The 54,131-nt window shown below is 50.5% G+C and carries 50 protein-coding genes (1 of these 50 running past the window's edge); 16 read left to right on the top strand and 34 right to left on the bottom strand.

From position 1 onward, the window contains the following. The coding region (locus ACYVJG_RS03835) for a DUF4214 domain-containing protein (protein ID WP_460429869.1) at positions 1-1,349 on the top strand (1,349 nt) is incomplete at its 5' end. A gap of 120 nt (positions 1,350-1,469) precedes the next feature. Here the strand turns inward: ACYVJG_RS03835 and ACYVJG_RS03830 are convergent. Further along, positions 1,470-3,167, bottom strand: a complete 1,698-nt coding sequence (locus tag ACYVJG_RS03830; RefSeq protein WP_460429868.1) for a glutamine--tRNA ligase/YqeY domain fusion protein — start codon at positions 3,165-3,167, stop codon at positions 1,470-1,472. Positions 3,168-3,626: 459 nt separating this feature from the next. Here ACYVJG_RS03830 and ppk2 point away from each other — a divergent pair, with 459 nt between their 5' ends. Both ppk2 and ACYVJG_RS03820 read left to right on the top strand, forming a co-directional pair. Continuing rightward, the gene (gene ppk2, locus ACYVJG_RS03825) at positions 3,627-4,466 is read left to right on the top strand and encodes a polyphosphate kinase 2 (RefSeq protein ID WP_460429876.1); all 840 of its coding nucleotides are present in this window, start codon (positions 3,627-3,629) and stop codon (positions 4,464-4,466) included. A 91-nt stretch (positions 4,467-4,557) separates the two neighbouring features. Continuing rightward, complete coding sequence (locus tag ACYVJG_RS03820; protein ID WP_460429867.1) at positions 4,558-5,634, top strand: DUF533 domain-containing protein; 1,077 nt, start codon at positions 4,558-4,560, stop codon at positions 5,632-5,634. Positions 5,635-5,639: 5 nt separating this feature from the next. Here the strand turns inward: ACYVJG_RS03820 and ACYVJG_RS03815 are convergent, their stop codons facing one another. The 16 genes from ACYVJG_RS03815 to hybD all read right to left on the bottom strand — a co-directional run bounded on the left by ACYVJG_RS03815 (position 5,640) and on the right by hybD (position 19,909). Continuing rightward, positions 5,640-7,382 (bottom strand): sensor domain-containing diguanylate cyclase, encoded by a 1,743-nt coding sequence (locus ACYVJG_RS03815; RefSeq protein WP_460429866.1) that lies wholly within the window; start codon positions 7,380-7,382, stop codon positions 5,640-5,642. A 283-nt stretch (positions 7,383-7,665) separates the two neighbouring features. Continuing rightward, positions 7,666-8,655 (bottom strand): NADH-quinone oxidoreductase subunit B family protein, encoded by a 990-nt coding sequence (locus tag ACYVJG_RS03810; protein WP_460429865.1) that lies wholly within the window; start codon positions 8,653-8,655, stop codon positions 7,666-7,668. A gap of 1 nt (position 8,656) precedes the next feature. Next, positions 8,657-10,096, bottom strand: a complete 1,440-nt coding sequence (locus ACYVJG_RS03805; RefSeq protein WP_460429875.1) for a sigma-54-dependent transcriptional regulator — start codon at positions 10,094-10,096, stop codon at positions 8,657-8,659. Positions 10,097-10,102: 6 nt separating this feature from the next. Continuing rightward, on the bottom strand, positions 10,103-11,140 hold the full coding sequence (gene hypE, locus ACYVJG_RS03800; RefSeq protein ID WP_460429864.1) for a hydrogenase expression/formation protein HypE: 1,038 nt from the start codon (positions 11,138-11,140) through the stop codon (positions 10,103-10,105). After that, positions 11,137-12,270 carry a hydrogenase formation protein HypD gene (gene hypD / locus ACYVJG_RS03795; RefSeq protein WP_460429863.1) on the bottom strand — a complete coding sequence of 378 codons (1,134 nt, stop codon included), beginning with the start codon at positions 12,268-12,270 and terminating at the stop codon, positions 11,137-11,139. The genes hypE and hypD overlap by 4 nt, the downstream gene beginning before the upstream one ends. Continuing rightward, positions 12,267-12,497 (bottom strand): HypC/HybG/HupF family hydrogenase formation chaperone, encoded by a 231-nt coding sequence (locus tag ACYVJG_RS03790; RefSeq protein WP_460429862.1) that lies wholly within the window; start codon positions 12,495-12,497, stop codon positions 12,267-12,269. Before ACYVJG_RS03790 ends, hypD begins: the two co-directional genes overlap by 4 nt. Continuing rightward, positions 12,488-14,803, bottom strand: a complete 2,316-nt coding sequence (gene hypF, locus ACYVJG_RS03785; RefSeq protein ID WP_460429874.1) for a carbamoyltransferase HypF — start codon at positions 14,801-14,803, stop codon at positions 12,488-12,490. Before hypF ends, ACYVJG_RS03790 begins: the two co-directional genes overlap by 10 nt. Then, on the bottom strand, positions 14,803-15,651 hold the full coding sequence (gene hypB, locus ACYVJG_RS03780; RefSeq protein WP_460429861.1) for a hydrogenase nickel incorporation protein HypB: 849 nt from the start codon (positions 15,649-15,651) through the stop codon (positions 14,803-14,805). Before hypB ends, hypF begins: the two co-directional genes overlap by 1 nt. A 51-nt stretch (positions 15,652-15,702) precedes the next feature. Then, complete coding sequence (gene hypA, locus ACYVJG_RS03775) at positions 15,703-16,044, bottom strand: hydrogenase maturation nickel metallochaperone HypA (RefSeq protein ID WP_460429860.1); 342 nt, start codon at positions 16,042-16,044, stop codon at positions 15,703-15,705. Then, the gene (locus ACYVJG_RS03770) at positions 16,037-17,017 is read right to left on the bottom strand and encodes a hypothetical protein (RefSeq protein ID WP_460429859.1); all 981 of its coding nucleotides are present in this window, start codon (positions 17,015-17,017) and stop codon (positions 16,037-16,039) included. The genes hypA and ACYVJG_RS03770 overlap by 8 nt, the downstream gene beginning before the upstream one ends. 5 nt (positions 17,018-17,022) lie before the next feature. Continuing rightward, a complete protein-coding gene (gene hybE / locus ACYVJG_RS03765) occupies positions 17,023-17,472 on the bottom strand; it encodes a [NiFe]-hydrogenase assembly chaperone HybE (RefSeq protein WP_460429858.1) in 450 nt (149 codons plus the stop codon). Beyond that, positions 17,469-17,684: a rubredoxin gene (locus ACYVJG_RS03760; protein ID WP_460429857.1), complete on the bottom strand. Its 216-nt coding sequence runs from the start codon at positions 17,682-17,684 to the stop codon at positions 17,469-17,471. Before ACYVJG_RS03760 ends, hybE begins: the two co-directional genes overlap by 4 nt. Continuing rightward, a complete protein-coding gene (locus tag ACYVJG_RS03755) occupies positions 17,677-18,540 on the bottom strand; it encodes a hydrogenase expression/formation protein (RefSeq protein WP_460429856.1) in 864 nt (287 codons plus the stop codon). Before ACYVJG_RS03755 ends, ACYVJG_RS03760 begins: the two co-directional genes overlap by 8 nt. After that, positions 18,537-18,977: a thioredoxin domain-containing protein gene (locus tag ACYVJG_RS03750; protein ID WP_460429855.1), complete on the bottom strand. Its 441-nt coding sequence runs from the start codon at positions 18,975-18,977 to the stop codon at positions 18,537-18,539. The genes ACYVJG_RS03755 and ACYVJG_RS03750 overlap by 4 nt, the downstream gene beginning before the upstream one ends. 14 nt (positions 18,978-18,991) lie before the next feature. Next, positions 18,992-19,288, bottom strand: coding sequence for a HypC/HybG/HupF family hydrogenase formation chaperone (locus tag ACYVJG_RS03745; protein WP_460429854.1), 297 nt, complete (start codon positions 19,286-19,288; stop codon positions 18,992-18,994). A 12-nt stretch (positions 19,289-19,300) separates the two neighbouring features. Next, positions 19,301-19,909 carry a HyaD/HybD family hydrogenase maturation endopeptidase gene (gene hybD, locus ACYVJG_RS03740; RefSeq protein WP_460429853.1) on the bottom strand — a complete coding sequence of 203 codons (609 nt, stop codon included), beginning with the start codon at positions 19,907-19,909 and terminating at the stop codon, positions 19,301-19,303. A 277-nt stretch (positions 19,910-20,186) separates the two neighbouring features. On the opposite strand from hybD, the gene ACYVJG_RS03735 reads away from it, so the two are divergent. Both ACYVJG_RS03735 and ACYVJG_RS03730 read left to right on the top strand, forming a co-directional pair. Then, positions 20,187-20,546: a hypothetical protein gene (locus ACYVJG_RS03735; protein WP_460429852.1), complete on the top strand. Its 360-nt coding sequence runs from the start codon at positions 20,187-20,189 to the stop codon at positions 20,544-20,546. Between the two features lie 230 nt (positions 20,547-20,776). Continuing rightward, a complete protein-coding gene (locus tag ACYVJG_RS03730) occupies positions 20,777-22,717 on the top strand; it encodes a methyl-accepting chemotaxis protein (RefSeq protein WP_460429851.1) in 1,941 nt (646 codons plus the stop codon). Here ACYVJG_RS03730 and ACYVJG_RS03725 read toward each other — a convergent pair. From ACYVJG_RS03725 to ACYVJG_RS03715, 3 genes are all read right to left on the bottom strand, one after another. Further along, the gene (locus ACYVJG_RS03725; protein WP_460429850.1) at positions 22,706-24,379 is read right to left on the bottom strand and encodes an MASE1 domain-containing protein; all 1,674 of its coding nucleotides are present in this window, start codon (positions 24,377-24,379) and stop codon (positions 22,706-22,708) included. The genes ACYVJG_RS03730 and ACYVJG_RS03725 overlap by 12 nt on opposite strands. A 125-nt stretch (positions 24,380-24,504) precedes the next feature. After that, positions 24,505-26,208 (bottom strand): methyl-accepting chemotaxis protein, encoded by a 1,704-nt coding sequence (locus tag ACYVJG_RS03720; RefSeq protein ID WP_460429849.1) that lies wholly within the window; start codon positions 26,206-26,208, stop codon positions 24,505-24,507. A gap of 204 nt (positions 26,209-26,412) precedes the next feature. Continuing rightward, positions 26,413-28,074: a methyl-accepting chemotaxis protein gene (locus ACYVJG_RS03715; protein WP_460429848.1), complete on the bottom strand. Its 1,662-nt coding sequence runs from the start codon at positions 28,072-28,074 to the stop codon at positions 26,413-26,415. 239 nt (positions 28,075-28,313) lie between these two features. Between ACYVJG_RS03715 and ccoG the strand changes: the two genes are divergently transcribed. After that, entirely contained in the window at positions 28,314-29,636 is a 1,323-nt protein-coding gene (gene ccoG, locus ACYVJG_RS03710; RefSeq protein WP_460429847.1) for a cytochrome c oxidase accessory protein CcoG, read from the top strand. Here the strand turns inward: ccoG and ACYVJG_RS03705 are convergent. Both ACYVJG_RS03705 and ACYVJG_RS03700 read right to left on the bottom strand, forming a co-directional pair. Further along, positions 29,626-30,951: an aminotransferase-like domain-containing protein gene (locus ACYVJG_RS03705; protein WP_460429873.1), complete on the bottom strand. Its 1,326-nt coding sequence runs from the start codon at positions 30,949-30,951 to the stop codon at positions 29,626-29,628. The genes ccoG and ACYVJG_RS03705 overlap by 11 nt on opposite strands. A gap of 45 nt (positions 30,952-30,996) precedes the next feature. Beyond that, on the bottom strand, positions 30,997-31,599 hold the full coding sequence (locus ACYVJG_RS03700) for a class I SAM-dependent methyltransferase (protein ID WP_460429846.1): 603 nt from the start codon (positions 31,597-31,599) through the stop codon (positions 30,997-30,999). A gap of 167 nt (positions 31,600-31,766) precedes the next feature. On the opposite strand from ACYVJG_RS03700, the gene ACYVJG_RS03695 reads away from it, so the two are divergent. From ACYVJG_RS03695 to ACYVJG_RS03685, 3 genes are all read left to right on the top strand, one after another. Continuing rightward, positions 31,767-32,375 (top strand): DUF5610 domain-containing protein, encoded by a 609-nt coding sequence (locus tag ACYVJG_RS03695; protein WP_460429845.1) that lies wholly within the window; start codon positions 31,767-31,769, stop codon positions 32,373-32,375. 374 nt (positions 32,376-32,749) lie between these two features. Then, the gene (locus tag ACYVJG_RS03690; RefSeq protein ID WP_460429844.1) at positions 32,750-33,520 is read left to right on the top strand and encodes a metallophosphoesterase; all 771 of its coding nucleotides are present in this window, start codon (positions 32,750-32,752) and stop codon (positions 33,518-33,520) included. A gap of 109 nt (positions 33,521-33,629) precedes the next feature. Further along, positions 33,630-34,526, top strand: coding sequence for a LysR family transcriptional regulator ArgP (locus ACYVJG_RS03685; protein ID WP_460429843.1), 897 nt, complete (start codon positions 33,630-33,632; stop codon positions 34,524-34,526). Between the two features lie 20 nt (positions 34,527-34,546). Here ACYVJG_RS03685 and ACYVJG_RS03680 read toward each other — a convergent pair whose 3' ends face one another. The 3 genes from ACYVJG_RS03680 to ACYVJG_RS03670 form a co-directional block, all read right to left on the bottom strand. Beyond that, on the bottom strand, positions 34,547-34,741 hold the full coding sequence (locus ACYVJG_RS03680) for a type II toxin-antitoxin system VapB family antitoxin (protein WP_022653200.1): 195 nt from the start codon (positions 34,739-34,741) through the stop codon (positions 34,547-34,549). Between the two features lie 85 nt (positions 34,742-34,826). Beyond that, positions 34,827-36,212, bottom strand: coding sequence for a heavy metal sensor histidine kinase (locus ACYVJG_RS03675; protein ID WP_460429842.1), 1,386 nt, complete (start codon positions 36,210-36,212; stop codon positions 34,827-34,829). Beyond that, positions 36,206-36,895 (bottom strand): heavy metal response regulator transcription factor, encoded by a 690-nt coding sequence (locus ACYVJG_RS03670; protein WP_460429841.1) that lies wholly within the window; start codon positions 36,893-36,895, stop codon positions 36,206-36,208. The genes ACYVJG_RS03675 and ACYVJG_RS03670 overlap by 7 nt, the downstream gene beginning before the upstream one ends. Positions 36,896-37,042: 147 nt before the next feature. Here ACYVJG_RS03670 and ACYVJG_RS03665 point away from each other — a divergent pair, with 147 nt between their 5' ends. The 4 genes from ACYVJG_RS03665 to ACYVJG_RS03650 are packed head-to-tail and all read left to right on the top strand — an operon-like array spanning position 37,043 to position 40,369. Then, positions 37,043-38,146 (top strand): hypothetical protein, encoded by a 1,104-nt coding sequence (locus ACYVJG_RS03665; protein ID WP_460429840.1) that lies wholly within the window; start codon positions 37,043-37,045, stop codon positions 38,144-38,146. Positions 38,147-38,165: 19 nt separating this feature from the next. Continuing rightward, positions 38,166-39,551: a multicopper oxidase family protein gene (locus tag ACYVJG_RS03660; protein WP_460429839.1), complete on the top strand. Its 1,386-nt coding sequence runs from the start codon at positions 38,166-38,168 to the stop codon at positions 39,549-39,551. Between the two features lie 19 nt (positions 39,552-39,570). Beyond that, positions 39,571-40,035 carry a cupredoxin domain-containing protein gene (locus ACYVJG_RS03655; protein ID WP_460429838.1) on the top strand — a complete coding sequence of 155 codons (465 nt, stop codon included), beginning with the start codon at positions 39,571-39,573 and terminating at the stop codon, positions 40,033-40,035. After that, positions 40,022-40,369 carry a copper-binding protein gene (locus ACYVJG_RS03650; protein ID WP_460429837.1) on the top strand — a complete coding sequence of 116 codons (348 nt, stop codon included), beginning with the start codon at positions 40,022-40,024 and terminating at the stop codon, positions 40,367-40,369. The genes ACYVJG_RS03655 and ACYVJG_RS03650 overlap by 14 nt, the downstream gene beginning before the upstream one ends. A gap of 58 nt (positions 40,370-40,427) precedes the next feature. Here ACYVJG_RS03650 and ACYVJG_RS03645 read toward each other — a convergent pair whose 3' ends face one another. The 3 genes from ACYVJG_RS03645 to ACYVJG_RS03635 form a co-directional block, all read right to left on the bottom strand. Further along, positions 40,428-41,285 carry a delta-class carbonic anhydrase gene (locus ACYVJG_RS03645; protein ID WP_460429836.1) on the bottom strand — a complete coding sequence of 286 codons (858 nt, stop codon included), beginning with the start codon at positions 41,283-41,285 and terminating at the stop codon, positions 40,428-40,430. A 250-nt stretch (positions 41,286-41,535) separates the two neighbouring features. Next, positions 41,536-42,177: a hypothetical protein gene (locus ACYVJG_RS03640; protein ID WP_460429835.1), complete on the bottom strand. Its 642-nt coding sequence runs from the start codon at positions 42,175-42,177 to the stop codon at positions 41,536-41,538. A 37-nt stretch (positions 42,178-42,214) separates the two neighbouring features. Beyond that, on the bottom strand, positions 42,215-42,562 hold the full coding sequence (locus ACYVJG_RS03635) for a hypothetical protein (RefSeq protein ID WP_022653189.1): 348 nt from the start codon (positions 42,560-42,562) through the stop codon (positions 42,215-42,217). A 348-nt stretch (positions 42,563-42,910) separates the two neighbouring features. On the opposite strand from ACYVJG_RS03635, the gene katG reads away from it, so the two are divergent. After that, entirely contained in the window at positions 42,911-45,124 is a 2,214-nt protein-coding gene (gene katG / locus ACYVJG_RS03630; RefSeq protein WP_460429834.1) for a catalase/peroxidase HPI, read from the top strand. 74 nt (positions 45,125-45,198) lie between these two features. Here the strand turns inward: katG and ACYVJG_RS03625 are convergent, their stop codons facing one another. After that, the gene (locus ACYVJG_RS03625; protein ID WP_460429833.1) at positions 45,199-46,848 is read right to left on the bottom strand and encodes a methyl-accepting chemotaxis protein; all 1,650 of its coding nucleotides are present in this window, start codon (positions 46,846-46,848) and stop codon (positions 45,199-45,201) included. 284 nt (positions 46,849-47,132) lie between these two features. Between ACYVJG_RS03625 and ACYVJG_RS03620 the strand changes: the two genes are divergently transcribed. Beyond that, positions 47,133-48,032 carry a recombination-associated protein RdgC gene (locus ACYVJG_RS03620; RefSeq protein WP_460429832.1) on the top strand — a complete coding sequence of 300 codons (900 nt, stop codon included), beginning with the start codon at positions 47,133-47,135 and terminating at the stop codon, positions 48,030-48,032. On the opposite strand, the gene ACYVJG_RS03615 is transcribed toward ACYVJG_RS03620, so the two are convergent. The 5 genes from ACYVJG_RS03615 to ACYVJG_RS03595 all read right to left on the bottom strand — a co-directional run bounded on the left by ACYVJG_RS03615 (position 48,029) and on the right by ACYVJG_RS03595 (position 52,841). After that, complete coding sequence (locus ACYVJG_RS03615) at positions 48,029-48,631, bottom strand: FMN-dependent NADH-azoreductase (protein WP_460429831.1); 603 nt, start codon at positions 48,629-48,631, stop codon at positions 48,029-48,031. The genes ACYVJG_RS03620 and ACYVJG_RS03615 overlap by 4 nt on opposite strands. 107 nt (positions 48,632-48,738) lie before the next feature. Continuing rightward, the gene (locus ACYVJG_RS03610) at positions 48,739-49,518 is read right to left on the bottom strand and encodes a 3'-5' exonuclease (RefSeq protein WP_460429830.1); all 780 of its coding nucleotides are present in this window, start codon (positions 49,516-49,518) and stop codon (positions 48,739-48,741) included. A 66-nt stretch (positions 49,519-49,584) separates the two neighbouring features. Further along, on the bottom strand, positions 49,585-50,406 hold the full coding sequence (locus ACYVJG_RS03605) for a crotonase/enoyl-CoA hydratase family protein (RefSeq protein WP_460429829.1): 822 nt from the start codon (positions 50,404-50,406) through the stop codon (positions 49,585-49,587). Between the two features lie 72 nt (positions 50,407-50,478). Further along, positions 50,479-51,441, bottom strand: coding sequence for an alpha/beta hydrolase (locus ACYVJG_RS03600; protein ID WP_460429828.1), 963 nt, complete (start codon positions 51,439-51,441; stop codon positions 50,479-50,481). Further along, positions 51,441-52,841: a PhoH family protein gene (locus tag ACYVJG_RS03595; protein ID WP_460429827.1), complete on the bottom strand. Its 1,401-nt coding sequence runs from the start codon at positions 52,839-52,841 to the stop codon at positions 51,441-51,443. Before ACYVJG_RS03595 ends, ACYVJG_RS03600 begins: the two co-directional genes overlap by 1 nt. Before the next feature lie 246 nt (positions 52,842-53,087). On the opposite strand from ACYVJG_RS03595, the gene ACYVJG_RS03590 reads away from it, so the two are divergent. Then, positions 53,088-54,131 carry the 5' portion of a transglycosylase SLT domain-containing protein gene (locus tag ACYVJG_RS03590; protein WP_460429826.1) on the top strand. Its footprint extends 363 nt past the window's final position, so 1,044 of the gene's 1,407 nt are visible here — the first part of the coding sequence; its start codon is at positions 53,088-53,090; the stop codon falls past the right edge of the window.

Here is a 54,131-nt window from a genome sequence, read left to right as displayed (position 1 = left end):
GTCGCATTGAACAAAAAACCCCAACAGGTTCAAGCATTCAAGAAGAGATGAAAGGCAATGGCTTTACCTTCCTCAATGCCCTGCCTGCCAATGAAAAACTGATTGTGCAAACGGTGGTGCCGACAGTGACAGCCAACACCACCACTGCACCGAGTCAACCACTGATTGTGAGTGGTTCGAGTCGTGCCAGCGATGGCAAACAAGCGGTGGTGATTGATGTTAGCCAACTGCCGAAAGGCACGGTGATTCAAGTCGAGAATATCGACTTTATCGCCATTGTCGGTGAAGTGCGCGCCATTGGTGGCAGTGGGCAAAACGTTGCTGTCGGGGATAACCTCAACCAATTTATCGTATTAGGCGCCGACAACGACAGCATCTACGGCGGCGGTGGACAAGACACGGTGGGGTCACTCGGCGGTGACGACCAAACCTTTGGTGAAGCGGGTGACGATACCGTGTATGGTGGTGCGGGTAATGACACCCTCACCGGTGGCATAGGCAATGACCGTCTTAACGGTGGCTTTGGCAACGACACTGCTATCCAAAGTGGTGCCCGTAGTGACTACACCATCAGCGTGGATGGTCACACCGTCGTGCTGACCCACAAGACCACTGGAGAAATCGACCGCCTGCTGGATGTTGAGCTGGTCAAATTCGACAGCGGCGACAACCTCACCATCCGCTATGGCGAAGTGTTTACCGCTGAATACGACCCTAACGTCCTCAATGTCACCGCCAATCGCTACTTTATCGGTCACGCCAACGCCGAAGAAGGCTATCTGCCGATGGGCTTGGCGCTGTTCATCGACGGTAAACAAGGCCATGATGTGCTGCACCTACTCGGCAAACGCAGCGACTATGCTCTCGAACGCAACGGCAACCACCTCGAGATCACCCGCTACAGCGATGGGGCCATGTTTGACCTCAACAACGCCGAAACCCTCGCCTTCGACAGTCAAGAAGTCGTGATTCTGGCCAGAGATCGGGTAGAAGGCATCTTAGCGCGCATGGTGCAGGTCTATCTCAACCGTGATGCCACTGCGGCAGAATGGAAACTTGGCACCAAAGCCGTTGCCGACTATTACGCCGGCTTCCTCCAACCCCAAGAAGTGTTCGACTGGTTCAACGCCCGCAACACCGCTTTGGCCAAGATGGACAACGCCACCTATGTGCAAACCCTGTACCAAAACGCCTATGGTCGCCAAGCCACCACCGCCGAACTGACCCCGCTGGTCAACAAACTCGAAAAACAACTCATCACCCGCGACTGGCTCGCCGTTGACATCGCCGCCAGCAGCGAAGCCATTACCGCCATCGGGACGGTGATGCAGTTTGATGGCTGGGTGTAAGCGTTTCTAAAAGATTGGGTTGCCGGTGGTTGGCAACCCAATTTTTTTGTCAGAAATGCTAACAACTCATGGTGTGTCGCCCCTTCGGGGTGACAGCACCCTACCGATTTTTAGCAACGGTTAGGCCGATTGTGCTGCCCAAGTGTCTTTTAGACCGACGGTGCGGTTAAAGACAATTTTCTGTCCTGTTTGGTGATCGTAGCGGTCGGTGATGAAATAACCGATACGTTCAAACTGATAACGGGTTTCTGCGGCTGCACTGTTCACAGCAGATTCGACATAACCAGTCACCACTTTTAACGAGGCAGGGTTTAAAAACCGCATAAAATCAACATATTCGCCATCCTCACCCCGAACAGCATCAGGACGTGGTACGGTGAATAAACGATCATACAAACGCACTTCGGCTTCAACGGCATGTGCAGCAGAAATCCAATGAATCACGCCTTTTACCTTACGACCGACAGGATTTTGTCCTAAGGTATCGTGGTCGATTGAGCATTTCAGTTCAATCACTCGGCCCGTATCATCTTTAATCATCTCATCACACTTGATGACATAGCTATAGCGCAAGCGAACTTCACCCCCCAATGTTAAGCGTTGCCATTTCGGGGGAGGCACTTCGGCAAAGTCGTCGCGCTCAATGTAGATCTCACGGCTAATCGGCACTTCGCGCTCACCAAACTCTGGGTGGTGAGGATGGAAGGGCGCACTACGGCTGCTGGTGATACCGTCGGTGAAATTGGTCAGCGTGACTTTAATCGGGTCTAACACCGCCATGACTCGTGGTGCTTCTCCTTCTAATGTCTCACGTACCGCGCCTTCCAGCACGCTCATATCAATGATGTTTTCACTTTTCGACACACCAATCCGCTGTGCAAACAGGCGAATACCGGCTGGACTGTAGCCACGTCGCCGCATGCCTTCAATGGTTGGCATACGTGGGTCGTCCCAGCCAGTGACCTTACCTTCGGTGACCAAGGCGTTCAGTTTGCGTTTTGAGGTCAGCGCATACAACAGCTCTAAACGGGAAAACTCGTATTGGCGTGGATGGCAAGCGATGGTGATGTTATCCAAAACCCAATCGTACAGTGGCCGATGGTCTTCAAATTCCAAGGTACAGATAGAATGGGTAATGCCTTCTAGCGCATCAGAAATACAGTGGGTGTAGTCATACATTGGATAGATACACCACTGATCGCCAGTCCGATGATGATGGGCGCGGCGGATACGATAAATCACCGGATCGCGCAAATTCACATTGCCCGAACTCATGTCGATCTTTAGACGCAAGGTTTTGCTGCCATCGGGAAACTCGCCGTTTTTCATGCGGGTGAACAGATCGAGATTTTCCTCAACACTGCGGTTGCGGTAAGGGCTTTCTTTGCCGGGTTCGGTCAAGCTGCCACGATAGGCACGCATTTCCTCTGCCGTTAAATCACAAACAAAGGCTTTGCCAGCACGAATCAGCTCAACTGCATAGTCATAGAGCGCTTGGAAATAGTCCGAGGCATAACGTACCTCGCCATCCCAATCAAAACCTAACCAGCGCACGCTTTCTTTAATCGATTGGACATACTCATCTGATTCTTTCTCAGGGTTGGTATCATCCATGCGTAGATTGCATTTGCCCTGATAATCCTCTGCCAAGCCAAAATTCAGACAGATAGATTTAGCATGGCCAACATGCAGATAGCCATTTGGCTCTGGCGGAAAACGCGTCACAATCTGCTGATGTTTGCCCGAAGTCAAATCCGCCTCGATAATTTGGCGGATAAAGTGAGAGGGCATTGCGGTAGGGGTGTGATCGTGGCTCATCAGGGTTCAAACATCCTATTAGACAACAAACAATGGGGGCTGATTTTACCGCAAGCCTTTTCATTGCGCGGTGGCTTTGCGTACTAATGTTAAGAAAAAAAACAAAAAAATGCCGTTGGCGAGAAAATCTGTGCATAAACTATCGACAGATGAGAAAAGAAAGCATACTATCTTTTTGTCATTTCTGCTTCATGTCATTTTTGGTTGATCAACAACCTGCTTTTCTAAGGAGATTTGTCTATGAGTGAAAGCCCTACTAAAGAGACCCCCGTTGTTGAGCCAACATCCGCGCCGAATGCGAGTGCTGCGATTGAAGTGACACCCGAAGCACCGGCAGCGCGTCCGCGTAAAACCAATACGCCAAAAACGTTAAACCAAACTAAGCCAACTGAAACCCCTGCTGCTTCGCAAGAAACCGCTGTTGCCAATACGATTATCGCGCCTTCTGCGCGCTTTGCGATGGCACCACACGGCAGCGATGAAGACAGCAGCAGCGCACCTCTACCTGCCGATTATCCTTATAAAACTCGGATGCAGCGCCGCGAGTACGAGAAACATAAACGCGAATTGCAAATTGAGCTGTTGAAGGTACAAAGCTGGGTGCGTGAGAGCGGACAGAAAATTGTTGGGTTGTTCGAAGGCCGTGATGCTGCAGGTAAAGGCGGTACCATTAAACGCTTTATGGAACACCTCAACCCACGTGCTGCGCGTGTGGTAGCCTTAGAAAAACCGAGTGATGTCGAACGGGGTCAGTGGTATTTCCAACGCTATATCCAACATTTGCCGACTGCTGGCGAAATCGTGATGTTCGACCGTAGCTGGTACAACCGTGCTGGCGTAGAACGGGTGATGGGCTTTTGCTCACCACAAGAATACTTGGAGTTTTTGCGTCAAGTGCCGGAGTTAGAACGGATGTTGGTCAACAGCCACATTCATCTGTTCAAGTTCTGGTTCTCGGTCAGCCGCGAAGAACAAATGCGCCGCTTTATTTCTCGTCGTGACGATCCATTAAAACACTGGAAACTGTCGCCCATCGATGTGCAATCGCTCGACCGTTGGGATGATTACACCCGTGCCAAGCAAACGATGTTCTTCCATACCGATACGGCCGACGCACCGTGGATTGTGATTAAGTCGGATGATAAGAAACGTGCCCGCATTAATTGTATGCGCTACTTCTTACATTCTCTGCCTTACCCCGATAAAGATCCTAAAGTTGCTTGTGCACCCGATCCTTTATTGGTTGGCTCGGCGGCAACGGTGTTGAGCAAAGAAGAAAATGCCATGACCAGCTTCTAATTTTTGCTTTTGCCCCGATTGTCAACAACGGCGTGTCCTATTTGAGGTAACACGCCGTTTTTCTGTCGGTATGCCAAGAAAGGAACGACCTGTGGAATTACAGCAACAACAAGCCGTGTTGACCATTGCCCTATTTGCCGCCTTTGCCGATGGCAATAATGACGACCGTGAACGGGAACAGATTCGGCAAATTGCCGACAGTTTAGGGCATGTCAACCAACAAGCCGAATTAAGCCGCCTGTATCAAGATGTGTTATTCAAACGGGTTTCTTTGCCACAGGTCGCCGCGCTGTTGCACGATGTTGCACATCGGCAGTTTGCTTATGAGATGGCAGTGTGTATTTGTGATGCCGATGGTTTGCGTACCGCAGCAGAACAACAATTCCTGCAACAACTACGCGGTTTGTTACAACTGGATAGCCAACATACCCAGTCGTTCGAACAACAAAGCGCTGCCTTTACCCAATCTTGGGCACATTCCGCACCCCCTGCGCCGAGCCCCACCCCTAGTTCAGGGCTGGGTTTATTTGCTGGTCTCGCTGCTGGTGCTGCTGCCGGTGGTCTTGCCGCGAATGCCATGTCACCGACCCCAACGCCACACTACCCAACACCGGCTTCGACTGGTTTGCGACCAGCCAATGTCACCGAAGCGCAGTTAGATCGCACAGTGATGAATTATGCTTTGCTCAATGGTGCGCTGGAATTATTGCCCCAGTCGTGGGCTTCGATGGCGATTATTCCCCTGCAAATGAAAATGGTGCATCAAATCGGCAAGCATTATGGTTATGAACTAGACAGCGGCCATATTAAAGAATGGTTAGCCACCATTGGGGTGGGGCTCACCTCGCAGTATGTTGAACAATTTGGCCGCAAATTATTAGGCGGGTTATTTGGCAAAGTGGGCGGAAAAACGGGGAAAAAGGTCGGCGATGCTGCTACGGGAATGGCATTTTCATTTGCCACCACCTATGCCATGGGCCAATTGGCACGACGTTATTACGCCGGTGGCCGAACCATGAATAGCGCGACCTTGCGCGATAGTTTCCAAGGTCTATTAGGTTCAGCGAAACAGCTACAGGCTCAATCATTGCCGCAGATTCAACAACGCGCCCAAGGCCTCAATCCCAGCCAAGTGATGGACTTGGTACGCGGCAAACAATTGTTGTAATCGCTTTAAGACTGCGGTAGGGGATAGGCGGTTGGGGTGAGGGTGGTGAGTTGTCGGCCATCATCAATCCAAATCCGCCGTCCCGATTCACCCTTGGCACGATACATCGCTTCATCAGCGCGTTTCATTAACGCTTCTGCAGTTTGGGCGCTGTCGGGATATAAAGCCACGCCCATGCTGGCCGTGACCGGCAACAGCCGCCCCTGATATTGCCGCAACAGGGCAACGCTGCTTTGCAGCCGAGACAATAATTCGTCTAACTCCGGCCCTAATTCACACTGCGGCAGTAATAAGGCAAACTCATCGCCCCCCCAGCGACAGACCATATCTTGTTGCCGACAGGCCTGTTGTAAACGATGCGCCACTTCACATAACACATCATCCCCCGCTTCATGTCCCAATAAATCATTGATTTTCTTAAAACCATTCAAATCAATAAAGGCAATCGCTAACGGCTTGTGCTGTTCGCGTGCTTGTTGCATGGCTTGTCGCAGTTGTTCGTTAAATAAACTGCGATTCGCCAAACCAGTGAGGGTGTCGTGAAAGGCCAGATTGTGTAAACGTGCTTCGACTTCTTTAATGCGCCGAATATCGGTGAAAATCCAAACCCAACGTACCACCTGCTGTTTATCGACCACACGTGTCGCAGAACACCACACGGCACAGGGCTGGCGGTTGGGGGGCGCTAAGGTTAACTCTCCCTGCCAATGGGATTCCCCTGCCAGTAGATTTTGCAGTTCAAACAGTGTTAAGAGTGTTTGCTGTTGTCGCAAGGGCAAGGGCTGATCCGCTGGCCAGTCATCTTGTCCCAACATCTGACATAAAGCTGGGTTTAATGACAGCCAATGTAATTTGTTATCGCTCAACGCAATACCTTCTGAGCAATGCTCAACCGCCAGCTGTGACAGTTGTAATTGCTCCTGTAACTGCTTCTGTTTGGTCATATCAATGACCGTACCAAATAGGTAATCCATCGACCCATCATTACAGTAATGGACATGATTGCGTTCTAATAAATGGCGAATACTGCCATCAGGACGAACAATCCGATATTCCACATCAAATGGTTGTCCCAATGCCATGTAATGATCGAGCTCTTGCCGCACCCGTAGGCGGTCTTGTGGATGGACACAGGCAAAATAGCGTTCTTCTGTTGGATGAAAACTATCCGGATCCGTACCAAATATGTCGTGGACAGTCACACTCCAATCTAATTTGCCGCTATCAATATGTAATACCCAAGAACCCAGTCCTGCATCTTGCTCGGCAGTCTGTAGGAGTTTTTCTGCTAAATAGCGTTGCGGATGTGGAAACAGCTCTTGATTGGCTGGGCGCAATAAAAACACCACTGCCTTGCGTTCTGGTAACGAGGTAGCCTGAATGTGGACTTCACAACTGTGTTGTTGTTGATTTAACCAAGTTTTGATGCCCAAGCTGCCATGTGCGCGGCTTTCCCCAGCAAAAAATAATGCCTCCCACACTGGCCCATGTCCATCACCATAATGTGGAATAAAATCGGCCAGTGGACGGCCTTTTAGCTGGTCGATACTGAGCCCACCGCTGAGCTCACAGGCGAGATGATTGGCATAGCGGATTTTGCCATCTCGTCCCACGACCAACACCGCTTCAGGACACGCATCTAGCCACTGCAAGACTCGCCCCCGCTGTCGCCAACAGCAAAACAGCAACCACATCCCAAGCAGCGAACACAGTACCGTGCCAAGTAATAACCACGTTAAGACAGGCATTCCATGACTTCCTAACAGAACAGCGACTTGTCAAGACTAAGTCGTTGAAAATTTGTACTAGATCAGCGGAGGGATTGTAACGGATTCGTTGCCAAATGAAATTTAATTGATTGTGGCAACCATGGCTTGATGTGCAGATAAATTGAAAACTATTTTGCTTTTCAGGCAAGAAAAATTGGTTTTTTTGATAGAGATTATTTTTAATTGTTAATTAAATCTTTTTTCCTATTCCATGCTCCACGCAAAAACAAAGGAAAAATGAAGTTTACAATTAACCGACGGTTCAAGTTTTACTTTTCTGCGGCAGCGATGGCGGCGTGATAAGGCGGTCGGCGGTGGCATTGTGTTTGACACGCGGTGGTGTGGCGGATTTTGAGAGAGTTGACAGCGCGACAAACCACGCTTTAGGCATATCGGTTGGCAGACCAACAGGAAAACCAGCCACTTTAGGGGTTTCAAAAAAACCATGCCCTGGGTTGGCAAAATCTGGCGCTGTGCAGTTGATACACGGATACCCTGCGGTGAGACAAGAGCCCTCGCCATTCCACGGGCGGATATTGCAATCTGCATGAGCCTGCGTGCCCTTGCAACCAACAAATTCCATTAAACACCCTTGTTGACCAACACTCTCGGCACTGGCTTTAAATTCATAAAACTCGTTTTTATCGCAGCCGTGATGAACTAATTTATCTGCATAAAAGCGTGGTCGGCCAATGGGATCAAGATCGGATGCTGTGAGTGCATCATGTGCTAACAAACCAAGCGTTTCTAAAACCCAATTTGGGTGAGTGGGACAGCCGGCTAAATTGATGACTGGTAAACCGGCTTGACTGACAAATGCGGCACCCAACAGCCCACCTGCATGATAATCGGCATACGCCAAACCTGTGGCACCTGTCAGGTTGTCCCCCGCTGCGGTGATGCCACCATAGGCAGCACAGGTGCCGACTGCAACCACATAGCGTGCTTGGTGGGCAAGCGCGGTGATCCAGTGGTGGAAAGGGTGTTGTTGTGGGCCACTGACATGAAACCGTCCCTCACCCCCCAACATCGCCGCTCCTTCTACACACAGAATATCCAGACCGTGTTCGATATGATGGAGAAACAACGCTTCTGTGCCGTTACCGCTGACCGAGGTAAGGCTGGGGTGATAACAAAGCTCAATCCCCAAGTTATCCAATGCGGTGAAACAATCGGGTTGTTCTGCACATAGCAACGATAAGGTGCAGCCACCACACCCACCAGATTGCAACCACAATAAACGAATTGCCATCTCAAATTAATCCATGTCGTGCCAGCTTACTGCGTAGGCCGACCCGAGATAACCCCAGCTCTTGCGCGGCACGGGTTTTATTCCAGCGGTGGCGTTGCAGGGCATCTTGTAAAATATGTTTTTCTAAGACATCAAGGCGAGCGCGTAAATCGCCATTCAGCTCACCAAACCATTCATAGCCAACAGCGGCTGTGCTGGCCTCGGTGGTCAATCGGACAGATGGCGATAAGGCATCGAGATGCAACATATCATCATCCGCCAACACCAGCATACGATATAACTCATTGCGTAACTGTCGCACATTACCGGGCCAATCATATTGGCACAACGCGGTGAGTGTTTCTGGGCTTAACTGTAATTGAGGCCGTTGATAGAGCTGGCGCGCTTCCTGTAACAGCGACTCGGCAATCAGGGGAATATCTTGCGGTCGTTCTCGTAATGGAGGAACACAAACAGAAAAAGCCGACAGGCGGTAATACAGATCTTCGCGGAATCGTCCCTGTGCAACCAAATCGAGTAACTTTTTATTGGTGGCAGAGACAACGCGGACATCAACCTTAAGCGGGCGATTGCTACCAACAGGGCGAATTTCACCTTCCTGTAACACCCGCAACAATTTGGCTTGGAATACGGGAGAAGTTTCGCCAATTTCATCCAAAAAAACAGTGCCGCCGTCGGCGCGTTGGAACAAACCGATATGATCTTGATAGGCCCCAGTAAAAGCACCGCGTTTGTGGCCAAACAACTCACTTTCTAATAGGTGCTGCGGCATCGCGGCGCAATTTTCGACCACAAAAGGGCGTTCTTTGCGATGGCTGGCATAGTGCAAAGCGCGTGCTAATAGCTCCTTGCCTACACCCGACTCACCCTCAATCAACACCGAAATATCAAACCCTGCCACCCGCTCCAGCAAAGCACACACCTGATGCAGTGGGCTATCTGTTGCACGGATCACCTTTGCCATGGCGTGGCGCGAGCGCAATTCGTGGCGTTTTTGCTCAACGCGCTGTTGCAACCAAGGGGTAGAGGCACGGAGCTCGATATTGAGCAACTCATTCTCCTGCTGCAAGCGAAAGAGCTCGGCGGCGCCTTGGACGGTTAACAACAAACTCTCTGGATGCCAAGGTTTCAACAAATACTGATAAATGCCGGCTTCATTGATTGCAGAAATGATATCCGCCTGATCGGTATAGCCAGACAAAATAATCCGAACGACCTGAGGAAAACGCTCACGAACCTCACGCAAAAACGCCACACCGCTGACAAGAGGCATACGCTGATCGGAAATGACGACATGAACAAACTCGGCTTCAAGAAACCGAAAAGCTTGCTCAACACTCGAAGCCGAAAGGACATGGAAATCGTCCTCCAAACAACGGCAAAGCGCCTGTAAAGAACGAGGCTCATCATCCACCAACAAGACAGTGCACAAGGAAGACATCACGAATTAACAAATCCTGGGTAACTGATCAGAAAATAGCCAATCTAAAAGGCGCACCCCGCCGAAAGACGACCGCAACCGAACAAAACGATGGGGATCGGCCACCACCTCACCAATCTGTGCCGCCTGCCGCCCAAGCGGATGTGCGCGCAACGTCTCTAAAGCCCGTTCAGCATCCTCCGGCCCACACACAGCCACCAACTTACCCTCATTTGCCACATACAAAGGATCAATTCCCAACGCCTCACATGCCGCACGAACTGAAGCAGATACCGGAATTGCCGCTTCATCCAACACCATTCCCACCCCCGACTGCTGCGCCAACTCATTCAATGTCGTGGCCAATCCCCCCCGCGTTGGATCACGCATCAAGCGCAAAGACGGACATGCAGAAATCAAAGCAGAAGCGATGTTATGTAGCGGCGCAGAATCTGAAACAATAGGGCTTGAAAAAGCCAAGCCATGGCGCTGCGACAACACCGCCATGCCATGATCCCCCATTGACCCCGACACCAACACCACATCACCCACCCGCGCAGCATCCCCCGACAACACAACGCCCTCTGGCACCACCCCCAAGCCAGTCGATGTCACAAACAAGCCATCGGCGTGCCCCCGCTCTACCACCTTAGTATCCCCCCCCACCACCTGAACAGAAGCATCATGAGCGGCTGAGGCGATGGAAAGGACGATGCGGCGGAGATCGGCCAATGGCAAGCCCTCCTCGATGACAAAGCCGAGGGTTAAAAACAAAGGCTGTGCGCCGCCCATCGCCAAATCATTGACTGTGCCATGCACCGCCAAACTGCCAATATCCCCCCCTGGAAAAAACAAAGGCGACACCACATGACAATCTGTGCTCAAGGCCATCCGCCCGCCTCCCCCCAAAACAACAGCCTGATCGTTGCCTTGTCGCAAAATGGGATTATCAAAAGCAGGATAAAACAACTGCTCGATCAACAATGCCGATGCCCTGCCGCCGCTGCCCATGGCCAAATCCACATGGCCATTCACAAAATCCAACCGATCAAAAACCGCACTCACAGCGCCGCCTCCCCTGCCTCAACAAACCGCCCATACTGAAAATGCGCTGCACACGCGCCCTCACTCGACACCATACAGGCCCCCAAGGGATGATGCGGGAAACACGCCTTAGCAAACACCTTACACTCCCGAGGATGACGCACCCCACGCAAAATAGCCGCACACTCACACGCCTTATGATCAGGCACAGCCCGATAAGCCAAATCAAAACGCACCTCGGCATCAAAAGCGGCATAACGCCGAGCCAAAGCCAAAGCCGACAACGGCAACGAACCCAACCCCCGCCACTCAAAAGCCGGACGCAAACAAAAGGTATCCGCAATTAACCGGCGCGCCACCGCATTACCCTCGGGAGACACCGCGCGGGAGAACTGCGTCTGCACTTCGTAGCGACCCGCGTTAATCTGCTCCACCAACATCCACACCGACATCAACACATCCAACGGCTCAAAACCCGCAATCACCACCGGCTTAGCAAACTGCGCCGCCACCCCCGCATACGCCTCACTGCCAATCAAAGCACTCACATGCGACGGCCCAATAAAACCATCCAACCCCGCCCCACCCTCACCCAACAACAAATGCGTCATGGCCGGTGGCGTTAAAACGTGATTACAAAACACCGAAAAATTCCTCAGCCCCTCCGCCTCGGCCTGCCGCAACGCCAACGCTGTCGCCGGTGTGGTCGTTTCAAACCCAATCGCAAAAAACACCACCTGCCGTGTCGGATGCGCCCGCGCCACCGCCAACGCATCCTCAGTCGAATACACCGTGCGTACCTCACCCCCCGACCGCGCCCGTGCCCGCGCCTGCAACAAATTCATCCCCCCGCTGGCGGGGACGCGCAAGGCATCACCATAACTGCACAAAATCACCCCATGCGTTAACACCAGCTCAATCGCCGAATCAATCCGACCCACCGGCAACACACACACCGGACAACCCGGGCCATGAATCAAACGAACCGCCGGCGGCAACAACGCCGCCAAACCATACCGCGCAATGGCATGAGTATGTCCCCCACAAAACTCCATCAAACGATACTCACGCCCCACTTGCACCGCCTCGGCAATCCGCGCCGCCAAGCCCCGCGCCACATCCCCTTGGCGAAACGCATCCACATACTTCATAGACCACCCTCACCCCGTGCCCACTGCGCCATCAACGCCAACGTCCGCTCTGCCTCCGCCACATCCAACCGCGCAATGGCATAACCGACATGCAAAATCACATACTCCCCCACGTCCACCTCTGGCACCAACGCCACCGAAATCTCCCGCACCACGCCTTCAATCTCCGCCTTAGCGCGATCCACCCCCCACCGCTCAATAATCCGCACCGGCAACGCTAAACACATTCCGCCATCCCCTCAGCTAACCGCTGTTGACCCACCCACGCCTGACCCAACGCCAATCCTCCATCCCCACACGGATAACGCTCCGCCAACCACACCTCACACCCCGCCGCCACCAACCCCTGCCGCAGGCTTAACGCCAACCAACCATTCACCAAACACCCCCCCGCCAACACCACCCGCTTTTCCCCCGTCCGTTCCACCGCCGCCAACACCCACCCCGCCAATGCCGCCACCAACTGCTCATGCCACTGCCGCGCCATCGCCGCCGGCTCTGCCACCGTCAACAGCTGCTGCAACAACGGTGTCAATGACAAAACTTCCCCCACCATCGGCACCGCCGCCGCCGCCGCCACCGGCTCACCCGCCAAATTCTCTAACCACTGCGCCGCCTCGCCTTCCTCCTCCACCGGCCCAACAAACCCCGCCAACGCCGCCACCAAATCAAAATAACGCCCCATGCTGCTGCTCGTCGGACAATGCAAGCGGCGCGACCATTGCTGATGTAACAACGGCAAATGCGCGGCATAGGCAGCAAATCGCTGATCCACCTCCGCCATCAAGCCCTGCTCCCACAACCACGCCACCGCCAACCGCCACGGCTCGCGTGTGGCCGCATCCCCCCCCAACAACGTCAACGGTGCCAACTGACCACAGCGTTCAAACCGCGCCCCCTTCACCCACAACAACTCACCGCCCCACGCCTGCCCCGCCTCACCCAAACCAAACCCATCCAACGCCACCCCCAACACCGGCCCCACCAAACCATGCTCCGCACACACCGCCGCAACATGGGCATGATGATGTTGCACCGCCAAATAAGGCACCCCCCACCGCGCCGCCAACTGCTGGCCATAACTGGCGGCAAAATGCTGCCCCCAATCCGACACCACCAAACGCGGCGCCGCTGTCCCCGCCTGCCACTGCCACAAGCGTTCAACACTCTCCACCAACGCCTCACACGCCGCCGGATGCTGCAAATCACCCACATGACTGCCCACCACCGCCTGCCCATCATTCACCACACACGGCGCGTTTTTTAAAAAACTGCCCGTGGCAATCAACCCCGCCCCCGCCACCGCCACCGCCGGCAACAACCGCTGCGGCAACGGCACATGCCCCCGCGCCCGCCGTATCACCCGAGGCCGATCCGCCAACCACTGCTCCACACTGTCATCCACCCGCTGTGCAATCGGTCGGTCATGCAACAACATCCCATCCACCACCCCACCAAACCCCGCCCGCGCCGCCGCATTGTCAATCACCACCGGTGCCCCCTTTGGATTGGCACTGGTCATCACCCACACCATCGGCCACCCACAATCCAACCACCCCTGCCCCGCCGGTTGCCCTGCAGCATGGTGAAACAACAAGTAATGCAATGGTGTCACCGGCAAAAACACCCCCAAATGCCGCTGCGCCGGTGCCACCGCTGGCAATGCCGCCCCCGCCGCTGTTTTTGGTAACAACACCACAGGCCGGCTTAAATCATTCAACCGCTGTGCCGCCGCCGCCGAACACACGACATAACGCCGCGCACTGGCCTCATTCACCACCATCACCGCCAACGGCTTACGCGGTCGCTGTTTCCATGCCCGTATCCGCGCCACCGCCGCCGCCTGTGTCGCATCACACACCAAATGAAACCCACCGGCACTTTTCAGTAACAACACCCCCCCACCAGCAATCACCGCCGCCGCCTGTGCCACCGCATCACCCGCCTGCCGCCGCCCCTCGCCATCCTCAAACCACGCCACCGGCCCACAATCGACACAACAATTCGGCTCCGCATGAAAACGCCGGTCGGCAGGGGATTCATACGCCGCTTGGCAAGCCGGACATTGGGCAAATTCCGCCAAGGTGGTATGCGCTCGATGGTAGGGCAACGCCGTCACCACGCTATAACGCGGCCCACAGTGCGTGCAGTTCACAAACGGATGGTGATGATGTCGCCCGCCCTCGCCGAACATCTCCGCCACACAAGCCGCACACGGTGCCATATCCGCCGGCACACTCAACTGCCCCTGCGCCCCCTCGGTCGGCACAATCACAAACCCCACCGCCGGCTGACACGCCACCGCCTGCCAACCTTGCGCCTCAATCACCGCCAACGGCGGCAACGCCACCCCAAACCGCACCCACCATGCCGCCAGCGCCGCCGCGTCGCCTTCAACCTCCAGCTCCACCCCCCGCGCCGTATTCGCCACCCATCCCACTAAATCCAACGCCACCGCCAACCGCCAGACATAAGGCCGAAACCCCACACCCTGCACCCGACCCGACACCCACCCCCGCCACCGCTGTCTCATCACACCCGCATCTGCTGCTGTTGCCGTTCCAACCACCCCAACCAATCCGCCATCCCCTCGCCCGTTCTCGCCGACACCAACATCACCTCCAACGCCGGATTCACCCGCCGCGCATACGCCACACACTGCGCCACATCAAAATCCACATACGGCAACAAATCGACCTTGTTCACCACCATCACCGCCGCCGCCGCAAACAAATCTGGGTATTTCAACGGCTTCTCTGCCCCCTCGGTCACCGACAAAATCGCCACCTTATGCCGTTCCCCCAAATCAAACCCCGCCGGACACACCAAATTCCCCACGTTTTCAATCATCAACACACTGTTCTTTGGCACAGCCAATTGCTGCAACGCCTGCTCAATCATCGCTGCATCTAAATGACAACCCTTGCCGGTGTTAATCTGCAACGCCGCCGCCCCCGCCGCCCGAATCCGCTCCGCGTCGTGGCTGGTCTGTTGGTCTCCTTCAATCACCATCAACGGCGTCCGCGCCTGCCATCGCCGAATCGTCTCCACCAACAATGTCGTTTTGCCAGAACCCGGACTCGACACCAAATTCAACGACAACACCCCCAACCCCTCTAACCACCCTCGGTTGCGGTCTGCATACTCCTGATTTTTTGCCAACAACGATTGCTCCAACCGAACCATCCTCGATTGGCTCAACCCCACCACCGACCCCCCCGCCTCTCCTTCTCCATACCCATGAACGCACACCCCCCCGTTTTCTGATACCGCCGGCAACACCGCCTCGACTTGCTTCACCCGCCGACCGGCATACGGATATCTCACCCCAACTTTTTCAATCTTGACCTCATCCGGCCCACAACCACAGATCGTACACATCGCGTTCTTATCCCTTGTGCTATCCACATCCAACCGCCACACCCACCACGGCTAATCCACTTCCAATTCCACCACCTGCATCTCATCACCGCCGGTAATCTGAATCTGATACCCACCACACTTCGGACACGCATCAAACCGATTCGCCACCGTCACCGCCTCACCACACGGCAAACACCACCCTCGGCCCGCCTCGTGTAACACATGCACCACCGCCCCATCAGCAAGGCTGCCCTGTAACACCACATCCAAACAAAAAGTCAGCGACGACACCTCCACCCCCGCCAACGCCCCAATCCGCAACCACACCTGCTTCACCCGCTTGAAGTTTTGTTGTTGTGCCTGTGTCTCTAACAGCGTCAACACCCCCTCGGCTAACGACATCTCATGCATGATTGCCCTCATCAAAACCACAAAATACATACTCAACACAGGGATCGATTAGCAACACCCGCTGCCCTGCCCATTGGCGATCTCCCCCCGCCACCGCCTGCGAAATCGCCCCTGTACGATGGCTGTGCCAAAGTGTCGGCGGGACAATGTGATAAGACTGCACCCAGCCCTCTGGCGACAGCGCGGCATAGTGCAATAACGGCCCTCGCGCCGTTTCCACCAAAGCAAGCTGTTGGTGTGCCCCACCCACCACCTTGCAATACACCCCCTCTCCAGCCAACACCGCCAACAAGCGCATGATTCGCGCTAACAACCGCGCCGCGCTGTATTTCCCCGCCACAAGCCACGGTTGTAATTGGGTTTGGTAGCGAGCAAGCGCCGATACCTCCACCGCCGGCCCTTGGTACGACAACACCCCACCACGCCAAGCATCAGAAAGTGGGTAAAACGGCGCCGCCTCACGCCAATCACAAAGCACAACACCCGTTTCTCCCCTTTGTCCCAACCACCAGCCCAAGGCCCTCGCTAATGCACTTTGTCCAGCCGCCGCCCATGCCTCCCACCCCGCTACATCACGCCCCAAGGCATTGGCCAACTTGTCTTGCAATACCTCTTCTTCCGTCAGAACAATCAAATCCGCCACGCTTTGCGCCCGACCCAGCTTTTGCACCCCCACCGCGCTTTTGCCGTCCTCAACCACCTCACACCAATTTAACAACCACCGCCGCAGGGTTTCCCATGCCAATTCATAACCCAACGCTGCCGGCGGTGGACTGTCCGCCGCCACCTCGCCCAACGCTAACCGCGCCGCCCAAGTCTGTGCGTTTTTACACACACCAAACCAATGCGGAATTTGGTTAAGCACGTCTTTTTTGTGTTGACCAATAAAACTGCGCTCGATGTCTAGGCGATGCCATTGTGTGAAATAGGCCTTGTCGATGCAGTGAACCTCAAGCCGATGGAGATTTGGCACAATGGCTACCCCCGCAAACCAAAAAACCGCCGCCGGCTTAAATCCGGCACCGGCTCTGCGGGTTGATCAGTGAATAACAATTTCAATACTTCTTGTGCCGCAAGGCGTGCGGTTTGTTGATCGGCAAACTCTTTCACCGGAGAAAACAGCGAGCACATCAGGTAATCTCCCAACTCGCGTTCATGGCCAAACAGAAACGCTATTGCGCCTTCTGGTAATTCCAATACATACGCCGTCTCTCCTTCGCCGCGTGCCGGCAAAGGCCGGCTATCCGGTAAAATCATCAAGTTCATAAACCACGGCGTAATCAACACCCCCACCCGCCAACCTTGCCAATATCGAAAACCCACCGCTTCAACCTGCAACAGCGGATTGAGCAATTCGTCTAGCCCTTGCATCCTTGTGTGTTGAATCCCCACAAACACCCGTTCTAGGACTCGTATCTCTACACTCACGCCAACACCATAAACTGTGATTTATCACCATCACACACCGGACATTGCCAGTGCGGGGGAAGATTGTAAAAAGGGGTGCCCGCTGGAATTTGCCACACTGCATCGCCTTCGGCAGGGTCATAGATCCACCAGCAGATTTTGCACTCTAAACGACTGTGTGGGTCGAGTCGTTCATCACGACCAAGATAACTGCCTTCAAATTGTTCAGTCATGTGCCACCCCGTTGAGCCACGCTAAAGCCTCTTGCAAGCGCTGTTTAGCGTCTTGTCGATCTTCTTCCGCTGCTAATACCACATCTGGAATACGACATATTTCAATCGTGTCCAATAAAACTTGATTCATTCCGTTGAAGTATTGCACTCGCCAAACATGCTGTAGCTGGGTGCTCATCACACGGCATTTTCCATAACCACGCGAAAATACACCGCTATTCCCACCGCCAAGATGAGCGTCGATATAGGCCATGTCTTCTGGCGTCATCGGTAATAAACTCAAATTGATGACATGATCGTCTTCAGCTGAGCGATAGCTAACAACGCGTTGTGCCAATTCATGAATCACCGCTGGCGCATTCATCAAACAGGCTTCACCGATGGCAAGCGGAGTGAAGGTTGTGTTGGCAAAAGCAGCCGCTTGTTGCCAGACCGCACAGGGGATATCGCTGGCTTCTACCCAATCAGCAAGCAACTGCCCTGCGCTATCGTATTGCAACACCCGCCAGATGCCAGCGAATACCGATTCTTGAATACACAGTTCGTGGCCATTTAGGTATTTCACGCGCGCGCTGACCTCGCCTTCCCCTAATACCTGTGCCAATAAAGTACGGTTGGCAGCATCTAAATGGTCAACCGTCGCATAAGCTGTTGCTTTGCCGTCTGCCATCTGCTCGATCAGCGAGGCCAAAACAGCTTTTGCCGCCGACAGTTCAGTGGTTTCTTCTGCAGTCGGCAAATATGGCATGGCAAAGCTATCTACCTCGCGCGGTAGCGCCATATAGTGCAAATCCTCTTCCACCGGCTGCGACCCTGGGCCGAGCGTGACCAGTGGGATACCTTGAAATTGCATCATGCTTGGCAGCTCCCGTGGTTGGCGCGGACGGCAATGCCGATACTGGGCGGACGTGACACGGGCGCCTGTGCTAAATAGGCCACCCGTTCTACCATTTCCGGCCAATCCAACACACTGATTAACGCACCAACATAGCCCTCTGGCCGCAACCGCAGCAACGCCGGAAATTTCAATACACCATAGCGTTGGGCAATGCTGCGGCTGTCATTCGGGGTCGCCCAATAGATTGGCGCGTCGGGATGGCCTAAGTGTTTCCACACTTCGGGCAAAATCACTGCATAGTCAAAAACCTCTGGCACCTGTTTAGGGTCGGTGGTCAAAATCAGCCAGATACCCTGCACTTGTTCAGCCACGATTTGATCTAATGTGGTAGTGGTTAGGGCCTGATAACCTAAGCCCTGCCAGCGCGTGGCCATCATGCTTTCATCTATTGCCATGCTGTTTATATTCCTTATTGTCGTTGTAAGTGTGGCGGGAGCTGTGGCTCGCGGTGGCATAAATCAGCAAACGCCTCATCTGGTAAAGCCTCACCGCGTAATAAGGCGGCTAAACCCGACAAGGCTTGTTGAATCTGTTGTGCTCGTTCTGGACTGATCACTTCCATCGCCGCGCCGGTAAAGACCAATACCCAATCTCCGACCTCAACTTGGCCAACAAGACTTAAATCAATTTGATGCTGGCTCTGGTCTTCGCGTTGACACAAGGCCAATCCCGCGTTCACCGCCACGACTTGCATTGGAATACCCATGCACATCTTGTTCTAACCCCGCTCTAATACCCGCGCATCACCCACCCGACAGGCTTGTTCTGCCGAGGGACGTTCTTGTTCATAGCGGTTTAATTCAAGGCTGGCATCGTTCAGGCGTGCCTGTGGTTGTGCACAGGGACGAATCTCGATACCCCAATTGCCTAAAATAGTCAGTGCTTGTGTTAAGGCCTGTGGTAACAAGGCCCGCACCGAAGGCGACAGGCTGCCACCGTAATCTTCCAAGATCTCTGGCTGCATCCCTAATAAGGTAATTTCTGCTGGTAAACTGCCTTTCAATTCGGCAAGTGCCAATACCTCAGAAAAACCGGTTTGATGCAAACTCATTTTTTTGGCAGTCAAATAAGCTGGGACGGCCTGATTATGGAAGACCTGTAAGGTGGCCGGCGGTAGGCCAAAATCAATCGCGTCTAAAATCAATAAACAGTCGGCTTCTTCGACGTATGGCAGCAATAACAAGCCTTGTGTGCCCCCATCAATGATGTCAACTTGGGCTGGCCATTCATAGTTGGCGTACAGTTGTTCTGCCAACCGCACCCCAAACCCCTCATCCGCCCACAATAAATTGCCCAAGCCCAAAACCACAATGCGTGGCGCTGCCATGCTCGCCCCTTCGTTTGTTACAGAGTCGCTTGGACAATCAAAACCTGTGCCAGCTGATTGGTTCGTTTAATCTGTTGTTTTATTGAGGTAATGTTATTTACATGGTGAAAAAATAGCAAAGTAAGTTTCCATTAAATGTAACGGCTGGAAAGTTAATTTGCGGTTTTGATTTAGTCAATTTTGCAAAATTTTTTGTCCATGATTTGTTATTGACAAATAGTGATGATTATTTCTACTATGCGTCTATTGAAAGCCACAAAACTGCAGGGGAAAGACCATGTCTGGATTATTTAATCGGCTACCGCAGTTTCCTCCCTCGCCCTCGGGTATTGAGCGCGAAGTCTTACGGGCGATGCCCAAATTAACACTGGGTGGCAGTGCTGCTTTTCTATTGCCAGCGGTGTTGATGCGGTTGTGGTATGGCTGGTCATGGCCGCTGTCGGGTGAACAAGCGCTGATTTCGACTGATATTTTCTTGATTAGCCTGCTGATTTTGTATTGGACGGTATTGTTTACCGTGGCCTTGGGTGCGTTTATTGTGTTGGTGATGAAAGGCCCCGGCTATGTTGCTGACCCCTATCCATTGCAAGATGCTGAACGTCCTAATCCTCATCTAAAGTCCGTCTGGCCACGTTAACAATTAGTACAAATAAAAAACTATTTTAATAAAATAGGCTATCTGTTAAACAGATGGCCTATTTTTTATCCTCTCATTGCGGGTTATTTCTGATTCATATCAAATAAGAAATGCAAAGTGTGCGATAGATTCCGCAAAACTGCGCAATATGCTGGTTTTTCGCATCAAATCGTAAACAATTTATGTTCTTATAAGTTGTTTTGGCTGGTTTCTGTTTGACAGGATTTAACATGACCCTACGCAAACGCTTTGCGCTGTATGTCTCGGCACTGATTTTATTGACCGTGTTCAGTGGCACGGTGTTGTTTTCCATGATTGAAACTCAACAAATTGAGCATGAGATTGCAGCGAAAGCCAAACAACAACTCGACACGACTCGGCAAGTGCTGACCGTCACTGATGCTTTAGTCAGTGAGCAGGTGAAAAGTGCCATGCGATTGTTGATTGAACGAGGTGAAGCACTCGGGCCGGCATCGCTTGGTGATAGCGTACCCATCAAAGATAAAACCGTTCCCAATTTGCTATTTGGTACACAGCCACAAGCGGCACACTATGCCTTGGTCGATGGTGTGACCAAAATTGCCGGGGGGACCGCCACATTGTTTGTGAAAAACGGTGATGAGTTCGTTCGTATTGCCACCAATGTTAAAAAAGACAACGAGCGTGCTATCGGGACGATTCTCGACCCAAAAGGCAAGGCGATTGCTGCCATTCGGCAAGGGCAGGCCTTTTATGGTCTCGTTGATATTCTTGGTAACCCTTTCTTAACCGGCTATGAGCCGATTCGTGATAACCAAGGTCAGGTAATTGGGATTTGGTATGTCGGTTACAAAATCGACATGGCAGCCGTACAAGAAGTGGTGGATAAAAGCCGCTTGTTGAATACCGGCTTTATGGCGATTTTGGATTATCAAAGCAAAGTCAGATTTCGCTCTGGTCATGTCAGTGATGAGCAAGTCCAAACGTTGTTGAAAGAGAACACCGGTTGGGACATCTCGCGCTATCAGTTCGATAAGTGGGGATTTTCGGTGTTGGCTGCCTATCCTCGAGCCGAGGCGGTTGACATGGTGCGACAACGTGCGTTGATGATTACTTTGGCTGGGGTGGTTGCTTGTGTGGTGATTATCGGTTTGCTGATGGTGTTACTCAGTCGTTTGGTGTTAAAACCGCTGGGGGGTGAGCCCAGCCATGCCACAGCGACAGCCACCCGTATTGCTCACGGTGATTTAACACAACCGCTATCCGTTTCCGCTTCGACGACTGAAAATTTGCTGGCCGCGATGGCCACAATGCAACAAAAACTTGGCCATGTTTTTCAACAAATCACCCAGATGGCAGGGTCTTTATCCGGTGGTGCCAAAGAGGTTGCGACTGCAGCGCGTGAAATTGGCTCCGCATCCTATCATCAGGCCCAAGCGACGGCGGCCTCGGCTGCTTCGCTCGAACAGCTAAAAACCAGTATTAGCGAAGTATCGCAAACCGTTGGTTATACTGAAGAAAACTCACAGCAAACGGCCAAATTAGCAGAAGATGGTGAAAAACTGGTGAGAGAAACGGCTGTTGAGATGGATTTAATCTCTCAAACCGTGAGCCAATCAACACAACAAATTCAAACTTTGTTCCAGCACTCACAAGACATTGGCGGAATTGCTAATGTGATTAAAGAGATTGCTGACCAAACCAATTTATTGGCCCTGAATGCGGCGATTGAAGCTGCTCGCGCTGGTGAACAAGGGCGTGGTTTTGCCGTGGTGGCGGATGAAGTGCGGAAATTGGCTGAGCGTACCGCATCGGCGACGACGGAAATTGGCCGAATGATTGAGACCATTCAATTCGAAACCCATTCTGCAGTTGAAGCAATGGCGGCAGTGAATCCGCAAGTGGAAAAAGGGTTGGCGCGGGCACAATCGGCCTCGGCGATGTTGGTCGAAATTCACCGCCAAGCTCTCGATTCGCTCAATAAGGTGCGCGATGTGGCGGTGATGACACGCGAACAAGTTAGCACAGCCACTGAAATTGCCAACCACGTTGGTTACATCGCCAGCATGGCCGAGCAGACCAACGCCTCGACGCAACATAATGCAGTGGCAGCAGAACAACTCGAATCCTTAGCCAATCAACTGCGGCAAGCAATCGCCTTTTTCCGTCTGCCGCATCATTTAATGTCTTGATGGCACCGAGGCGGCTGGTAGGTCAAAACTAAAACGGCAGCCGCCGGTGGGGGTACTGTGGCAGCTGATATGTCCATCCACACTTTCGACAATCCGCCGCACAATGGCAAGGCCAATGCCGGTGCCGGTGGTGTGTGGATTCACTGTTTCAAATACGGCAAAAATTTTAGCGCGATAGGCCGGAGCAATGCCTTGGCCATTGTCTTCCACTCGAAAATATACCCGCTGCCCCGCCTGACGAGCTGACACCGTGATGAGTAACAGTTTGCCGGATGTTGGGTGGGCGTGTTGCAGTGCGTTGCTAATCAGTTCGTGAAACACCTCTTCCAATCGATTTTTATCAATTAACACCGGTGGTAAATGGTCAAATTCAAGACAGGCTTGTTTGGCTTGGCAAATACTGTGTAACCGCTGGCGCAGTTGTTCGAGTATCTGTTGTGTTTCTTGTGGCTGTGCTGGGGCAAGGGCCGTCCCTGCGGCAAGAAAGCGCTCAATATCATGCAATAACGCTCTTTGACGCGTCGCGCCTTGCTCAATAAACTGCATCGGTAATAATAAGTCGGCCTTGTTAATGTCGCTATGCGGTGGCATGTGCTCGATGGCATAAGCCAAAAGCTGGGCATACGAAATTTGGCGGCGCACAGGTTCTTGTAAATGATGTGCTGACACTTCGGCTAAGCGCTGTAGTTCAGCATTTTGCTGTCGAATCCGGCGCTCGGTTTGAATAGCATAGCGGGCAGATTGTTGCCGCTCATACAGCGCACTGGCTACTATCATTCCCGTCATGGTTAAGACAGCGATAAAAGCTTGTAGCTGTAATAAACTTTCGGTTTGGCTGTCACTACTAAAAATACCGACACCGTGGGCAGTGCCAATCACGGCTGGAATCGAGATGGCTAAGGCAGCATTGAGTGCACCGAACAGATGAAAACGCAGCGCACCCCACATAATAAAAGGAAATAACACATAGGCAGCAGAACGGGTGCCGGCTGGAAAGGCAAACAAATTGCCGAATAAGATCCAAGCCGTAAAAACGGCACTGAGTGTCAGCGCAAAAAATTCGATGGCTTTTTCTTTTGATAAACCACGCAGATAGGCCAGCAAAGAAAATCCTAAGATACAGCTTGGAGCAATCAACAGCATACCGACCGCATCACCTAACCACCAAGTCAACACAATATCCCAATACAAATTCCATCCAGCTATTGCGCCATAACACAAACTTAAAGCACCCAATAAGGCCGCTGGCGCTGGGGCAAAGATGGCACAGGGCAATAGGCACAACACAGTGCGCAATGAATTGAATTGGCCATGATCTTTTTGAGGGCACAACACATGCAGCAACAGATAAGCCAAGGCATATTCAACTGTATTGCCGGTGGCGATGCCGAGTGAAATCCAAAATGGGGTGGGGGTGGTGAGCGTAACGAGGAAATTGGCAAGGGTGAGAACCGGCAGGATTTTCCAACCATATAACAACAAGGCAGCAACAGCGATGCCAGACGGCGGCCAGACAGCAGACACATTGCCGTGGACAAACGCCATTGCCAACCCTGCTTTGGCCGCAACGAAATAACTGATAAAAACAAGCACGGACAACAATGCATAAGAGAGCGTGTCGTCCGCTGCCCAAATTGAAGGAGATCCCGTGTCAGAAGCCATGACGATCCTTGTTCCACTGAACATTCTACACAAAGGCATAAAATAGCCATGCTTTAGTGTAGTTGGATTTTTTATAACACGGGATTGTTCTCTGTTTTTGTGGTGCTGTCTATGCCGATGTGGGGTTAAGTTTGGAATTGCATAGACGAATGGTGCATATCATGCGCTAAGCCTCGCAAACGTCTTGCCGCTTGGGCGATTTGGTTAACCGCTGCATGCGTCTCTTCACTCATTTGGGCAATATGTTCCACTTGGTGTGCCAGTTGATGGCTGACAGTGGATTGTTCGCGGAATGAATGATTGAGCTGTTGCACCGATTGCACGGTGTGGCTGGATTCTTTCGTTACCCCATCAATCACCTCTTTAGCGCTTTGTGCCAACTGACTGCCAACATGCACCTGTGCTGATTGCGATTGCGTTAATTGATTGGCTTGGGCGGTGCAGTTCGTAACTTTTTGAATCATGTTTTGAATATCAAATGTCGCTGTGGCAGTGCGTTCGGCCAATTTCCGCACTTCATCCGCTACGACAGCAAACCCCCGCCCTTGTTCACCGGCCCGTGCTGCTTCAATCGCCGCGTTCAGCGCCAATAAATTGGTTTGGTCAGCGATGTCACGGATAATGCTGACCACAGAAGCAATCTGTGCTGACATGGCATCAAGCTGCGAGACAGTTTGATTCGATTCACTAGCCAAACTGGCAATTTTGTTGATCTCTTGATCTAAACGCAAAATCACTTCAATCGCTTGGTTAATTTGCTCTGTGGTGTGTAAAGAACGCTCACTGACACTGTCCGTTTGTTCTGAAACATGCTCAATACTCGAACTCAGCTCTTCCATCGAAGCGGCCATGCTGGCGGCGGATTGGGATTGTTGTTGTGCCGCAGTACCGATTTGTTCGGTGACGGACGATAACTCATTGCTGGCGCTATCCACTTCTTGCGCCTTGTTTTGAATCAGATTGACGGTTTGCCGCAACGCATGTTGCATCTGATGGACGTGGTGTAACAGGCTGTCTTTCTTGGCAGCAGTGGCAGGGGTGCGTAAATTACCGGCGGCAATTTGTTTGACCACCTCTAACACCGCCGCCGGTTCACCGCCCAATACATTCAGTAAGACGCGATAGCTATACAACAGACCCAAAGCCAAACCAATTAAATTGATGGCCAGCGCTGTCCATACCCACCATTCTGCGGTTTGTTTTGCTGCAACAGCTTGGTCAACCGCGCCTTGGGTGCGTTGGTCGAGCAAAACAAAAAACTCATCCACCGGCTTCATGATTTTGGCTTTTTCGCGGTGATAGGCCGCATCGTGCATCAGACGTTGTGCCAGCACTGGGTCGGGATCGGCGGTGCGAGTAAACCCCCCTTGGCCATCTTCAAATTTCCCCTTCATCGCATTCATGGCGATGGTTTCTGTTTTCACCAGTCCATCAGAATTGGCTTTGGCTTCGTTCAGCTTGGCGAATTCTGCTTCAGAAAAACCGGCTTCCTTCATCAAATCCAGTAAGGGTACTTGCCGTCCGTTGGGGCGCGGTTGGGTTTCTCCGGCTGCGACAAAATCCCAATAAATCCGTTCATACGCTTGTGGCATCGGTTTCTCGCCATTCCGAATTGCCAAAATATCCCAGTATTGTTGTTCATAGCGGCTCTCGCCGGTCAACACATACGTTCGCGCTAAACGAGTGAGGTCATCCGAGCTTTGCCGCAGCATATCGGCCAACAAATAAGACTGATAGCGTTTGGCATTGGCATCGGCAAGGTCATCTGAGGCTGTCGAAAGCTTGGTGAGCGATAACAATGTCAACGATAACAAAAGTGATGAGAACACTATCAATGCTAGAAAAATGGAACGTACTCGCACACCAGACATACCCCACTCCGTTTCTGAAAAAATCGAGAATATGATTATATGTTATGCGATTACATTTCATCAAACGTTAATTTCTAATTTTGTTGTTTTCGACAAAAAACCCTATTCCCGCGACGGAAATAGGGTTGTATAAGTGTCTGTAAATAAATATGTTATGACTTTTTAGTTCGATCCGCGCAAATTAAATTGCTTGACCACGTCATCTAATTGTTGCGAAAGATGTTGTAAATGTTGTGCAGAGTCGGCGGTTTGGCCTACGGCGCTGCTGTTTTCCTCCGACATTTGCGCCACATGCTCAACATTACGCGACACATCCATACTGGCGGTGGTTTGTTCTTGTAAAGCGTGGGAAATATCATTCACAGCGTGGTGAATGCTGGCGGTGCTTTGCGTGATGGCATCAATCGCCTGTTGTGCTTTTTCAGCCAACTCCACTCCGCCTTGCATGTGGGTTTCCCCTTCTTGCATATCCTGTACCACAATTTCAATTTCGTTGCGGATGGCGCCAATCATTTCACCAATTTGTTGGGTAGATTGTGCGGTTCGTTCGGCCAATTTCCGCACTTCATCGGCCACTACGGCAAAGCCGCGCCCTTGTTCACCGGCGCGGGCGGCTTCAATCGCTGCATTCAGCGCCAATAAATTAGTCTGTTCCGCAATATCACGAATCACCGCGACAATACTGTCGATGGCCTGCGAACGCTCTCCCAGTTGGCGTGTCATCTGAGCCGAAGCGCGGACTTTATCCGCAATTTTGCGCATTTCTTCTGCGGTATGGCTGACAATCTTTTTGCCCGAGATCGATTGTTCATGAGCATGGTCAACATCGTTTTGTACCGCTTGGGTGCGATGTGAGACTTGGTCGATGCTGGTGGTCAATTCTTCGACAGCAGCAGCCATAGCACTGGCGGCTTCGCTTTGTTGCTGCGACGCATGACGGATATGACCGGCATTTTCGCGTAGCTGCATTGCGGCTGAGGTGACTTCTGAAGAGTTGCGATGAACTAATAAAAGTGTTTCGTTTAAGGCATCGCGCATCTGGCGACAGGCGGCTAACAGCTGACCCACTTCATTATCACCACCGCGTGGCACCGAGATGTCGAGTTGTTTATTGGCAATCGCTTGGGCAATTTTGACCGTTTCGGCAAGCGGGCGTGTCACACTGCGGCCAATAATCCACGCCAAACCCAGACTACCCACCACACCCAACACAATTAACACTAAGTTAATCCATTTCTCCCGTTCCGTTTCGGCTTGATTGCTGAGGTAATCGCGTTCAGCCGTGTCTTTTTGATAGGCAATGAGCGCGCTCAGGGCCTCATTCATGCTCCGTCCTTGTGGGGTGAGTTCTTTCAGACGGAAGCGTTCGGCATCACCTAATTGATCTGCACGAATCAAGGCGATATAGCGGTCGGCCATTTGATCGTATTGCCGCATGGCGGTGGCGGCAACTTCTGCTAATTTTTTTTCGTTATCGGTCAGATAAGTAGTCATATAGGCTTGCCATTGTTGATCGCGTTTGGCGCGTGTTGCAGCAATAGCATTGAAGTATTGATCGCGTTGAGCTGCGTTAGGAGGAATATCACCGAGTGAGGTGCTGGCAAACGTCCCTAACATCATTTGCATCCGGTTTTGGCTAATGGCGTTTTCGACTTCACCTAGCTGGATGATGGCAATAAGCCGATTGTCGTAGATGTCTTTGGCGCGGGTTAGGCTATCGTTAGAGGCAATAAAGGACTGTACACCAACAATTAACAGCACAACGATCATTGAAACAGTGAGAAGGAACAGCTGGACATGGATTTTGAGATGGCTTAATCGCATAACACACCTTGGCGATGGGAAAGAGGTTTGCACTAAAATAGTGCTTTTAGCGTGTCGGCATTTTAATATGGCATAAAATTTTGTCAATATTTTGCTATAAGTGGAGTTTTTGCAAAAAATTTCTTTTTTTATTTTGTTTTTGGTTTTGCTGTGTACCTAAGTTGGTGCATTGCTGTGACTATTTTCTCAGTCAGTCGCTGTCTACGATGCTGACTTTCATTCCTGAGTGAGTGTAGGCAATGACAGCAAAACAACAGACCATGACGTTTTATCCCCGTCTTGTGCATGGCCGCTTTAACTATTGGCGTGTCGGCATGGTGTTGCTGACACAATTATTTTTCTTTGTGATGCCGTGGGTAAATTGGCAAGGGCGGCAGGCCATTTGGTTTGATATCGAACACAGTCGATTGTTAATTGGGCCGTGGGTGTTTTGGCCACAGGATTTCATCTATCTCGCTGCGCTGTTGATGGCCTGTGCTTTTGCTTTGTTTTTGTGGACAACCATTGTTGGGCGAGTGTGGTGTGGTTATAGCTGTCCGCAAACGGTTTATTCACAAATCATGTTATGGATTGAGCGATTGTGTGAGGGCGACCATGTTGCCCGCCGTAAATTGGCACAACAACCGTGGCATCTTGAAAAAATCCTCCGCAAATCGGCCCGTTATGGCTTGGCTATCGCCTTCTGTTTGTGGACTGGTTTTACCTTTGTTGCGTGGTTTTCACCGGCACGCACTTTGTGGTCACAGCTGTTGACACTGGAAATAGGCTATTGGGAAGTCTTTTGGTTGTTATCTTACGCCGCTTTTACTTTTATCTTGGCTGATCGTCTGCGTGAGGCGGTGTGTAAACACATGTGCCCGTATGCAAGATTTCAGGGGGTGATGTTTGACCGTCATACTTGGGTGGTGGCCTATGATGCGCCTCGCGGTGAACCCCGCCGAGGGCAAGATGGGGCAACAGGCGATTGTGTCGATTGCGGTATCTGTGTCCAAGTGTGTCCGACAGGGATTGATATTCGTCATGGCTTGCAGTACGAATGCACCAGCTGTGCCGCCTGTATTGATGCCTGTGATCAGGTGATGGATAAAATCCATAAACCACGCGGTTTAATTCGTTATGCCCCTGCTGATGCAGAAAAAATGCCGTTATGGCGTTTCAAAACGGTGTTGTATAGCGCAGGGTTGTTGTTGGTGATCGCGGCGATGGGGTGGGGTTTGGCAAATCATATTCCTTTTAAAATGGATGTCTTGCGCGATCGGCAACAACTGGTGCGGCAAACCAGCGAGGGGGAATGGCAAAACGATTATGTCTTGCGTCTGAGCAATGGGCGAGAACAGCCGGTGCAATTCCAACTTGAAGCGCGTGGTCTGCCACAACTGACCCTGCCGGCACAACCATATCTGGTGACAGTGCCGCCTCTGTCGCGCACCGAACTGTCATTGAGTTTGACCTTACCGATGGATGAAGCTGTCACTGCAGGGGGGCATGAAATTGAGTGGGTGTTGACCGAATCACAAACCGGTCAGCAACGGATTGAACATTCGCGTTTCTTTACGGATTGAGCGAATGTTGTAACAGTGAACCGAGTTGGGTGAGATACGCGGCTTGAGCAGGCAAATAAGCACTGGCATTGAGTCGTAGATAATGGGGGGCTTGATGCGGTTGGCACAAGCTACCCGGCGCAAAGTGAATCCCCTGTCGCAGTGCCAAGGGCAACACCGCCATCGGATCGAGCTCACTCGGGAGTTTCACCCATAAAAAATAGCCGCCTGCTGGTGTCTCAATGTGTGTCCCTGTTGGGAAAACCGCTAAAGCGGTGTCCCGCATCAGCTGAATCCGTTGTTGTAACAGCGGGCGCAGGCGGCTTAAATGCGGTTCAGCTTGGTCTTCAGCTAAAAAAGTGGCTAGAGCGTGTTGGCTGGGCAGGGGCGAGCCGAGCGTTGAACTGTGTTTCAAGGCACAAATTGCATGATGAAAGCGCCCCGTCGCTAACCAACCGACCCGATGACCGCTGGCAAAGGTTTTAGAAAAAGAAGCAGTGTGTAACACAATCCCTTGTCGATCTAAGGCCAATAACGGCAAACGCGGTTGTCCATCGTAAATCAACTCGCGGTAGGTATCGTCTTCAATCAACGGGAGCTGCTGTTGCGTGGCAAATTCGACTAAAGCTGTTTTGCAGCGATCTGACAACGCCTTGCCATCGGGATGGCGGCATTGACTCATCAAAACCACGCCGGCTAAAGCGTTGGTGCTTGCCAATGCTGCCAACTGCGGTACCAAGTCATTTTCTTGTTCAACCGCAAGACAACAGTAGGGAATTTGAGCCTGTTGCAACAAATCAAACACGCTGGGGAAAGCCGGTGTCATCACCACAATCTTTGCCTGTGGCTTGGCCTGACTGACCACACGCAATGCCAGCTGTAAGCCTTCCATAGCACCACAGGTGATTAACAACTGACGCCAATCGACAGCCACCCCTTGCTCAAGATAACGGCGGGCAATTTGTCGTCGCAGCGGATCAAAACCTGCCATTGGGGGATGATCGCTGGGAGGATGGCGCAGGGCACGTTGATACGCTTGTGCCAAACTGGGCGCATAAGCCAAACTGGGATGAATAAAAGGTGAACCCCATGCCGCTGGCGCAGGTTGTTGTAATTGCCAACGCCAATCGGCCAATTCTGTGTTGTTGATCGTTGGCCGCGCACCGGTGAGCACACGAAAGCCCTCGCGTGGACAGGCTTGCACATAACCTTGCCGTTCTAAGTCGTAATAGACTTTTTTGGCGGTGGACATGCTCACCTGATGCACGCGGCACACCTCGCGCAAAGAAGGCAAGCGTTCGCCGTGCGCGTAAATTTCGCCTTCTATGGCTTGCAAGAAAAAATGCAGCAGTCGGGTGCTTTTATTCAAAACTGGCTAAACTCAGGGTTTACGGGCAATTAGCAGAAAAACCGGATAGCTGCGGCCATCTTTTTCAACATTCACTGCGGTGTGAAACGCGATAGCTTGATAGCCAATGTTCTGCAACATCGTGCTCAGTTGTTGCCGATCAAACCCCAAGTGCTTCACCCCTTTGCCCTCGTTATCACCATGAAAACTGCCATCTTCTTGATCGAGATCGGCAATGGCAATAAAACCACCACTGACGAGATGTTGAAAAAAGACGGTGAATAATCCGGCCGTGTCAGCAACATGATGCACTGCCATACAGCTGACTACACCATCAAAGGTGTCAGCCATGCCGTGAAAAATATCTTGATTCACAATACGCACATTCGGCAGTTGTTTCTCTGCCAACACCGCTAACATCGCATCGGACGTGTCCAACGCCACGATCTCCGCCACCTGTGATGCCAAGGCCGCGCTTAACAAACCCGTCCCCGCGCCAAAATCCAATAGCCGATGCTGTGGTTGTAAGGCAATCGCTTGTTCAATCGCGGTGGGAATGCTGCTGGCCAGTTGTTGTGAGATGGGACGTTGCTCCCAGCCTTGTGCCGCTTGATCGAAGTGAGAAACAGAGGTCATGGTGGATACTTTCTTCGGTTTTTGTCGATGACGGTGCGGCGATGTATGGGGGCAGGGTGGATGATATCAATTAAAGCGAGAAAAGTTTTTGTTTCTGCTTCAAGCTTATCTAGTGGTGGACGATACTGCAGATAAGCGGATTTTGCTTACTTTTGTGGAGAGTCACCATGACCTATTCTAGCGCCATCGCTGCCAACAGCCGCCCTGTGACAGCTGAGACCTCAGTGAAAAAAACTGAGAAAGAACAAACCAATGCGGTAAAAAAAGAAGAAAAAACCGCTGAACTGACCGCACAAGAACAACTGAATGCCCGAGTGGTGCAATCGGCGTTGGAAGTGTCGATTAAGGCGGGTGATAAATCACAGGCGTTGTTGTATCGCTCGGCAGTGGAAGCGATCAATGTCGAACTCGAACCCTCGCTGGGGCCCAATGCGATTCAGAATGCGATGGGGCAAGACAACTCGCCCGAAGGCACCGCCGATCGCATTGTGTCATTGACCACGGCTTTCTTTGGCGCGTATGCCGCACAAAATCCAGATAAAGATCCAGAAACGTTGGTGAAAGACTTTGTCGGTGTGATTCGTGGTGGGTTTGAAAAGGGCTTCAACGAAGCCAGCCAGATTCTGCAAGGCTTGGGTGTGCTCAATGGGAATGTTGCCGAAGGGATTAACAAAACCTATGAGCTGGTGCAAAAAGGCTACGACGATTTCTTAAGCAATGCCTTGTCGGCGATTCAGCAACAACGTGAAGCAAACGCGACACCTGCAGCAGAATAAAGTTTAATCGTGAAGGCGGGGGCGGTGAGTGCGACTCACCGCCCCCATTTTTTATTTCAAATTAAAAATTGAAATATATTAATTGAATGCGTTTTTTCTATTTTTATATTCTAAGGAATATTTGGTTTTTGAAAATAAAAAATAGATTGAATTGATTATGTTTTGTTTATTGGCTTTCTCCGCGCTGGCCATGCACCAACAAAGGGCGACAGAGTTGTCAGCGATGGAATTAACTGCTAATGTGGCTTGGTAACTACTGATACAACAACAAGTTAAGAAGAGGTGGTATGGTTGGTCTGACGTTTTTTCGTTCTCTCTATCAGTATTTTTTCAAACCCAAAGTTGTTTTTACCCGACGCAAAGGACGCACTAAAATGGATGATAATTTACAAATGGTTCGCCGTTTTTCAATCAATGAAACAGGCCGTGATTTTGTTGTGGGCGATATACATGGTTGTTATTCTTTACTAGAGCAGGCACTGGCCTGTATTGATTTCGACCCGGGTAAAGATCGCCTATTTTCCGTGGGGGATTTGATTGATCGTGGGCCGGAGTCGCTACGTTGTCTGGAGTTTCTACAACAGCCATTTTTCCATCCGGTGATGGGTAACCATGAAGATATGCTGTTGGATATGTATGTCGATGGTACGCCCGATCTGAGCCACATTGCCGAGTGGGCCAAGCAAAATGGGGTTGAATGGTGGTATGACATCTCCGATGACGACCGCTACCGTGTATTAGATAAAATTTGCGCTTTGCCATTTGCGATTGAAGTTGAAACACCGAATGGCTTGGTGGGTATTATTCATGCGGAAGTGCCGCTGGGCATGGATTGGCAAGAATTTACTAACGCCCTGCGCGCCGAAAAAACTAAAACTGTGCAGACGTGTTTATGGGGTCGCTATCGCGCCAATAAACAAGATCGTACGGGAGTGGAGGGCATTGCGCGTATTTATGCTGGCCATACCCCACAAGATTGCGTCACGCCACTCGGTAATCTGTTTGTGATTGATACCGGTGCGGTATTTGGGGTGAATTGTGCGTATGGTGATGGTCATTTAAGCTTGGTGCAGATCAATGCTGCACAACCGACTGCCCATACCGACCCCATTCAGCAACAACCTTATATCAAGGTATTCCAGTAAATCCTGTTATGTAGCACAACCTTTGGAAGCAGCAAGCCGCATCGGTTTGCTGTTTTTTTTGTGCTGACAGCGGTTACCATTCTTGACCTTTCTTTTGCTTTGTTTTTTTATGCAACTCGACAACCGTAAAACCCAAGCTTTGTTGGCTGTGATTGACAGTGGCAGTTTTGAACAAGCCGCACAACAGCTACATTTAACGCCCTCCGCCGTGTCTCAGCGAGTGCGTGCATTAGAAACCGAATTAGGTATGCCGTTGGTGGTACGCAGTCGGCCATGTCGTACAACCCATGCTGGGCGGTTTTTGGTGCAATACTTACGGCGGCAATGTGCATTGGAGGAAGAGTTTAGCCAGTCATTTCTCGACTTACGCAATGCCCCGTTGCGCTTGGGTCTGGCAGTGAATAACGACACCTTGGCGACGTGGTTATTGCCAGCTTTAGCCGATTTTGTGCAGCAGCAACGTCTGTTGTTAGATATTCGGGTGGATGACCAAGATCATACGCATGCTCAGATGGAAGCCGGTTTGGTGTTGGGATGTATTTCCAGCTCATCGCGTGCGATGCGTGGGTGTACCGCGTTGCCGTTGGGTATCATGCGTTATCGTTTGGTGGCTTCGCCTGCCTTTCAACGCCAGTATTTCCCTGATGGGTTGCAGCGTGAGGCAGCGCGATATGCGCCGGTGATGGTGTTTGATCGTAAAGATCGTTTGCAGGCTGATTTTTTGTTGCGTGAATTGGGACTGCCTGATGAGGCCTATCCTTGTCATTATCTGCCTTCTAGTGATGCTTTTATTGGTGCGATTCGCCTAGGGTTTGGCTATGGAATGGTGCCGGAGCAGCAGTTGGCCGATGATATTGCTCGTCAACGTCTGGTCGATCTCGCCCCTCATCGTCCTTCTGATGTGCCATTATTTTGGCATCATTGGACTGTGCAATCCCCGAGGTTTGAGGAGTTATCGCAATGTATCGCCGATCATGCGGCTAAAGTGTTGTTGCCGATGGTTTGATTACCAAGTAATGAAGGCTTTCATTTGTCTGTCCTCATTTCTTCTAGGTTACCTTCCCATTGAATCTGTCCTCTTAATTTTCTGATTTCTTCCTGTTTTGCTAAACGAATCAGCGTTTTCAAGCCTTCTTCAACGGCTTCTTTTTTCGTTTTCAGGCCGGTCAATCGCAAGACATCATTGATTAAATTCTCATCGATTGAGATATTGGTTTGCATAATGGTTACGCTCCTGATTTTCTTTGCATGATTTTCATAAGAAATTGGGTTTGTGGGGAGTGGCTTGTCGTTAATCTTAGTAGAACTACTTTGAAGCGTGTGGTTTTGATGGTGTTTTCCTCGGAAAAAACAAGCGAAAACTGGTGCGTGTTGGGGTGGAGGTGGCTGAGATGGTACCGCCGTGTAATTCCACAATCGACCGTGTAATCGCCAACCCTAAACCACTTCCTTCACTATGTAGCCGGGATTTATCCGCACGAAAAAACCGATCAAACAAACGGGGTAAATCGTCTGCCGCAATCGCTGGCCCATTATTACTGACCTGCAAACTGCCCCCCTCGGCATCACTTGTCATCTCAACCCGAATCCATCCTCCAGCTGGGGCATAGCGTAAGGCATTCGATAACAAATTGCTTAACGCTCGCCGCAACATCAGCTTATCTCCTTCTATGGTTAACTGACCATCACACTGCAAAAGGACATTTTTTTCTTCTGCTAAAGCCTCATAAAACTCAAATAGCGCGTGAACCTCGGTTTCCAATGGCAATGGCACACAGCTGGGCAAGCTAAGGCCATGTTCTGTTTTGGCGAGGAACAGCATATCCGACACCATGCGCGCCAAACGCTCAAACTCCTCCGCATTCGAAGCCAGTGTTTGTCGATAACTGTCGGCACTTCGTGCTTGAGAAATCGCGACTTGGGTTTCCGTCAGTAAATTGCTTAACGGTGTGCGTAGTTCATGGGCTAAGTCAGACGAAAATTCAGACAACCGCTGAAAATCATGCTGCAAACGCCATAACAAACCATTTAAGGAATTGACTAAATCCGTCATCTCGGCTGGCACACTATCAACCGTCAGCGTCACATTTAATCGTTGTGCAGTGATATGTTGCAGCTGTTGTTTAATGTCATGTAACGGGGCGAGGCCACGTCGGGTCGCCCACCAGCCCAACACCCCTGCTACTGCGGCGGCGGCGACGATAGATAAACCCAACACCATCAGCAACCAATCCATAAAATGTTGGTGATGACGGGTGTTTAACAGCGCACAACGGACAGAAGAGGGTAGGGTCTCGCTTTGTGCATTTTGTGTATTAGCCACACATAAACCATGATAATTCTCGCCCTGTTCTGATAACGAGAACAGCGTATCTAAGGGCAGCGGATGCAAACCGATGGCTGCTGGTTGGGGCGCAGATTGATAGATAAGTTTGCCTTGCTGATAGAGCTGGACAGATAAACCATGATGGCCGTCAACGATTGGGTGTAATGCGTTGGCTGTATGGTGTGGGTCGTGAGCGTGGATGTTTTGAATCACATGCAGCTTATCGGCAAGGTATTGTTGATCGAGTTCAGCAAAATGCTGTGAAATGGCAAGGGCAACCAAACTACCAAAACCGAGCAACACCAAGCTGGACACTGCGATATAAAGCCAAGTTAACCGCTGCGTGAGTGACCGCGTTTTTAACATGCCAACTCATCCTGCTGCTCTAAGACATATCCCATGCCGCGTACGGTATGAATCAACTTTGGTTCAAAACCTTCATCGATCTTATTGCGTAACCGGCGCATGGCGACATCAATCACATTGGTATCGCTGTCAAAATTCATATCCCACACCTGCGATGCAATCAGCGAGCGTGGTAAAACCTCGCCTTGTCGGCGTAATAACAGCTCTAACAAAGCAAATTCCTTGCTGGTCAGGTGAATACGCTTACCATCACGCACGACGCGCCGCCGTAACAAATCCATTTCTAAATTGGCCAACTGTAGGCGGTGGGCGTCGGGTGCGCTGCGGCCACGGCGTAACAAGGTTCGTACCCGTGCTAATAATTCGGCAAACGAAAATGGTTTCACCAGATAATCATCCGCGCCCAATTCCAAACCTTTTACTCGATCTTCGACTTGATCGCGGGCAGTCAGGAATAACACTGGGGTGTCAATGCCGCGCTGGCGTAGCTCGTTCAATATTTGCCACCCATCTAATTGCGGCAACATCACATCCAAAATCAACAGGGCATAACTGTGCTCAAGCGCATAGTGCAAACCATCTGGGCCATTGTTGACAAGATCGACCATAAACCCCGCCTCGCCGAGACCTTGTTTTAAGTATTCACCTGTTTTGTGCTCGTCTTCGACCAATAAAATTTTCAATTTGGAACTCTCTTTTAACTCCAGCCGACAGTGTGCCAGTTTTCATCGGCAAAAGTGGAAGATGACAATTTTGTCATCTGGCTGTCAGGTGGTTGTTGGGTGTGTTCACCCACAATGTCATCTCTACCCTTTGTATCGGTGATAACAATGAAATCTGTTTGGCTCGGGGCATGGTTAGCCAGTCTATCCTTGACTGTGTTAGCCGACACCCATTCTGTTGTGACACAGGCTGGCGATTGGCAAACTGCCAATCAACACGTGGCGCAATTTCCGCGTGGTCATGCGGATATTGTGAAATGGGAAGCACAGCACGCCGCTCCCCCACCCACCACAACGCCCCCTCACGATGCCGCTGTGTTGCCGCTGGCTTCTGCTGCCGAGGCGGTGCGATTGGCATGGCAAGCGCATCCCAGTTTGATGCGACCATTGGCAAAGCTGGGAAACATACAACAAAATCACATTGCAGAAGGGCAATGGCTATTGCTCACCCCACAACAGTATCAGCGTATCGACCATGCTGAAGATGTGTGGGAAACCGCTTATGAAGCGCGCCGCGCTTGGGTATTGGCTGTGGCGGCGGAACAGATGCAGCGTTATCAAGCGGATGCCTTGAGCGCTGTCGAAGCCGCTGCTGAACTTGGGCAACGGATGGCCAAAGTGGGGAATTGGAGCCAACTGCAAGCCGCACAACAACAGGCCATGCTATTACAAGCCAAGCTACAAACCCAACGCAGTCAATATCAAGCAAAACAACAACGACAACAACTGCAACAGGTATTAAAGCAGTGGGTGGTGAGCCATTCCCAGCCGTTGACATTGCCAGCGCGGTTGCCTGATGTTCCAAAACAAGCTTTGTCAGCGCATGAATTTCAACAGCATCTGCAACAAGTCTTGCAACAATTACCACGCAAAGAACAACTGGCGACACAGGCGAATGCCGAGTTTAGCTATCAAGCCTATCTGACCGCTTATCAACAAGCCAGCAGTTATCAAACCCAAATTGTGCCGCTACAGCAGCAAATTCATGAGGAAACCCTCTTGCGTTATAACGGTATGTTATTGAGCACATGGGATTTACTTGCCGAAACTCGTAACCGTGCCCAGACCATCCGCGATGCAATTGAAGCAAACCGCGATTTTTGGTTGGCAGAAATGGAGTTGTTGTGGGTGTTGCAGGGCAACCCACCAAAACACCCAATTCAATTATCCAGCGGCAGCGCGGGTGCGCCTGCTGGCGCGGCAGCGCATTGAGCGCATGGGAGAACAAAAGATGACGATTGATCTCAATAAACGCCGGTTATTTTTAGGTACCGCCGCCGCCGTTGTAGGCGCAGGGGTGGCACGGGCGGCACTCGCTGCATTGCCAGAGCCGGTGTCTCAGGCCTCTGTTAAAACAGCTGCCCCACTGTTTCCGCCAAATGGTCGCCCCTATCGCCCAGTGGTGACGCTCAATGGTTGGACTCTGCCGTGGCGGATGCGTGATGGTGTGAAAGAATTTCATCTGGTAGCTGAACCGGTGGTGCGTGAGATGGCACCGGGTTTTGTGGCGCAACTCTGGGGGTATAACGGCCAAAGCCCCGGCCCAACCATTGAAGTGGTTGAAGGGGATAAAGTCAGGATATTTGTTACCAATCGACTGCCCGAACACACCAGCGTGCATTGGCACGGCCAGCGGTTGCCGAATGGGATGGACGGGGTGTCTGGGTTGACACAATCGGCGATTCCCCCCGGTAAAACCTTTGTCTATGAGTTTACTGCCCGTCGCCCGGGAACGTTTATGTACCACCCTCACGCTGATGAAATGGTGCAAATGGCCATGGGGATGCACGGCATGTGGATTACCCACCCCAAACAGCCTCACCCATTGATTGATGAAGTCGATCGTGATTTTTGTTTTTTGTTAAATGCGTTTGATATCGAACCAGGTAGCAAAACACCAAAAGTCAACACCATGACCGATTTCAATATCTGGGCATGGAACAGCCGCATTTTTCCGGCGATTGACTCACTCAATGTGCGCTTGAATGACAAGGTGCGGATTCGTGTTGGCAATCTCACCATGACCAACCATCCGATTCATCTACATGGCCATGAATTTATGGTTACCGGTACGGATGGCGGGCCGGTACCTAAAAGCGCACGCTGGCCAGAGGTCACCACCGATATTGCCGTTGGGCAGATGCGACAGTTGGAATTGATTGCCGATGAAGAAGGCGATTGGGCGATGCACTGCCATAAGAGCCACCACACCATGAATGCGATGGGGCACAACGTCCCGACCATGATTGGTGTCGATCATCGCGGTTTGGTGCAGAAAATTCAAAAACTGGTGCCAGATTACATGGTGATGGGTGAGCGCGGTATGGCGGACATGGGCAGTATGGAAATGCCATTACCCGATAACACCGCGCCAATGATGACCGGCCACGGCCCATTTGGCCCGTTGGAAATGGGCGGTATGTTCACGGTGTTAAAAGTGCGGCGACACCAAAAGCCGAATGATTACAGCGATCCGGGGTGGTTTAGCCATCCGAAAGGAACAGTGGCGTATGAATATCGTGGCGCTGTTCCGACTGCAACGGCAGCAAAACCACACACCACACAGCCGGCTGAATGGCGCGTGCGGCAAAAAAATCCCACCGACGGACATCATTAAATACAGGATAGGATGTGAGATGAAAACATTATTTTTGGCATTAAGTCTTAGCCTTGCCACTACAACAGCGTTGGCTGCTGGCAGCCATGACCATCAACACCACACCACAGCAGCCATTGGCGAGCCGGGACAAGGCAAGCCGATTTCGCGCACGGTGGCGGTGGTGATGTCGGACAATATGCGTTTTGAACCAGCACAAATTAAAGTAAAAGCAGGGGAAACCATTCGTTTTGCGGTGAAAAACACCGGTAAATTGCAACATGAATTTACGCTCGGTTCACAAAACGATTTGCTGCAACATTATGAAATGATGAAAAAATTTCCCAATATGCAGCATGAAGAGCCCAATACGCTATCACTAGCCGGTGGAACTGAAGGGGAATTGCTGTGGCATTTCAACCAAAGTGGTGAAGTGCATTTTGCGTGTTTATTTCCCAGTCATTTTCAAGCTGGGATGAAAGGGAAAATCCATGTTCAGCGTTAAACAGACCCCGATTGTGCTGGCGCTGGCGGTGTTAAGTGCTGCCACGCTGTTTCCAACCATAAGCCATGCTGAATCGTCCCATCAGCATCATGCGACTACTGCGCTACCGCCGTTGGCTGAGAGTGAGGGAGAAGTCCGGCGGGTGGATCTCGCCGCAGGAAAAATCACCATTAAACATGGCCCAATTGTGGCATGGGATATGCCACCGATGACGATGGTGTTTGCTGTCGATCAACGTGCTCTTTTAGAAAAAATCGAAGTCGGGCAAAAAGTGAAGTTTCAAATTAAGGATGATAAAAAGCGCTTGGTGATTGTGCAAATTGACGTGCAATAGTCGGAGTCAATAAAAAAGCTGGGTGAGATGGTTCACCCAGCTGTTTAAACGGCCTCTGTTACCGTGTGATTGGCGACAGCAGTTTACGATTTAACACCAAATTTCTTACCCCGTGCGCGTGGTCTTCTTTAAAGGCATTGCCCTTACACCATTCACCCACCGTTTTGATATTCACCTTTGCCACCTTAGGCCGAACACTCCAACTCACTTGTAAGGGTGAACCTTGTTCGTTATAGGTGGGGCCGGTGGTTGAGCCGGCATATTGAATAGGTTCGCCGGTGTTGGTTGGGATGCCTAACGCTTGTTGGTAGCCGTTTTTCTCGCCATGCCGTGTCAGTTCGTTAAAGTCCAAGGCTTTCGGATCATTGACCAGCACATATACCTGTGCTTCCACGCGCAGCTGTGGGTTTTTCACTGCTTCGCTCAAACAGGCGCCCAAGGTCGGGCCCGGTTTGACTTGTGCCGATGAGTGAACATAGTGCAATTCGATGGTATCGCCAGATTGTAGGCTACCGTGGGCACTTGGACAGACGCCGTTTTTCACGGGGGACAGTTCCGATTTGCTCAGTTTGCCGGAATACTTAAACCCAGTTTCATAGCCATGCCCGTCACCATTGCCTGCATAAACAGTAAATTCCCCGCCTTTGTGCTCGGCGTTTTTATGGAAATGGATGTTACACAAGTTCATCTGTGTGTAAGGCGGTGCGGTGTTAAAGATGATCGGATTATTGCCTTCAACAGCGTCGATATCACGCGGTGCCTGTGGCCCGAAGCCTTTGTTTTCGGTGTTTTTGGCTAAGTTGGCTTCTTGTTCGATGATGACTTGATCGGAAACAGGGCCATGTGAACCGTGGGAGGTGTCTCGTGCATTGGCATGAATCGGGAGCATGGCAGCGGTGGCTAGCACGAAAAGCATGTGTTTTTGCATGATGTCTCGCTTTGTATTGGGTTAAGGACAACCTTGCTGTTGTTACTGCTGGATTTTGTTTTTTTGTTCGATTGTTGCATACGCTGTATGAATAGCGTATCCGGAAAATCTTAAGCGATTTGTTAATGTGCTACAACAAGAAAATTTTTTTGCTGCAAGGTGTCGACTTAATACAAACTTGAAGGGCAAAACTGGACATGCTGACCGCCGTGTTAGGCCATCCCGTTGGAGATACTGATTATTTTCGGAAAGTCGCTGTTAGCACCACGTTGCCACGCGTGTCTTCTGAGGATGCGTTGATAAATTGGTGAACTGCATCTGGTGATTCTAAGCCCCAGATCTTTGGTTCTAATTCTTCTCTGGTGTAATGATAGATTTCTGGTTTGCCATTTCTATCAACCATTTTATAGGGAATACCACCTTTTGGTAAATAAACGATGTGAACCTCAAGAGATTCATGGTCACCTAGTTTAAACTTCCAAAAGGTTGAGCCATCATGAGTTTGAATTGTATCGCTGACTAATAAATAGTGTTTTGCTATTAGCTCATAAGCCGTTATGCCTAACCCCAAACCTCGAAAATCTTGAATGAAATAAGCACTTTTTATTTGCGCGCCTTTCTCTAAACAGGTTCCACTGTCACTTAGTTTTTGAAAATCAACATTGCCTATTGGATATGGAAGGGATTTTTCTTGCATGATTTCTACTGACACTGCGCCACAATGCTCTCCCTCCATGAGAGAGAATCGCACTGAAAGCTGATTGGGGCCAAAGTTTTCAATGATTTTGGCGTCAACGATAGTGTTGATTTCATATTCTGCTAGTGTGCTGCAGCTAAGTGGTATTTTTTCATGCACATCTGTAATAATAGTTGGACACATATCTTAAGTTGCCTGAGTGGATGATTTTTGCTCCATGTTAATGAATGAGAGTCGTGCTTTGATCTGAAGAAAAAAGATCTGGCGCACATTCGTTGATATATTGCATAAACTCCTCAGTGCTAATTTTTAAGTTCCAATTTTCAGGCTGGAATGTAGTAACTTTCATTTTTCCTGTTGTTTTACTTAATTGAATCTGAGCAAGAGGAATGATTTTAGAATGTGCTGTTTCTTGCCAGTGTGATTCGACAATATAGTATTGAACGAGAGAGTCGGAATCCTTAGAAACAAAAATAGAGAAACTTACCCCGTTCGATGTAGTAAATGTTCGATTTGTTGTGATTGCTTTGGATGTCAGTCTATAAGCGGAAAGTGTTTGTAAACGCATAATAACAACCTCGATTCTTAATGGTGTTGTCTCTCCATGCTACAACATTAGTGGAAGCAATACACAAAGAGACTGCGCCTCAGCTAAAAAATTCACACCACACAAATTTGCTCTCACTGCAGTTGCAAAAATCCGCTAATCCTTGCTGCCACCGGCATTTAGCGGGTTTTCGCTTTTTTCGAAAAATTCATTGTTTCTTGCTATCGATACCATCCATCTAATCAATTAGATAAATCATTTTTTCTTGTCTATGCTGTAGCCATCAACTGTTTGTTCAGTCTGACATCACAGCAAGGCCGTCAGGGTGGATGTGTTTTGTGCGATACCTAAAACAATGGAGAAACACCGATGAGCAATGAGAAAAAATGCCCCTTTGCGGCAATGCACGGCGCACGCACTACACATGGTGCACAATCTAATCGCGATTGGTGGCCAAAGGCGCTGAACCTCAACATTCTCCATCAACACGCCCCTGCTTCTAATCCCCTTGGTGGCGACTTTGACTATGCCAAAGCGTTTAACCAACTCGACTACGATGCCCTGAAACAAGACTTGTATGCCTTAATGACTGTCTCACAAGATTGGTGGCCGGCGGATTGGGGGCATTATGGTGGTTTGTTTATCCGTATGGCGTGGCACAGTGCTGGTACTTATCGTACCGCTGATGGCCGAGGGGGGGCAGGTACCGGTAACCAACGCTTTGCCCCTATCAACAGTTGGCCAGATAACGGCAACCTCGACAAAGCCCGCCGCTTGTTGTGGCCGATCAAACAAAAATACGGTAACAAAATTTCATGGGCTGATTTGATGATTTTGGCGGGGAACTGTGCTTTAGAATCCATGGGTTTCAAAACCTTTGGTTTCGGCGGTGGCCGCGCAGATATTTGGCAGCCAGAAGAAGACATTTATTGGGGCGCAGAAAAAGAATGGTTGGCGACAAGCGACAAAGCGAATAGCCGCTATTCCGGTGAACGTGAATTAGCTAATCCTCTGGCGGCTGTGCAAATGGGGCTGATTTATGTCAATCCTGAAGGCCCAGACGGTAACCCCGATCCTGTTGCATCCGGACGTGATGTGCGTGAAACCTTTGCGCGGATGGCAATGAATGATGAAGAAACGGTGGCGTTGGTCGCCGGTGGGCATACCTTTGGTAAAGCACATGGTGCCGGTGATCCAAAATTAGTTGGCCCTGAGCCTGAAGCCGCACCGATTGAACAGCAAGGGTTAGGTTGGTTCAATCAATTGGGTACCGGTAAAGGCGTGCATACCACCACCAGCGGCATTGAAGGGGCGTGGAAACCCAATCCGACGCAGTGGGATAATGGCTATTTTGATATGTTGTTTGGCTATGAATGGGAGCTGACAAAGAGCCCTGCTGGTGCACATCAATGGGTGGCAAAAGATTGCAAACCAGAGCATTTGATTCCCGATGCTCACGATCCATCGAAAAAACACCCACCGATGATGACCACAGCGGATTTGTCATTGCGTTTCGACCCAATTTATGAACCCATCTCGCGCCGTTTCCACCAAGACCCTGCCGCATTTGCCGATGCTTTTGCACGCGCTTGGTTCAAATTGACACACCGCGATATGGGGCCAAAAACCCGTTATTTAGGGCCAGAAGTCCCAAGCGAAACCTTAATTTGGCAAGACCCGATTCCTGCTTTGGATCATCCTGTGATTGACGCTGCTGATATTGCAGCTTTGAAACACACCCTGTTGGCTTCGGAGGTGTCGATTGCTGAATGGGTGGCGACAGCATGGGCCTCGGCTTCGACTTTCCGTGGTTCTGATTTGCGTGGTGGAGCGAATGGCGCCCGCATTCGGTTGGCACCGCAGAAAGATTGGGCAGTTAACCAACCTGCACAATTAGCCAAGGTGTTGGCTGTGTTGGAAACGGTGCAACAACAATTCAATGCTGCTCAAACTGATGGCAAAAAAGTGTCGCTGGCTGATTTGATTGTGTTGGCTGGTTGTGCTGCAGTCGAAGCTGCCGCGCAAGCTGCTGGTGTATCGGTCACTGTGCCCTTTACCCCGGGGCGGATGGATGCGACACAAGAGCAAACCGATGTGGCGTCGTTTGCTGTGTTAGAACCGGCAGCCGATGGTTTCCGTAACTATCAAAAACAAGTTTATGCCGTCCCTGCCGAGGAAATGCTGATTGATAAAGCCCAGTTGTTGACCTTGAGTGCACCAGAAATGACCGTGTTGGTCGGAGGTTTGCGAGTGTTAGGCGCAAATGTTGGTGGTGCAGCAGAAGGTGTGTTCACCACACAGCCACAGGTCTTGAGCAATGATTTCTTTGTTAACCTGTTGGACATGAGCACTGTTTGGCGGCCTACTGCTGATGATGCCCAACATTTTGAAGGACGTGACCGGCAGACCGGCCATATTAAATGGACAGCAAGCCGTGTGGATTTGGTCTTTGGCTCTAATTCGCAATTACGCGCTTTGGCCGAGGTCTATGCCCAAGACGATGCAAAAGAGAAATTTGTGCGTGATTTTGTTGCAGCGTGGGATAAGGTGATGAATTTAGATCGTTTTGATTTGCAACACTAATTCCCTTGCTTGAATCCCCACACGGGAAGGCATCGCAGCGCGGTATCGAATCTGATACCGCGCTTTTTGTTGTGCTACAGCTTAAACCGTCCAACCATATCTTGTAACTCATGCGAGAACTGATTGAGACCATGAATCACGGCTTTAGCATCTTGCAAAGCGTCTTTTCCTGCTTGTGCCATGCTGCTGATTTGTTCTGCGGACTGAGCCATTTCAACCGTTGCTGCCGATTGTTCTCGTGCTGACAGTGAAATTTCCTCAATTTGTTGTACTACACCCAACACATCGCGTTGAATCACCAAGATTTTTTCTGAGACCACACTCGCCATATCGGCACCGGCTTTCACTGAATCATGGGTGGCCTGCATTTTGCCAAGGGCATGGCGCGAATGTTCGCGCATTGTGCTAATGGTTTGGGTGATTTCAACGGTGGCTTGGCCGGTGCGCTCGGCCAGTTTTCGTACTTCATCTGCCACCACCGCAAACCCTCGCCCTTGCTCACCGGCACGGGCGGCTTCAATCGCAGCATTGAGCGCTAACAGATTGGTTTGGTCAGCAATATCGCGAATCACATTGATAACCGAGTGAATTTGTTCGGCACGCTGGTCAAGTTCATTCATCACCCCAGCTAAATCATCAACCGCATTGGCAGCACCATGAATTTGTCCGGCTAAATTAGCGACTTCTGCTGCCGAAGTGGCTGACTGTTGGCCAGTGGCTTGCACTGTTTTTTCTGCGTCGTGGGTGTGGCTGGCAATTAAATTGATGCTGGTGGTGATTTGTTCGATGGTGGCGGCGGTGGAACTGGCCATATCGCTTTGGGTAGCTGAATCGTCAGCTAACCGCTTGGCCATGTCTTCTAAGGTTGCAGTGCCTTGAGTCAATTTACTGGTTTCATCACGCACCATGACAAACATCTGGCGTAATTGCCCCATAAAGGTGTTGAAATGGCGGGCAATATCGCCGATTTCATCTTTTGAATCAACTTGCAGTTGAATGGTTAAATCGCCATGCCCAGCGGTGAGGCTGTGCACCATATCGCGCAGTTTTTGTAACGGGCGTGCAATTACATTGCCTAGCCACAGTGAAATCAACAACGCCGCAACCAACACCACACCACCACTGGCTACGGCATGGAAAATGGCTTGTTGGATTTTTTGGTCCACAATATCGCTTTTCACCTCTGCTACGACAACATAAACTCTGCCTTTGGGACTGACGATTGGATACAATACTCCTCGCAAATCACCATAGCTCTGGCTGGTATCAGTAAATGAGGGTTGTCGGCTCCGCATCACTTCGCGGGTGAGTGGGTCGAGTGTGGGTACATCATTGGGCTGAAGATAAAAATCAAAGTTGGGATCGGCCAGTTGCTCTTTGCTTAAAGAAGATTGCCCATAAAAAATGTTTCCTTCATGCTCGACATAGCTATAGAGAAACTCCACCTTCATTGCTTGGCTGGCTTCTGTCAGGCGAACGCTTTCCTGCCGTTTTTGTTTGAGATTAACTTGATTACGTGGCGGTAACTGATCGTGATAGTCCACGCCAAGAATATAAGCATAAGCTTGTGAAGCCATCACCAGTTGATTGTCAATTTCAGCCAGTGCGGCTTGTTTGGCGTTGTAAGTGGCTTGAGCGGTGAATAACCCAACACTAAGCAGCGAAACAATCATGAAGGCCAGTTGTAGCTTATGTTTTAAGCGTAAATTTTCGATCCATCTCATAGAAATACTCACCTTTGCTTTGATTTTTTATTAGAAAACAAATGAAAACGGTTCTTATTTGTTAAGAAAAACACTTCTTCATAAATTAAACGATTGTTCTGACTTTTTCCAGTGTTCACGATTAAAAAAATCGGTTTCATGCTGTTTTATGTATTTAAATCAGCATAATGTGACAAACCACTTTAGGAAAAGCAAAACAAATGCCAATTTAGCGATGGTAGAGACTAGGCTAGCGATAGCGTAAAATAACGATAATGGTCATTTTTTGATAAGAGGTTTATCTGATGTGGTTTAAAAATGTAATTTGCTTTCGTTTACCATTACAAAATATGCCAACGGCTGAACAGTTAGAAACGGCATTGCAAAAACGTCCATTTTTTCCCTGTACCGGATTGCAGTTGAGTTCGGCGGGATGGGTGCCGGTGTTGCCGCAGCAGGCAGATAGAATGACGTGGTCAAATCCAGCTTGTTCGATGTTGATGCTGAAACGGGAAGAAAAAGTGTTGCCGACCAGCGTGGTGAAAGAACGGCTGGCGCAAAAAGTGGGACAAATCGAAAAAGAAGAACTACGTCGTGTGGGTAAAAAAGAGCAACGTACGCTTAAACAAGATGTGATTGATGATTTATTACCGCGTGCTTTTGCAAAGTCACGCACGATTCAAGGTCTGCTTGATCGTGAACGCGGCTATTTGCTGATTGACGCCGCACAAGCAAAACGGGCGGAAGAATGGCTGAGTGTATTGCGCGAACATCTCCCTGTTCTGCCGCTGAGTTTGTTTCACACCGAACGTTCACCGGCCAGTGCGATGACAGAATGGCTATTATCTGGGCCACCAACAGATTTTGCCTTAGATAATGACTGTGAATTAAAAGATGGAAATGGCGCGGTAATTCGTTGTTTACGGCATGACTTAACCTTGCCAGAAATTCAACAACATGTATTACAAGGTAAAACCGTTAGCCAATTGGGTTTGGTTTTTCAAGAGCGGGTGCGTTTTACATTGACTGAATCGTTGCAATTAAAACGAATTGGTTTTTTAGATACGGTACAACAAGAAGCCAGCGAAGAAGGCGAAGACCCTGAAAGTTTATTTGTGGCGACCGCCAGTTTAATGCAGCAAGAATTGTCTTTGTTATGGCAATCCTTGCTGCTGGCGCTTGGCGGAGAAATTGAAATGAATTAACTGCGGGCGAGGCGGTCAATTGTTTCTGATGCTTGACGTAAGGCCGCCTCGCGCAATTCCGCGCCCATATTCAAACCCTCGGCATACACATAGTGTAGTGAGCGCAAGCCGATAAAATTCAAGAAAGTGGTTAAGAACGGTGTTTGACTATCGGCGGCTGTGCCGACATATTGCCCGCCGCGTGCTGCCAGCAAATACACGGGCTTATCTGCAATTAAACCGACTGGGCCTTGTTCGGTATATTTGAAAGTCACACCAGCGCGGGCAATGCGGTCGAAATACGCTTTCAATGTGGACGGCACACCGAAGTTATACATCGGCACTCCAATTACCACCGCATCAGCAGCTTGCAATTCAGCAATCAGATCATCCGATTCTTGCCGCCGTGCCATCGCAACATCATCTAAGCTTTCGCTTGGTGAAAAGAAGGCGGCAATATCGCTATCACTCAGATGGGGCAAGGGATTGGCGGCTAAATCGCGCACAATGATTTGTCCATCGGGATGCTGTGTTTGCCAGACGTTGGCAAATTGTTGTGCCAGTTGTCGCGCTTGACCGGTGGTTGAGAGGCTGGATTGAATGACTAACAGTGTGGCCATGAGAAAAATCCTTTCGTAGAAAATGTGCAATCGATGTGCACAGCTTACGAAAGGATGGCGCAACAAGATAGCGAAAGTTTTTCGCCATCTTGTTCAGTATTTTTGAATTAGGCTGACCACGCGGTAAGAAAGGCTTCCCAATGTGGCTGTGATTTTTGTGTCAGGGCATGGCGCAGTCGATCACACTCGGCTTGGTATTGCGTTTGATCGAGTTGGCCGCGCATCATTTGAAAACGCAAATACACCAAATAAGTGTTGGCGGCATCGGTTTCACAATAATCACGAATCGCTTGTTCCTCACCGGCTAAGTATGCGCTCCACACTTGGCTGCCGTCCATGCCTTGTTTCCCCGGAAAACCACATAACCGCGCTATATCATCCAACGGTGCATTGGCGCGTGGCTGATACATGGCGAGAATATCCATTAAGTCCAGATGGCGGGTGTGATAGCGGCTGATGTAATTATTCCACTTAAAATCGCGGTCGTTATCACCTAAATCCCAATACCGTTCAGCACAAATTCCATGCAGCAAGGCGCGGTAGTGCAAGGCGGGTAGATCGAACCCACCTCCATTCCATGTCACCAGTTGCGGCGTGTATTTTTCAATTAACTGAAAAAATTTTTGAATGACCTCGGCTTCACTGCTGCCGACATGACCGAGGGTGGCGATATGGATTTTGTCGTCCCACCGTAAAACACAAGAAATGGCCAACACCCGATGCAGATAATGTGGCAAAAAATCAGAACCATTTTTCTGGCGTTGGCGCTGAAAAGCATATTCAGCAACATCGGTGTCGGAAATATCCGCTGCAAAGCCATGTAATACCCGCAACCCTTGGACATCAGGGATAGTTTCAATATCAAAAGCAAGAATAGGCTGTTTCATGTGCGCTCCTGTGTCGGTGATAACGGCATCTTTCTATCTTGGCGCACATGATACAAGTCTTGCGATTTAATCGGCAAAATGTGGCTGGGTATTTTGCATCGCGGCCATCACTGCGCTTTGAATATCATTCGATAACAACATCGACGCATTCCATGTCGCAACATATTCCAAGCCTTCAGGAATACTGTGATCGCGGCTGTAGTTTAAGACTTGTTTTGTGCCGCGCAGGGCTAAAGGCGATTTGGCGGCCAAGGCACGCGCTTGGGTAAAAGCATGTTCTAACAGCTCGGTTGGATCGGCTAATACTTGGTTGACCAAGCCGCGCCATTCGGCCTCTGCTGCCGCGACACGACGACCGGTTAAACACCATTCACGGGCAATGCCTTCTCCGACCAAACGCGGTAGCCGTTGCAACGTGCCAACATCTGCCGCCATCGCCATATCAATTTCTTTGACGGCAAAATAGGCATCTGCACTGGCATAGCGAATATCTGCCGCGACGACTAAATCAATCGCACCCCCGACACAAGCGCCATGCAGCGCCGCAATCACGGGTTTACGACATTGCTCAATTGCATTGGCAACCGCCTGTAATTCAAGAATTTTGCGCCGTAATTTTTCCCGTTTCCGTCCTTCACAATCATCCGCAATCAGCTGTGAAAGCTGCATCAACATCGCCAAATCAATCCCTGCACAGAAATTTTTCCCTGCACCAGACAACACCACCACGCGCACACTGGGTTCACCATCTGCCCACTCAAACGCTTGGCGTAGCGATTGCCACAGCGGATCGTTCAGGGCGTTGGATTTATCGGGGCGATTGAGTTCGAGGTGTAAGACATGGCCCTCTTGCGAGAGATTGAGATGAGGAAAGGTAGGATGAGTCATGAAAAAAGCTCCGAAACAGTGGCAACGTGACAAAGGCATTGCGACTGTACGGAGCAGATGACTGGCTGTCAATCAATCGTTTGATTTTTCTTCGCTACTGCGAACCGTGGCAAAACGTGACAGCTTACTGCTTGGGCGGCGGGTGCTACGGCGTCGTGGCGTGGCGGGTGCTGCTGCGACGCTATTGGCTATGACTGCTTCAGCCTGCACAGTGGGTTGTGGTTCGGTGACAGTCGGCCAATTCAGTGACAGCCATTCCAACATTCGCTGTGCCACTTCTTGCCACACAGTATCCAACATCATCATGTGACCACAACCACCGACAATTTCCGCTTCGGTGTGCAAACGGCGTGCGGTTTTAACCACTTCGCTTGGGCTGATGATTTTATCTTCATCGCCGCCCAACACCAGCGCAGGTATCTGTTCTAATGCTTTCACGCTAAAAAAGCTTACCAGCGTCATGTCTAAAATGGCTCGCATGGATTCTGGTGTGAAACGATAGGCCCATTTTGCTAATTCTTCCTCCGGCATACTGTCGGAAAATAACAACCGTTTGGCCTGATCGAGTTCAGGTTGATAACGTTGGTCTGCTTGGAATAGGTTTAAGGCGGTTAATAAGTCTGGTGTAGTGCCCAACATGCGAATGGCCGAGCGCGCCATACCTTCGCCCGGCACCGACGCCAACAGCACCACGCCTGCCGCTGGATAACCCAATTCTAAGTAACGTTGAATCACAAAACCGCCCATTGAATGGCCCACCAAAATCGGCAAACTCGGTAAGGTGGCAATGATTTGCCGCAGGTTTTTGACATATTCATCAATGCTTAAAATGGCAATCCAACTTTGTCCACCACTGCCCCCGTGTCCTTCTAGGCTAAATGCTGTGGCAGACCACCCATTTTCCGCAAAAAATGGCAAAAAATGCTCATCCCAACACCATGCCGCACAATACGCACCGTGAACAAATAACAGCGGTGGGCGCGCTGCGACGGGGTGTGTGGGATGGCGGTCGATACGTTCAAGATGCACAGCCATTACAATACCTCTCCGGCGTGATCGGCCAAGCGTGAGCGTTCACCGCGTGCCAAGGTTACATGACCGGCGTGATTCCAACCTTTCATGCGGTCAACGACATACGTTAAACCGGAACTGCCTTCAGTGAGATAGGGGGTATCAATTTGAGCGATATTGCCTAAGCACACCACTTTGGTACCGGGGCCGGCGCGGGTAATTAAAGTTTTCATTTGTTTCGGTGTCAGGTTTTGTGCTTCATCAATGATGAGAAATTTATTCAAAAAAGTGCGACCGCGCATAAAGTTGAGGCTTTTGATTTTGATACGGGAGCGCATTAAATCGCGTGTTGCTGCCCGTCCCCACTCGCCGCCATCCTCTTCCGGTCGATTTAAGACATCTAGATTATCCTCTAAAGCACCCATCCACGGTGCCATTTTTTCTTCTTCACTACCCGGTAAAAAACCAATATCTTCACCAACGGGTACTGTGACACGGGTCATAATGATTTCGCTGTAGCGTTTTTGCTCCAGTGTTTGCACCAAACCCGCGGCAAGGGTGAGCAAGGTTTTACCTGTACCGGCCTGACCCAACAGCGTGACAAAATCAATATCGGGATCAAGCAGCAAATTCAGGGCGAAATTTTGTTCACGATTGCGCGCTGTAATACCCCATACGCTATTTTTTTGGTGGCTGTAGTCGCGCAAGGTTTCTAAAATCGCGCTATTGCCTTGCCGGCTTTTGACTTTAGCGACAAATGACTCGTCGTCTTGCCATAGAAATTGGTTGGCTAAGAGTTGTGAACAATCTGGCCCATTGATTTCATAATAGGTGCGGCTATTCTCTGTCCAAGAGCGCAGCCCTTCGCCCTGTCGTTGCCAAAATAAAGTGTCGATTTGCCGAGTACCGCCATACAACAAATCACTGTCTTCTAACACTTGGTCATTGAAATAATCTTCCGCTGCCAAACCCAGCGCCCGCGCTTTAATCCGCATATTGATGTCTTTCGACACCAACACCACTTCGCGTTTTTTATCACGTTGTTGTAGGGCCAACACCAACGCCAAGATACGATTATCACCACGTCCCAACGGCAAACTGTCGGGTAATTCGGCGGCGAGGGCGGCGGTTTGCAGATACAAAGCACCGGTCGCGGCTTGATGGCTGTGGGCAACCAGCGGAATACCAGCCTCGATTTGTTTATTCGACTGATCGCACACCAAATCGTCCATAAACCGGCTGGCTTGTCGTGCATTACGCGCCAGTTCGGACATGCCTTTTTTGTGATTATCCAATTCTTCCAGCGTCACAATCGGGATAAACACATCGTGTTCTTGAAAGCGAAACAAGCTGGTGGGGTCGTGCAACAACACGTTGGTATCGAGGACAAACAGTTTCGATGGGGCTTTTTTCTTCTTCGACATGGTGCGAGGTCCTCATACGGAAAGAAATCAATCGGGCAAACCACAGGCGAGCGCAGCATTTTTATAACAGTAAATCATGATATAGCAATGTTTTGATTTAGCGTTCGGGCATTCTCCTTGTAACAAAGCCATGACTTTGGGAAATTGCATTCAAAAATAGAGCAAGATCATGAAATATCATAATTTTTCATTGACGTGACAGCTACATGCCAGCTAGCATCGGCGCCTGTTTTGAGGAGGCGCATAATGATGAAAGTACGGTTGTTGACGTGGTCGGTTTCTATGGCGGTGGGCTGTGCAATCACAGCGACAGCGTATGCGGACAATTTTTTAGCTCCCGATTCGGCATCGCGAGTGGCGCAATACCTGACCCAACAAAACAACGGTACTTTGCGTAATGGTGACAATGTTTGGTTGCGAGTACGTGACGGTTTTCAATTAGGCGAAGTGAATAGCGAGCTGGTTCGCCGCCATGAACGCATGTATAGCAAAAATCCCGAATCGTTCCGCCGTATGCTAACGCGCAGTCATCGCTATCTGTTCCATATTATTAACGAAGTCGAACGACGTGGTATGCCGACTGAAATCGCGCTATTGCCGTTGGTCGAAAGTGCGTTTAATGCACAAGCCATGTCACCCGTCGGGGCTTCTGGTCTATGGCAATTTATGCCAGCGACAGGCCGGCAATATGGTTTAGAACAAACATGGTGGTACGATGGCCGCCGTGATGTCACCGCCGCCACCCGCGCCGCCCTCGATTATTTAGAAAATCTCCATGCCATGTTTGGTGATTGGAACCTTGCCCTTGCATCGTATAACTGGGGTGAAGGCAATGTCAGCCGTGCGATTGCGCGCAACCGTGCCCGTGGTTTACCCGAAGATTTTGAAAACCTGAGCTTGCCCGCTGAAACGCGCAATTACGTGCCAAAACTATTGGCCGTCCGCAATATTCTGGCCGAGCCGCAACGCTTTAGTGTTCGCCTCGAAAAATTGCCTAATAAACCCTACTTCGTGGCAATTTCTCCGGGTAAACACATGGATCTTGAAGTGGCGGCCAAATTGGCAGAAACCACAGAAGAAGAAGTCCGATTCTTAAATCCGGGTTTTAACCGTCCGGTGCTGGCGCACAAAACTGGCCGCCAAATTTTAATTCCAGCGGCAAAATCCGAGCGTTTCCATGAAAATCTGGCACGTTTCTCAGCGCCATTGATGAATTGGCAACCGTATGTAGCACAGGTCGATGACACTGCTGAAGACATTGCCCAGCGCTTTGGCATGGATCTCAATGTC

It is taken from the genome of Aquaspirillum soli (assembly GCF_054781915.1).
This window is presented reverse-complemented; position numbering and strand designations above follow the sequence as displayed.

Bases quoted from the DNA above. Each gene is read 5' to 3' on its own strand.
- ACYVJG_RS03645 (WP_460429836.1), bottom strand. From the start codon at position 41,285: ATGCTTTTCGTGCTAGCCACCGCTGCCATGCTCCCGATTCATGCCAAT.
- ACYVJG_RS03640 (WP_460429835.1), bottom strand. From the start codon at position 42,177: ATGTGTCCAACTATTATTACAGATGTGCATGAAAAAATACCACTTAGC.
- katG (WP_460429834.1), top strand. From the start codon at position 42,911: ATGAGCAATGAGAAAAAATGCCCCTTTGCGGCAATGCACGGCGCACGC.
- ACYVJG_RS03685 (WP_460429843.1), top strand. From the start codon at position 33,630: ATGCAACTCGACAACCGTAAAACCCAAGCTTTGTTGGCTGTGATTGAC.
- ACYVJG_RS03620 (WP_460429832.1), top strand. From the start codon at position 47,133: ATGTGGTTTAAAAATGTAATTTGCTTTCGTTTACCATTACAAAATATG.
- ACYVJG_RS03830 (WP_460429868.1), bottom strand. From the start codon at position 3,167: ATGAGCCACGATCACACCCCTACCGCAATGCCCTCTCACTTTATCCGC.
- ACYVJG_RS03695 (WP_460429845.1), top strand. From the start codon at position 31,767: ATGACCTATTCTAGCGCCATCGCTGCCAACAGCCGCCCTGTGACAGCT.
- ACYVJG_RS03755 (WP_460429856.1), bottom strand. From the start codon at position 18,540: ATGATGCAATTTCAAGGTATCCCACTGGTCACGCTCGGCCCAGGGTCG.
- hypA (WP_460429860.1), bottom strand. From the start codon at position 16,044: ATGCATGAGATGTCGTTAGCCGAGGGGGTGTTGACGCTGTTAGAGACA.
- ACYVJG_RS03735 (WP_460429852.1), top strand. From the start codon at position 20,187: ATGTCTGGATTATTTAATCGGCTACCGCAGTTTCCTCCCTCGCCCTCG.
- ACYVJG_RS03625 (WP_460429833.1), bottom strand. From the start codon at position 46,848: ATGAGATGGATCGAAAATTTACGCTTAAAACATAAGCTACAACTGGCC.
- ACYVJG_RS03700 (WP_460429846.1), bottom strand. From the start codon at position 31,599: ATGACCTCTGTTTCTCACTTCGATCAAGCGGCACAAGGCTGGGAGCAA.
- ACYVJG_RS03605 (WP_460429829.1), bottom strand. From the start codon at position 50,406: ATGACTCATCCTACCTTTCCTCATCTCAATCTCTCGCAAGAGGGCCAT.
- ACYVJG_RS03635 (WP_022653189.1), bottom strand. From the start codon at position 42,562: ATGCGTTTACAAACACTTTCCGCTTATAGACTGACATCCAAAGCAATC.
- ppk2 (WP_460429876.1), top strand. From the start codon at position 3,627: ATGGCACCACACGGCAGCGATGAAGACAGCAGCAGCGCACCTCTACCT.
- hypB (WP_460429861.1), bottom strand. From the start codon at position 15,651: ATGTGTACGATCTGTGGTTGTGGGCCGGATGAGGTCAAGATTGAAAAA.
- ccoG (WP_460429847.1), top strand. From the start codon at position 28,314: ATGACAGCAAAACAACAGACCATGACGTTTTATCCCCGTCTTGTGCAT.
- ACYVJG_RS03650 (WP_460429837.1), top strand. From the start codon at position 40,022: ATGTTCAGCGTTAAACAGACCCCGATTGTGCTGGCGCTGGCGGTGTTA.
- ACYVJG_RS03665 (WP_460429840.1), top strand. From the start codon at position 37,043: ATGAAATCTGTTTGGCTCGGGGCATGGTTAGCCAGTCTATCCTTGACT.
- ACYVJG_RS03730 (WP_460429851.1), top strand. From the start codon at position 20,777: ATGACCCTACGCAAACGCTTTGCGCTGTATGTCTCGGCACTGATTTTA.
- ACYVJG_RS03790 (WP_460429862.1), bottom strand. From the start codon at position 12,497: ATGTGTTTAGCGTTGCCGGTGCGGATTATTGAGCGGTGGGGGGTGGAT.
- ACYVJG_RS03690 (WP_460429844.1), top strand. From the start codon at position 32,750: ATGGATGATAATTTACAAATGGTTCGCCGTTTTTCAATCAATGAAACA.
- ACYVJG_RS03675 (WP_460429842.1), bottom strand. From the start codon at position 36,212: ATGTTAAAAACGCGGTCACTCACGCAGCGGTTAACTTGGCTTTATATC.
- ACYVJG_RS03725 (WP_460429850.1), bottom strand. From the start codon at position 24,379: ATGGCTTCTGACACGGGATCTCCTTCAATTTGGGCAGCGGACGACACG.
- ACYVJG_RS03805 (WP_460429875.1), bottom strand. From the start codon at position 10,096: ATGTCTTCCTTGTGCACTGTCTTGTTGGTGGATGATGAGCCTCGTTCT.
- ACYVJG_RS03715 (WP_460429848.1), bottom strand. From the start codon at position 28,074: ATGCGATTAAGCCATCTCAAAATCCATGTCCAGCTGTTCCTTCTCACT.
- ACYVJG_RS03750 (WP_460429855.1), bottom strand. From the start codon at position 18,977: ATGGCAATAGATGAAAGCATGATGGCCACGCGCTGGCAGGGCTTAGGT.
- ACYVJG_RS03600 (WP_460429828.1), bottom strand. From the start codon at position 51,441: ATGGCTGTGCATCTTGAACGTATCGACCGCCATCCCACACACCCCGTC.
- ACYVJG_RS03655 (WP_460429838.1), top strand. From the start codon at position 39,571: ATGAAAACATTATTTTTGGCATTAAGTCTTAGCCTTGCCACTACAACA.
- hybD (WP_460429853.1), bottom strand. From the start codon at position 19,909: ATGGCAGCGCCACGCATTGTGGTTTTGGGCTTGGGCAATTTATTGTGG.
- hypF (WP_460429874.1), bottom strand. From the start codon at position 14,803: ATGAGACAGCGGTGGCGGGGGTGGGTGTCGGGTCGGGTGCAGGGTGTG.
- ACYVJG_RS03680 (WP_022653200.1), bottom strand. From the start codon at position 34,741: ATGCAAACCAATATCTCAATCGATGAGAATTTAATCAATGATGTCTTG.
- ACYVJG_RS03660 (WP_460429839.1), top strand. From the start codon at position 38,166: ATGACGATTGATCTCAATAAACGCCGGTTATTTTTAGGTACCGCCGCC.
- ACYVJG_RS03595 (WP_460429827.1), bottom strand. From the start codon at position 52,841: ATGTCGAAGAAGAAAAAAGCCCCATCGAAACTGTTTGTCCTCGATACC.
- ACYVJG_RS03810 (WP_460429865.1), bottom strand. From the start codon at position 8,655: ATGGCAATTCGTTTATTGTGGTTGCAATCTGGTGGGTGTGGTGGCTGC.
- ACYVJG_RS03745 (WP_460429854.1), bottom strand. From the start codon at position 19,288: ATGGGTATTCCAATGCAAGTCGTGGCGGTGAACGCGGGATTGGCCTTG.
- ACYVJG_RS03760 (WP_460429857.1), bottom strand. From the start codon at position 17,684: ATGACTGAACAATTTGAAGGCAGTTATCTTGGTCGTGATGAACGACTC.
- ACYVJG_RS03610 (WP_460429830.1), bottom strand. From the start codon at position 49,518: ATGAAACAGCCTATTCTTGCTTTTGATATTGAAACTATCCCTGATGTC.
- ACYVJG_RS03815 (WP_460429866.1), bottom strand. From the start codon at position 7,382: ATGCCTGTCTTAACGTGGTTATTACTTGGCACGGTACTGTGTTCGCTG.
- hypD (WP_460429863.1), bottom strand. From the start codon at position 12,270: ATGAAGTATGTGGATGCGTTTCGCCAAGGGGATGTGGCGCGGGGCTTG.
- ACYVJG_RS03615 (WP_460429831.1), bottom strand. From the start codon at position 48,631: ATGGCCACACTGTTAGTCATTCAATCCAGCCTCTCAACCACCGGTCAA.